The organism is Rhizobium lentis, assembly GCF_014200175.1.
GTDB lineage: Bacteria > Pseudomonadota > Alphaproteobacteria > Rhizobiales > Rhizobiaceae > Rhizobium > Rhizobium mulingense.
Map to the genome: position 1 here is coordinate 1 of NZ_JACHBD010000002.1, position 54,610 is coordinate 54,610.

Consider the following 54,610-nt stretch of genomic DNA (forward strand, 5'->3'; position numbering starts at 1 on the left):
ATCGGGTTGCGGCGGCTTTTGGCCTGGCGCTGCGGCAGCAGGCCGATACGGTCGAACAGGATGCCGGCATCCTCGTTGACCGCCTGCTCGCTCGTCACCGTCAGTTTCGTGTGGGATTTGAGACGGGTGACGATGCGGCAGCCGGCGGCATTGAGCTTCGCCCACCAGCCGAAGTCGTAATAGCCGAGATCGAAGACATAGGTGGCGCCCGCCTCGATCGGCATCTCCTTGGCGGCGGTGATGTCGTTGACATTGGCCGGGGTGACGGCCGCATAGATCGGTCGTTCGGCATCGGCATCGTAGACGACGTGCATCTTGGCGCCGCAGGCCTGATCGGAAAAGCGGGCCCAGTGCGATCCCGTCCCGGAAAGAGGCAGACTGCTGCCGTCGATCAGATAGACCGCCTCGCCGACGGCCCGCTTGAGCCCGCGTCCGGCGCGGGCCACCATCTGCGCGAACAACTCGGCAAAAACACTGCTCGGACGCAGACCGTTGGCATCGGCCAACGTCGAGCGCGACACCGGGCGAGCGCCGAGATGGTAAAGGCGCGCGCTGTGGCTCTGCAGGGAGCCGGCGATCTCGCGCAGGCTGACGGCACCAGCAAGCTGGCCGTAAAGCAGCGCGATCAATTGGCTCTTCGTCGACAGCCGCCGAACGTGCTTGTCGGCCTGATGCTCCCCCACAAGTCTTTCGAAGACCGTCCACGGAATCCGCTTCAACAGATCATGAAAGACGCTATTGTTGTGCCGCACGGTGTTGCTCCTCTTTCCATGTCCGGGAACGTCGCCAAACGCTCGAACATGAGTAGAATCAACACCGTGCGCCATGTCCACTAAATTTAAACCGGACAGCTGTGGGCCGGGCCCGAGCATCTGCAGCCGGTTGATAGATTTGCAGATCCTCGACACAAGGCCGAAGATGACGGAGAAAAAGAGCGAGGCTTGTCACCAAACCAAGGAGACTCAGGCATCCTCGTCAAAAGAGGCTCTGCGAAAGCCTATTCGTCGCCCATCTTCAACGCCGCAATGAAGGCTTCCTGCGGAATCTCCACCTTGCCGAACTGGCGCATGCGCTTCTTGCCAGCCTTCTGCTTGTCGAGCAGCTTGCGCTTGCGGGTGGCGTCGCCGCCGTAGCATTTCGCGGTCACGTCCTTGCGCAGCGCCGAGATCGTCTCGCGGGCGATGACGTTGCCGCCGATCGCCGCCTGGATCGGGATCTTGAACATGTGTTTCGGGATCAGCTCCTTGAGCTTCTCGCACATGTCGCGGCCGCGCTTTTCGGCGGCGGTGCGGTGCACCATCATCGACAGCGCGTCGACCGGCTCGCCGTTGACGAGGATCGACATCTTCACGAGGTTGCCCTCGCGATGATCAGTCAGCGTATAGTCGAAGGAGGCATAGCCCTTGGAGATCGACTTCAGACGGTCGTAAAAATCGAAGACGACTTCATTGAGCGGCAGATCGTAGGTCAGCATTGCGCGCGTGCCGACATAGGTGAGTTCGATCTGGATGCCGCGCCGATCCTGGCAGAGCTTCAGGATGCCGCCGAGATAATCGTCCGGTGTAAGGATCGTCGCGCGGATCCACGGCTCGTGGATCTCCGAGATCTTAACGACGTCGGGCATGTCGGCGGGGTTGTGCAGCTCGCGCTCCGTGCCGTCGGTCATGAACATCTTGTAGACGACGGAGGGGGCGGTGGCGATGAGGTCGAGGTCGAACTCGCGCTCCAGCCGCTCCTGGATGATTTCGAGATGCAGCAAGCCGAGGAAGCCGCAGCGGAAGCCGAAGCCGAGGGCGGCCGAGGATTCCATTTCAAAGGAGAAGGAAGCGTCGTTGAGGCGAAGCTTGCCCATGGCGGCGCGCAGATCCTCGAAATCGGCGGCGTCGACCGGGAAGAGTCCGCAGAACACTACCGGCTGTGCCGGCTTGAAGCCCGGCAGTGCCTGTGCGGTCGGCCGCTTGTCCTCGGTGATCGTATCGCCGACACGGGTATCGGCCACTTCCTTGATCGAGGCGGTGATGAAGCCGATCTCGCCGGGGCCGAGGCTGTCGACATTGACCATCTTCGGCGTCAGCACGCCGACACGCTCCACTTGGTACTTCGCATCCGTGCCCATCATGCGGATCGTCTGGCCCTTGGTCAGCACGCCATCGATGATGCGCACGAGAACCATGACGCCGAGATAGGTATCGTACCAGCTGTCGACGAGCAGCGCCTTCAGCGGCGCCTTCTCGCCGCCGGGGCTCTTCGGCGCCGGCAGCTTGTGAACGATCGCTTCCAGCACATCGGGAATGCCGAGGCCGGTCTTTGCCGAGATCAGTACGGCCTCGGAAGCATCGATGCCGATCACTTCCTCGATCTGTTCCTTGATGCGGTCGGGTTCGGCGGCCGGCAGGTCGATCTTGTTGAGCACGGTGACGAGTTCGTGGTTGTTGTCGATCGCCTGATAGACATTGGCGAGCGTCTGCGCTTCCACACCCTGCGAAGCGTCGACGACCAGCAGCGAGCCCTCGCAGGCCGACAGCGACCGCGAGACCTCGTAGGCGAAGTCGACGTGGCCGGGCGTGTCGATCAGATTGAGGATGTATTTTTCGCCATTGTTTGCCTGGTAGTGCAGGCGCACGGTCTGGGCCTTGATGGTGATGCCGCGCTCGCGCTCGATATCCATATTGTCGAGCACCTGCTCGGACATTTCGCGCTCGGCAAGGCCGCCTGTCGTCTGAATCAGGCGGTCGGCCAGCGTCGATTTGCCGTGGTCGATATGGGCCACGATCGAGAAGTTGCGGATATGGGACAGCGGAGTGGTCGAATTGGTGCTCATGCGCGCCATATAGCAGCGCCGCCCCCGGCCGCAAAGCGGTAATTATCCCGCCGTTTACGCTATTTGCGGGCGACAGGCGCCTGTCAGACCGGCCACGCCTCCAGCCGCCAAGCCGAATCCCAGAACATCCATTCATATTGCGAGGCGCGCAAGAAAACATCCATCATCTGAGAGCGTTCCGCCGGCGATGCCGCGCGGGCGGCGATATCAGTCAGGGCGATCACCTCGCGGGCGCCGGCGGCAAATTGCGGATCGCCATAGGTGTTGATCCAGGCCTGGAAGGCATTGCCCTCGATCGCCGGCCGACTCTTGATCGCTTCGCCGACATGCCAGTAGATCCAGAAGCAGGGAAGGATGGCGGAAAGCGCCACCGCATAGGAGCTGTGATAGGCGGTGGCGAGCAGGAAATTCGTGTAGGCGAAACAGGAAGGCGAGGGTTCGGCCGCGCTTACATCCTCGGAGCTGATGCCGAACTGGGTGAGAAAGCCGGCATGCAGGCCCTGCTCGACGGTGATCGCCTTCTGCGCCGATCCGAGGAAACGCAGCACCTGCGCATTATCCGGCGCTTTTGCCGCAACAATCGCCAGGCAGCGCGCATAATGCTTGAGGTAAAGCGCGTCCTGGAGGATGTAGTGCCGGAAAACCTCGGGCGGCAACGTGCCGTCAGAAAGACGCGTGAGAAGCGGCAGCACCTCGATCTCGGCCATGACGGCGGCGATCCTATCCCAGGCGGCGGCCGTGAAGCTTCCCGTCAGTTCCGTGCTCTGCGTGCTGGCGTCCATCACTCTCTCCGATCTCAATAGCGCTGCCATATATCGGCGAGGCTGCGGCGAAAGCAAGGTTGGGTTGCCCATCTTGCCGAGGCTTGATTCCATCATCGGATCATGTATTTCTCTTATAGTAGAATCAGCGGACCGGAACGTGGAAGAACAACTGGAACAGGCAATCGGCATCCGCATCCGCAAGCTGCGGCTGGATAAAGGATTGACCCTTGATGATCTCGCGACGGCCTCCGGCGTCAGCCGGGCTATGATTTCGCGCATCGAGCGCGCGGAGGCGAGCCCCACCGCCTCGCTGCTCGCAAGGATCTGCGCCGCGCTCGGCCTGTCGCTGTCGGCCTTCTTCGCGGAGGAGGGAGAGCAGGCTTCGCCGCTTGCCCGCCGTCCGGAGCAGCAGGTCTGGCGCGATCCGGAGACCGGTTATCTCAGGCGTTCGGTCTCTGCGCCCGGCACCGCCTCCGACGTTGATATCGTCGAAGTCGAATTCCCCGCTGGCGCCCGCGTCAGCTTTCCCCCGCATGCGGCATCCCACGGCATGACGCAGCATGTCTGGCTGTTCGACGGCGAGCTGGAGATGACGGTGGGCGAAGTGGTCTACCGGCTACGCCCCGGCGATTGCCTCTTCATGCCGGTCGGCGAAGGGCATGTCTTCCACAATCCCGGCAACGCGCCGGCGTGTTATTGCGTCGTGCTCGATCGCGGCGGCCGATAGCAGTATCTATTTCAGGAGAAGAAGACCATGCCCGACATTCGTACCCTTTCCGCCGAGGAGGCGCGCGCCGCCATTCCCGCCCTGTCGGAAGTGCTTGCCGATTGCGTCGCGGGCGGCGCCTCCGTCGGTTTCATGCAGCCCTACGGGCCCGAAGATGCCGAAGCTTATTGGTGCGATGTCGCCGATGCGGTCGCGGCCAGCGGCAGCCTGCTTCTGGTCGCCGAACTGGAGGGCCGGATCGTCGGCACGGTGCAGGTGGGGGCCGCGCAGATGCCGAACCAGCCGCACCGCGGCGATCTGAAGAAGCTCTTGGTGCATCGCTCCGCCCGCGGGCGCGGTCTCGCCCGGCTGCTGATGGAAGCGGCGGAGCGCGAGGCGGCCAAACGCGGCAAGACCCTGCTGGTGCTCGACACGGCAACCGGCAGCGATGCCGAGGCGATCTATCCGCGCCTGGGCTGGCAGCGTGTCGGCGTCATCCCCGATTATGCGCTGTGGCCGCAAGGCGGCTTCTGCGACACCACTCTCTTCTACAAGCGGCTCGCCTAATTGCGCCGGCTCGGTTCATCTCGGATGGCCGAAGGCGGAAAGCGTCTCGTGCAGCCTCGCGCCTGCCGTCCATTGCGCAGCACTCCAGCCGAACTGCCACGCCGCTTCAATATTTTCCGCCATGTCGTCGATGAAGCCGATTTCGCCGGGCAGGGCGCCGGCGCGTTCGGTCGCCAGCCGGAAGAAGTCCGGCGAAGGTTTGCGGTGCCCGAGCGCGGCGGAATAGATGATGCCGTCGACATGCGCGCCGAGCCCGGCCTCTTCCATCAGGTAGCGCGCCCGCCTGTGCTCCTGATTGGTCGCCAGGAAAAGAGCAACACCGCTTTGCCTGAGCGCGGCAAGGTCTTCCAAGAGATTGAGATCCAGGCGGGAATCGTTTTCGAACCAATAATCGATCAGGGTTGCGGCGCTGAGATGAGGCGCTATCTTTGCAAGCACGGCGGAAAGCCGCGGCTCCAACGCCTCGCGGCCGACGACGATGTCATTCCAACAGGTCTGGAAGAAGGCCCGCTGCAGCAAGTCGGGTCGCAAGCCGAGATCGCGCTCGAGATAGGTGAAGTGCGGCAGGCCGTCGGCGGGGCGGCCATGAATGAGCACGCCATCGACATCGACCATCAGCACCTGCATGCGGAAGCTCCCTCCTCAAAACACCGGCGAAGATGGCGTCGTCGCCCTGGATGATCAATAGATCGCCGTGCTGCTTTTTTGTCGCGGCGAGCCCGTGTAAAGCTCGATCTTCAACTCAAGGGCGGGATCTGAAATGCGTGTCATCTACTCCGAGGACCATAAGCTGCGTGATGCCAGGACCGAGCTTTACGCCGGCCAGCTGGTGACGCCCTTCGAGGCGCCGTTTCGGGCCGAATGGATCCTGGCGGCGGTGAAGGAGGCGGGCTTTGCCGATGTCGTCGCGCCCGATGCGCACGGGTTGGAAACGGCCAGGAAGGTGCATGACCCCGCCTATCTCGATTTTCTCGCCACCGTCTGGGACCGCTGGGTGGCCGCCGGCTTCGAAGGCGAGGCGATCGCCAATTCCTTCCCTGTGCGCCGCACCAGCCAGCGCCTGCCCGACAATATCGTCGGCGCGATCGGTCATTATGCCAATGCTGCCGATACCTCGATCACCAAGGGCTCCTACGAAGCGGCGATCGCTTCGATGCGTTGCGCCGTAACGGGCGCCGACTGGCTGGCGGAGAGCCATCGTTTCGCCTTCGCGCTCTGCCGCCCGCCCGGCCATCACGCCGGCATCGATCTCTTCGGCGGCTACTGTTTCATCAACAATGCGGGGGTCGCGGCCCAGCGGCTGCTCGATCGTGGTGCGGCCAAGGTCGCCGTGCTCGATGTCGACTTCCACCATGGCAACGGCACCCAGGATCTCTTTTATCGCCGCGGCGATGTCTTCACTGCCTCGCTGCATGGCGATCCGATGCACGCCTTTCCCTATTTCCTCGGCCATGCCGACGAGGAGGGCGAGGGGGCGGGCACCGGGACCAACCGCAACTATCCGATGCCTCCGGGCACGCCCTTTGAGGTCTGGTCTTCGGCCCTTGCCGATGCGCTCGCCCGCGTCAAGGCCTTCGGCGCCGAAGCGATTGTCCTGGCGCTCGGGGTCGACACCTTCGAGCGCGATCCGATCTCCTTCTTCCGCCTCACCTCCGACGATTTCACCCGCATGGGCGCGATGATATCAGCCGCCGGCCTGCCGGTGCTTGTCTGCATGGAAGGCGGCTACGGCGTGCCGGAGATCGGGCTCAATGTCGCCAATGTCCTCAAGGGTCTGGAAGTCTGATCGCTTGATATGACCGACGAGATCGTTCCATCCGATATCCCGACGTCCCGCATGCTGAGCTGGGCGCGCAACTCCACCATCTACCGCCTGGAGCGGCGGATGATGACGGAAAAGCAGCTCTTCGACGCCATTACCCGCAAGGCGAAGGAGAAGTTCGACGAGATCAGCGCCGGCCAGCTCAAGGCCGTTGCCGAATTCGCCGTCAAATTCGCCTATGACAACAAGGTGCTCGACGATCGCGCCTATGCCGAGATCAGCACGCGCTCGGCCGTGCGCGGCGGCAAGTCGAAGCGCGCGATCGCCCAGAAGCTTGCCGCCAAGGGTGTTGCGAGCGACAAGGTCGAAGCTGCGCTCGAAGGGGCTGACGATCTCTACGCCGCGACCATATTCGCCCGCAAACGCGCCTTCGGCCCGTTTCGCCGTGGCGAAGTTAACGACAGCAGGAAGGCAAAGGAACTCTCCGCCTTCGCTCGCAATGGCTTCAGCTTCGAGATCGGCAGGAAGGTCTTCGATATGAGTTTCGAAGAAGCCGAAGAGGTGATCCTCTCCGGCCGCCTCTGATATGCATCAGCTCTCTTGCTGCCTGGATCAGAAGATTGAATTTGTCGGTTGCAAGCGGCCTCCGTATGAAGGGCGCTCAATCGGAGATGCAGATGAAAGACGGAACGAACGACGGCGCGGGCGTGCTGGCATTGGAAGCGCCTGCAACGTCCTCCGGCCTGGCGGCCGGCGGACTGATGTGCCTCCTGTCCATGTCGTCGATCCAGTTCGGCGCAGCTCTGTCTTCCCATGCGATCGCCACCTACGGACCGGCCGGCGCAAGCTGGCTGCGCCTCGTCTTTGCCGCGATCATCCTGGCCGTCGTCGTCCGTCCGCGCATATTCAGCTACTCCAGAGAGCAATGGATAAGCGCGCTCGTTCTCGGCACGACGACAGCGTTGATGACCATGAGTTTTTTCGCGGCCATCGAGCGCATTCCGCTCGGGCTGGCCGTGGCGATCGATTTTCTCGGCCCGCTTTCGGTCGCGACCATCGGTTACGGTCTCAGCCGGCGTCTCGTCTGGCCGCTCATTGCCGCCCTGGGTGTGCTGGCGCTTGCCCATGACGGTGAAGGCTGGATCGGGGATATGTGGGGCATTCTCTTTGCCGGCGGTGCCGGGACCGGCTGGGCGATTTATATCGTGCTGACCAAGAAGATCGGCGCCAGCTTCAAGGGGCTGGAAGGGCTTTCCATGTCGCTGATGGTTGCCGCGGCGGTTGCGACGCCCTTCGGCTTTGCCGGCGCCGCGCCGGCGCTTGACGTCTATGGCCTGATCGAGATGGCGGGCCTTGCCGTGCTCGTGCCGCTGCTGCCCTATACGCTGGAGCTGATTGCCCTGCGGCGCATGCCGACGACATCCTTCGGCATTCTCATGAGCCTCGAACCGGCCATTGCGGCTCTGGCAGGCTTCGTCATTCTGATGCAGCCGATGACGCTTCTGCAGATGGCAGGAACGGCCCTGGTCGTCGCCGCAAGCGCCGGCGCGACCTTTTCCGCCAGGCAATGATGCGTCAGCCCGCTTTCTTCGCAGGGTCGTCGAGCGCCGGATCGTAGAACAGCGACAGCGTCAGGCTCTTGGCGATCCGCTCCGCCGTCGCCATGAACCAGGCCTTGGCCTCCGTCGACGGGGCGATATCGTCGAGCGTTGCGGCAAACAGCGCCAGCCACTTCGGAAAGAGATCCGGCGTCAGATCCGCGACGCCCGTATGCGCCTGCACCGGCTTGCCGCCATAGGCGCCGCTGCGAAAGGCGACGGCCGACCAGAAGCTCTTCATCTTCTCCAAATGCTCCGGCCAGCGGCCGGAGAGCCTGGCGTCGAACACGGGACCGAGATCGGGGTGCTCCAGCACGCGCCCGTAAAAGGCCTCGACCAGCCTGCCGATGAAGGCTTCGTCGACGCCCATCGCCCGCATCTCCGCCTCCGCCCTTTCGCGGATCGCCGCGACATGGGCAGGGCGGCCCTGAATGTCATTATTCATCATAAACCCCGGCGCCGCATGATGCGGCGCCCTCTCATATAGGTGTTTGTGGGGGCGCGCCAAAGGCATCCGTGCGGCTTGCGGCAATCTGTCAGCCGGCCTGCTCTAAGCCCTTGACCGTCACCACCGCGTTCTTTAAATTTAGAATTATTCTAAATTATTGGAGCAAGTCATGCTGGCGCGGTTTTTCAGATCCTCGAAACGATCTTTTCAGTCGCTGTCCGAGCAGGAAATCCTCGCCCTTGCCATTGCCTCCGAGGAGGACGATGCCCGCATCTATCTCGCCTATGCCGACAAATTACGGCCCGAATTTCCGGCATCGGCTAAAGTCTTCGAGGATATGGCCGAGGTCGAGGATACTCATCGCAAATCGTTGATCGAAATTTATCGTCAGCGTTTCGGCGAACGCATCCCGCTGATCCGGCGCGAGCATGTCGAGGGCTTCTATGATCGCAAGCCCGACTGGCTCAGAGCCAACCTGTCGCTTGATGCGATGCGGCAGGAGACCGAGGCGATGGAGGAGCAGGCCTACCGTTTCTACGTCGAGGCGGCAAAGCGGACCTCGGACGCCTCGACGAGAAAGCTTCTCGGAGATCTGGCGATGGCCGAACAGGGGCACGAAGATATTGCCCGCATGCTGGGCGACAAGCACACGCCCGAGGATGTCAGGCGCGACGAAGATGAGACGGCGCACCGGCAATTCGTGCTGACCTATGTGCAGCCGGGCCTGGCCGGGCTGATGGACGGCTCGGTCTCGACGCTGGCGCCGATCTTTGCCGCCGCCTTTGCCACCCAGGACACCTGGCAGACCTTCCTTGTCGGCCTTTCGGCTTCCGTCGGCGCCGGCATCTCGATGGGCTTCACCGAAGCCGCCCATGACGACGGCAAGATCTCCGGCAGGGGCTCGCCGGTCAAGCGCGGCCTTGCCTGCGGCATCATGACGGCGCTCGGCGGCCTCGGCCACGCGCTGCCCTATCTGATCCCGCATTTCTGGACGGCGACGATCACCGCCGGCGGCATCGTTTTCTTCGAACTCTGGGCGATCGCCTTCATCCAGAACCGCTACATGGAGACTCCCTTCCTGCGCGCCGCCTTCCAGGTCGTCCTCGGCGGCAGCCTGGTGCTCGCAGCGGGGATTCTGATTGGGAATGGGTGAGGAGTGGTCGGCGAAGCCGAGCAATCGATCCAGTGAATCGATTGCAGCGACGAACGCCCGGAGCCATGCGGAGGGCCGGGATAGGGCGCGGCAAACGCAACCCACTTAAAGTGCCGCAATCTCCACGCCGATTTATATCTTCCCAAGCCCACTTCCCTCAGCCTTGTACGTTGGGAAGTCCCGAGCGGGGAGAAGATGCCCCAAAGGGCAGATGAGGGGGTGAGGAGCGTTGAGTGACGAACAGCTTGAGCGGTAGCGAAAGGCGACGGTCGACGCGGTTCCAATTCCCCCAAAAGCAAAAGGCCGGCTTTCGCCGGCCTTTTCCCCGCATCCCCCAGAAATCCTCAGCGCAGTGCGCCGACCAGAACGTCGCGGCCGTTCTCGATGGTGACCCAGCGGCCGGCATTGAAGCTCGACTGGCGCTTGACGAAGGAATAAGGTGTCGCGAACCACGGCTTGACGTCGACGGCGAGGTTGTCGAGCACGAAGTCGCCCTCGGCGGTGCGCAGCGTCAGGACGGCATGGCCCTCACCATCAGGCTTGCGCACGACAGTCATCAGCAGGTCGGCGGCCGGAACGCCGCGCTGGATCAGAATGCGGCGCTTCAAGAGCGCGAAATCCTCGCAGTCGCCGGCGGTGGTCGGATAAGCCCAGACTTCATCCTTGCCGTAGATTTCCTTGTCGGTCATCGGCGTGATCGTGCGGTTGACGGTGGCGTTGACCGAACGGACGAGCGACCACTTGGCCGGGGTCATCTCGAGAGGGCCCGCATTGCGGTTTGCGCCGCACTCACTGCTGTGGGTCTGACAGAAATCGTAATGGCCGATCGGCTGCGAAGTGGCGTTGCCTGTTACCATGGAAGCATTTCTGCTTGGAGCTGGGATGGCGGCAGTCGCCATCGCAAACACGGCCATCATGGCCACAAAGATACCTTTGATCCGCACGCCCGCTCTTTCCTCGATCGCCCCTTAATTATTAACAAACTGTTAATGGAGAGGGCCGAGAAGAGTCAATCGTTACTTCTTGTGAGGACCTTGCGACCCGTCGACATGGTTAAAATGCAACAAGATGGCGATCTGTTTCAGCAGGTTGTTATCCGGCCATGGAGGTGCGGATGATACCTTTGACGGCGCCTAGAATAAGGGCGATATCGCTGGGCCGGGACAGGCGATGGTCGCCGTCGCGGATGAAGGTCAGCACCACGTCGTCGGCGGGAAGGTGCTCGACAAGCTTCATCGCGTGCGCATGTGGCACGTCAGGATCCTTCATGCCCTGGAGGATATGCACCGGGCAACCTGTCTCGATCATGCCGTCGAGCACGCGGTTCTTGCGGCCATCCTCGATCAGCGCTCTGGTATAGATGTCCGGCTCCGGGCTGTATTGCGAGCGTTCTTCGAAATAGCCTCGCTCCGCCAGTGACTTGCGCTCCTTGGCCGTCAGGTTCGGCTCGATTAGTTCGGAGGTGAAATCGGGCGCCGGCGCGATCAGCACCATTCCTTCGAGTTTTGGCCCGGCTGGCTTCGGGCCCTCCTGTCGCGCGAGCTCCTGTGCCAGCCGTAGCGCAATCCAGCCTCCCATCGAGGAGCCGACAAGAATAACGCGGTCGGGCGCGACGTGGCGGATGACGGTCAGCGCCTCCTCCAGCCAGCGTGAGATCGTGCCGTCGCGGAAGCTACCGCCGGAAAGCCCGTGGCCGGAATAGTCCAGGCGGATACAGGCGGTACCGACTTCGCCAGCCAGTCCGTCGAGTTCCAATGCTTTGGTACCGCTCATGTCGGAACGGTAGCCGGATAGCCAAACGAGCGTCGGGACATTGTTGCCGGCTTGCGCCGGGCGCACCAGCATGGCGATCTCACGCGCCGCCTCGCCTTCGCCGACCGTCAGGAACTGCGGCTGAAGATTGGGCATCTGATCGGACATCGGCGAAACTCCTGTTGTTTTGGCCTATAAAACAGATTCTTGGCAGGCTGACAGCAGGTGATTTTTCCGCTAAAGGATGATATCGACTCCGTTGCAGTGATAACGAGATACGTTTTGTGCACCCTGATCGGGAGCGCGCGGCTGCAACATTCCGGAAACAACGCGAGGAGAATACGACCATTCGCAGACCTTTTAAGACCGATGCGCCCGTGAAGGACGGCCCGCGCTCGAACCGTGAAATCCGCATTCCCAAAGTTCAGCTGATCGCGGCTGACGGACAGAATATGGGCATCGTGCCCACCGACCAGGCCTTGAGAATGGCAGAAGAAGCCGGCCTCGATCTCGTCGAAATTTCCCCCAATGCCGAACCGCCGGTGTGCAAGATCCTCGATCTGGGCAAGCTGAAATATGCCAACCAGAAGAAGGCTGCCGAGGCGCGCAAGAAGCAGAAGATCGTCGAAGTCAAAGAAATCAAGATGCGCCCGAATATCGACACCCATGATTATGAGGTGAAGATGAAGGCGATGGGCCGCTTCTTCGACGAGGGTGACAAGGTCAAGGTGACGCTGAAGTTCCGCGGCCGTGAAATGGCCCACCAGGAACTCGGCATGAAGCTTCTGCAGCAGGTCAAGGCCGATACGACCGAGATCGCCAAGGTCGAAGCCGAGCCCAAGCTCGAAGGCCGCCAGATGATGATGGTGCTGGCGCCGAAGTAAGCGCCAGATACTTTTTCGCCCAAGGCCGTCCGCAAGGGCGGCTTTTGTGCTTTTGGCAGTCCCGCCTCCGGGCTGGCGAAGAATCCTCCGCGGCCCCGTTGCACTTTCATGACGCTGCGGTTATAAGCGCGCGTCCGAACTGACCGGCAGGGCATGCCGTGGCAGTTTCGAATGCTTGCGGAACGGTTCGTCGCCGAAGCCGCAGATCAACAACAAACGCTCCCGCACCTTGTTGCGACGGCCGGAGAACCGGACTTCGCGAGAGGGCTTTTTTGATGAAGCGCGCAGGGAGGACAGAAGGAGTAGCAAAATGCCCAAGATGAAGACGAAGTCCTCCGCCAAGAAGCGGTTCAAGATCACCGCGACAGGCAAGGTCAAGGCTGCCGCTGCCGGCAAGCGCCATGGCATGATCAAGCGTACCAACAAGTTCATTCGCGATGCACGTGGCACCATGGTTCTCGCAGAACCGGATGGCCGCAAGGTTATCAAGAATTACCTGCCGAACGGTCTCTGAGACTCGTCCGCGAACGCTAGATTTAAGGAGATCATGATATGGCACGTGTAAAAAGAGGCGTCACCGCCCACGCCAAGCACAAGAAGGTTCTGAAGGCCGCCAAGGGCTTTTACGGCCGCCGCAAGAACACCATCCGCGCCGCCAAGGCCGCCGTCGACCGGTCGAAGCAGTACGCTTACCGCGACCGCAAGGTTAACAAGCGCAACTTCCGTGCGCTCTGGATCCAGCGCATCAACGCCGCTGTCCGCGAATTCGGCCTGACATACGGCCGCTTCATCGACGGCCTGAACAAGGCCGGCATCGAAGTTGACCGCAAGGTTCTCTCCGACATGGCGATCCACGAGCCGGAAGCATTCGGCGCGCTCGTCAATGCTGCCAAGAAGGCGCTTGAGTACCTCAAGGAAACCGGTACGGCCAACGAGTTTGAAGGCGCGGTTCGTTAACCAGCGCTTCCCAGGCTCTATGCTTTTCGAATTTTGGGAAACCCGCGCTGGTTTGGGCTAGCGCGGGTTTTTCTTTCTTTATATCCCTTGCGCCGGTCGGCGCCGCCTGCCTCCCGATCCCCGCCTGATACTGGACGGAAAGAAGTGACAATGTCAGATATCGACCAGCTCAACTCATCGCTGCTCGCGGAAATCGCCGCCGCCAATGACGAGGCCGCCCTGGAAGCCGTGCGCGTATCTGCGCTGGGCAAGAAGGGCTCGGTCTCGGAACTCCTGAAGACGCTCGGCGCGATGACGCCGGAGGAGCGCCAGACGCGGGGTGCTGCGATCAACGCCCTGAAGAATGCCGTGACGGACGCCATCGCCGAACGCAAGTCGGTGCTGAAAATGGCGGCGGTCAACGCCCGCCTGAAGGCGGAAACGGTCGATGTCAGCCTGCCGGTGCGCTCCTCGCCGGCTGAGCGCGGCCGCATCCACCCGATCAGCCAGATCGTCGACGAGATTACCGCAATCTTCGCCGATATGGGCTTCTCGATTGCCGAAGGCCCCGATATCGAGACCGACTACTATAATTTCACGGCGCTGAATTTCCCCGAAGGCCATCCGGCCCGCGAGATGCACGACACCTTCTTCTTCAATCCGGACGAGAATGGCGAGCGCAAGGTACTGCGCACCCATACCTCGCCGGTGCAGGTGCGCACCATGGAGGCGCAGAAGCCGCCGATCCGCATCATCATTCCAGGCAAGACCTATCGCCAGGACTCGGACGCCACGCATTCGCCGATGTTCCATCAGGTCGAAGGCCTGGTGATCGACAAGAAGGCCAATGTCGCCAATATCCGCTGGGTGCTCGAGGAGTTCTGCAAGACCTTCTTCGAAGTCGACAGCGTGACGATGCGCTTCCGCCCGTCCTTCTTTCCCTTCACCGAACCCTCTTTCGAGGTCGATATCCAGTGCGACCGCTCTGGCCCGATCGTCAAATTCGGCGAAGGCCCCGACTGGATGGAGATTCTCGGCTGCGGCATGGTCCATCCGAACGTGCTGCGCTACGGCGGCCTTGATCCGGACGAATATCAGGGTTTTGCCTGGGGCATGGGCCTCGACCGCATCGCCATGCTGAAATACGGCATGCCCGACCTGCGCGACTTCTTCAACGCCGACGTCCGCTGGATGACGCATTACGGCTTCCGCCCGCTCGACATGCCGACGCTGTTCGGCGGCCTCAGCGCTTGAACGGAGATTTGGGACGATGAAATTCACGCTCTCCTGGCTGAAAGAGCATCTGGAAACGGATGCCACGCTCGATGAAATCTGCACCCGCCTGACCGAGATCGGGCTAGAGGTGGAGGATGTCGACGACAAGGCGGCATTCAAGCCCTTCGTCATCGCTAGAGTTGTCTCGGCGGAAAAACATCCGCAGGCCGATCGCCTGAAGGTGCTGATGGTCGATACCGGCGCCGGTTCGCCGATCCAGGTCGTTTGCGGCGCCCCGAATGCGCGCGCTGGCCTTATCGGCGCCTTCGCCGCACCCGGGACCTATGTTCCTGGTATCGACACGACGCTTGCCGTCGGCAATATCCGCGGCGTCGAAAGCCGCGGCATGATGTGCTCCGAAAAGGAACTGCAGATCTCCGACAATCACGACGGCATCATCGATCTGCCCGACGACGCGCCGGTTGGAAAAAGTTATGCCGCCTATGCGCATCTGGACGACCCGGTGATCGAGATCAATCTGACGCCCAATCGGCCCGACTGCACCTCGATCCACGGCATCGCGCGCGATCTCGCCGCCTCCGGTCTCGGCACGCTGAAGACACGGACCGCGCCGTCATTTTCCGTCGAAGGCGAGACGCCGGTCAAGCTGACGCTCGATCTCGACGATCCGAAACTCTGCCCCGGCTTTTCGCTCCGCCTCGTGCGCGGCGTCAGGAACGGCCCGAGCCCGCGCTGGATGCAGCAGCGGTTGATCGCCATCGGCCTGCGGCCCATCAATGCGCTGGTCGATATCACCAACTATATGACCTTTGACCAGGGTCGGCCGATGCACGTCTTCGACGCCGCCAAGGTGACGGGCAATCTTACTGTCCGCCGCGCCAGGGAAGGCGAGACTGTGCTGGCGCTCGACCAGCGCGAATACAAGCTGGGTCCGAGCAATGTCGTCATCGCCGATGAAGACGGTATCGAATCGATCGGCGGCATCATGGGCGGCGAACACTCTGGCTGCGACGAGAACACCGTCGACGTGCTGATCGAATCGGCCCTCTGGGACCCGATGAACATCGCCAAATCGGGCCGCAGCCTGGGTATTATCACCGATGCCCGCTACCGTTTCGAGCGCGGCGTCGATCCGGAATATATGGTTCCCGGTCTCGAACGCACGACGGAACTGGTGCTTGAGCTCTGCGGCGGCACGGCCGCGCGCGCCGAGGTCGTCGGCTATAAGGGGCACGAGCCGAAGGTCGTCGATTTCCCTTATTCCGAGGTCAAGCGCCTGACGGGCCTGGACGTCTCGACCGAGGAGAGCAATGCGATACTCGCCCGCCTCGGCTTCAAGGTTTCCGGCTCCGGCGAACGCGTTTCCGTCTCCGTTCCGTCGTGGCGCCCCGATGTCGACGGCAAGGCCGATCTCGTCGAGGAGGTCATGCGCATCCACGGCGTCGACAAAATCAAGCCGGCGCCGCTTCAAAGCCATGCCGCCGTTAACGGCAGAATCCTGACGACGCTGCAGATCCGCACCCGCGCGGCCAAGCGCGCGCTTGCCTCGCGCGGCATGCTGGAGGCCGTCACCTGGTCCTTCATTCCGGAAGATCAAGCGAAGCTCTTCGGCGGCGGTGCGCCGGCCCTCAAGCTTGCCAATCCGATCGCCGCCGAAATGTCCGATATGCGTCCCTCGCTGCTGCCGGGCCTGCTGACGGCGGCCCAGCGCAATGCCGACAAAGGCTATGGCGACGTGGCGATTTTCGAGGTCTCGGGCACCTATGAGAATGACCGATCGGACGGTCAGCGCCGCGTTGCCGGCGGCATCCGCCGCGGCACCGCCTCGCTCGCCGGCGGAGGGCGCATGTGGTCGAATGCAGTGAAGGGCGGCGGCAAACCGGTCGACGTCTTCGACGCCAAGGCCGATGCGCTCGCCGTCATCGAAGCTTGCGGCTTGCCGATCGGCAATATCCAGATCGAGCAGGGCGGCCCGGAATGGTATCATCCCGGCCGCTCCGGCACGATCAAGATGGGGCCGAAGGTGGTGCTCGGTTACTTCGGTGAATTCCACCCGCTGACCCTGGAAGCGCTCGATGTCTCCGGCGCTCTCTGCGGCTTCGAGGTCTATCTCGACGCGATGGCCGAGCCGAAGAAGAAGGCGACCCGCACCAAGCCGGCGCTGGAATTGTCGCCCTTCCAGGCGGTCAAGCGCGACTTCGCCTTCGTCGTCAACAAGACGGTGGAATCGGGCGCCATCATCAAGGCTGCGACCGGGGCAGACCGCAAGCTCGTCACCGGCGTCAACGTCTTCGACATCTTCGAAGGTGCGTCTGTCGGCGAAGGCAAGAAGTCGGTGGCGATCGAGGTTCAGATCCAACCGGTCGAGCGCACGCTGACGGATGAGGATTTCGAAGCGCTGACGCAGAAGATCGTCGCGAGCGTCGCGAAGTTTACCGGCGGCGTTCTCAGAAGCTGATCCCGCCAATCTTCGCCTAAAACAGAGAACCGGTCGTTGGCGCGACCGGCTCTTTCAAGTGTGAAGATGGTAGAGCTTGCTGACGATGACCCATCGGCCGTCGATCTTCAGCAGTGAGAGATAGTCGGTAAAGCGCATTCCGGCGAAATCGTCGGTGACCTTGACGCTCGCCGCGTCACCTTCGACATCGACGCTTTGGATATCCATGAAGGGCTGCGTGCCGGGCGGAGCCGGTTCCTCCGCCATGATCGCGGTGATGAATTCGTCCCGCGTCAGCCATTCGATGGCATTCTGGTAATAGCCGATGATCGAGCTTTGCGGGTGAAAGGCCTTCTTCAAGGCTGCCGCATTGGCGAAGGCCATGCCTTCGACATAGAGATGAACCGTCTGTTCGACTGCCTGCCTGTCCGACATGTTTCCATCCCGTTCTCCGAGATGACGTTAGATAGTTTCGCCGGACCGGAAGACAAGCCCGGCCATTGCATCAGGCCGGGCTTCTTCGATTACAGATTCGTCATCGCAAGCGAGGCGTCCGAATAGCGTTTTCCCGCCACCTGTGCGGCGGGGATCGCTTCGCCGAGCTGCTGCAGTTCGGCTGCACTGAGCGTGATATCGGCAGCGGCGGCGTTCTGTTCGAGATGCTGAAGCTTGCGGGCGCCGGGGATCGGCACGATGTCGTCGCCCTGGCTCAGCACCCAGGCCAGCGCCAGCTGCGCGGCCGTCACACCCTTCCTGGCCGCAAGCTGCTCGAGCGCTGTAACGAGGGCGGCGTTGGCATCGAAATTTTCGGCCTGGAAACGCGGCACCTGCCGGCGGAAATCGTCGGCGGCGAGATCGTCGGCCTTACGGATCGCTCCCGTCAGGAAACCGCGGCCGAGCGGGCTGTAGGGCACGAAGCCGATGCCGAGTTCACGGCAGGTGGCAAGCACGTCCTCTTCGGGATCGCGAGTCCAGAGCGAATATTCGCTCTGAAGCGCTGCGATCGGATGGACCGCATGCGCCCGGCGGATGGTGGCGCTGCCGGCTTCCGAAAGTCCGAGTGCGCGGACTTTGCCTTCCCTCACCAACTCGGCCATGACGCCGACAGTCTCCTCGATCGGCACGTTGGGGTCGACCCGGTGCTGGTAGAGCAGGTCGATGGTCTCGATTCCGAGACGTTTCAGCGAAGCCTCGGCAACTGCCCTGACATGTTCGGGGCGGCTGTCGACGCCGGCGATGGCGGCAGCGCCTGCCTTACTGGTATCGATCTTGAAGCCGAATTTGGTGGCGATCACCACGCGGTCGCGAAACGGCTTCAGCGCTTTTCCGAGGAGGACCTCGTTGGTGAAAGGACCGTAGACTTCGGCAGTGTCGAAGAAGGTGACGCCGAGATCGACCGCGCGATTGAGCGTCCGGATCGATTCCGCTTCATCGCTGGCGCCATAGGCAAAGCTCATGCCCATGCAGCCGAGGCCGACGGCTGAGACGGTGAGATCGTTTCCGAGTTTCCGGGTTTTCATGCTGCGCTCCTTGTTCTGAGCTGATTGTGAACCGCTGAGGATATCGTTGCGTACGGGCAGATGATATCGGCGGGGCATCGATCAGAAAATGCATGCAGATTCTAACGGCCTGTTCTATCATTTCGATCAATGAACAGAACTCAGCTCTCGCAACTCGCCGTTCTCGCCGCCGTTTCCGAGCATCGCAGTTTTCGTGCAGCGGCCAGGGAACTCCTCGTCGCGCCGTCGGCCATCAGCCATGCGATCGCGAGCCTTGAGGAAAGCCTGGGCGTCAGACTTCTGGCGCGCACCACCCGCAGCGTCGCGCCGACGGAGGAGGGCCGCCTGCTCCTCGAAAGGCTCCGCCCGGCGCTGGAGGAGATCGATGTTGCATTGGAGGCCGTCAGAGATACGCGCGGCAAGCCCGCGGGAAATCTGCGCATCACCGCGCCGCGCTTCGCCTCCGATATTTTGCTCGCCCCGCGCCTCGGCGATTTTCTCAATCTCTACCCCGACATCACTCTGGAGATCGCCAATGAGGACGGTTTCACCGATATTGTCCGGGAAGGTTTCGACGCCGGCATCCGGCTGGAGGAGAGCCTCGAGGCCGATATGATCGCGGTCAGGATCTCGCCCAAGCTGACGACTGTCATCGCGGCCTCGCCGGACTATTTCGAGCGCTACCCGAAGCCGGAGCATCCGCGCGATCTTGTCCATCACCGCTGCATTAAACGGCGCTTCACCAACGGCTCCATCTATCGCTGGGAATTCGAAAAGGACGGCCGGGAACTGGTTGTTGCCGTCGATGGGCCGCTTGTTGTCAGCGAGGACCGGTTGGCCCTGCTTGCGGCGCTAAACGGTGCCGGCCTCGCCTATCTCTTCGACATGCGGGTTCATGACGAACTGGCAGCCGGCAGACTGGTGCGGGTGCTGGAGGATTGGTGCGCGCCTTATCCCGGCCCATTCGTCTATTATCCGAGCCGGCGGCAGATGCGGCCGGCGCTGCGCGCCTTCATTGACTTCTTCAGATATGCGGAGACGGATAAGGGTGGCCGGTAGACGGCCACCCTTTCATATGGATCAGGCGGCTTTCGCCTTCTGGTTCGCCGCGGTGGTGGCGAGCTGCGAGAGTTTCTTGTCGGTGGCCGTCTCTTCCTGCAGCGTCTGATCGAGCAGGCTGACGACATCCTTGAGGCCGAGCGTTGCAGCCCAGGTTTTCAGCGTACCGTAACGGGCGATTTCATAATGCTCGACCGCCTGAGCTGCCGAGATCAGGCCGGCATCCAGCGCCGGCGTGCCCTTGAACTCCTCCATGATTTCCTCGCCTTCGGCGATAATGCCCTGGATCGCCTCGCAGGTCTTGCCCTGGGCGCGCTTGCCGATCTTTTCGAACACCTGCTGCAGGCGCTCGACATGGGCTTCGGTTTCCTCGAGATGCTTCTGGAAGCCCGCCTTCAGATCGGAGGACTGGGCGGCGCGCGCCATCTTCGGCAGGGCGCGCAATATCTGCCGCTCGGCGAAGTAAATATCCTTGAGCGTGTCGTAGAAGAGATCTTCCAACGTTTTTTCCTTGGCCATTTTCTCGATCCTTGTTTTGGGAAAGGCCGCGAACGCGGCGACACATTAAGAAGCAAGGATCGCGCAAATTGTTCCCGATGGATTTCGGGTGGACTGGAAATCTCCGCCGGGCGATCATCCCGCTGTTGACGTCGGGAGAAAAAATGATGCGGAAGCCGGGTTCGATGAAAGGTCTGGAGGATCTTGGTCGCGTGCGGTTGTCGCGAAACTTCTTCTTCCGCGATTTCCTGCATTCCGAGATCGCCGATTTCTACCGCATCCCCAACATTCCCGTGGATCCCGATCTGGCAATCGAGGCCGGCAAAAGGCTGTGCGAGGAATTGCTGGAGCCGCTGGAGGCAACCTTCGGGCGTCTGCACATCCGCTCCGGCTATCGCTCGCCTGACGTCAACAGGTTCGGCAACGAGAACAAGCTGAACTGCTCGACCAATGCCGCCACATCAGCCCATCACATCTGGGATATCAGGGATTTCGACGGCTGCATGGGCGCCGCCGTCTGTATTGCCGTGCCGTGGATGATCGACCGCTATCGCGATGAAAGCGACTGGCAACGGCTCGCCTGGTGGATCCACGACCACCTGCCTTATGCTTCGCTCTGCTTCTTCCCCAAGCTCTGGGCCTTCAATATCCAGTGGCACGAACGGCCGAAGCGGGTGATCCAGAGCTATGTCAGCCCGCGCGGCATCCTCACCAAGCCGGGCATGGCGAACTGGGAGGGCGATCATGGCGCTTTCTACGAGGGATTTCCCGCGCTCAGAGGCTGATGCGATAGCGGATGTGGCCGTCGCTCTCGACATAGCTGTCATAGAGCGCCCGGGCGGTCTTGTTGTTTTCGCTCGTATGCCAATAAAGCCGCGACCAGCCCTTCGCCTTGCCGAGCGCGACGAGATCGTCCATCAGCGCCCGGCCGACGCCCCTGCCGCGCGCCTCGGGATCGACGAACAGGTCTTCGAGATAGCAGTCCCTGCCGCGAATCCACGTGCCCTCATGGGTGAGATAGAGCGCAAAGCCCATGATCCTGCCGTCGATCTCGGCGACGCGCATGGCGATCGCCGAGGCCGGATCGAAGACCCGGCGCCATGTCTGATCGGTGATATCCGCATCGACAGTCACCTGGTAAAAGGCGAGATAGGCCGCCCAGAGTTGGCGCCAGCGGGTTTCGTCTTCGGGGCGGGCATCGCGTATCGTCATGGTCATCGTCCTGTTCTCTCAGCGCTTGGCTTCGTCGAGCAACGCCATCGCATCATCGGAAAGCGAAAGTGTCGCCGCTTTCACCAGGCTTTCGAGCTGCGAAAGGTTGGTGGCGCTGGCGATCGGCGCCGTCACACCCTTCTTGCGCAAGAGCCAGGCAAGCGAGATTTCCGCGGGCTTGGCGCCGGTCTCGGCAGATACCTTGTCGAGCGCGGCGAGAATGCGCAGCCCGTTTTCGTCGAGATATTGCGAAACCCGGCCCTCGCGGGCTCGGCCCTGGGTATCGGCCTTGCTGCGGTATTTGCCGGTGAGGAAGCCGGCCGCGAGGCTGAAATAGGTGATGACGCCAATATCTTCCTTGACGCAAAGCTCGGCGAGCGGCCCCTCGAAGCTTGACCGCTCATAGAGGTTATATTCCGGCTGCAGCACGTCGTAACGCGGCAGACCGGCCTTTTCGGCAGCGTCGAAGGAAGCTTGCAGCAGCCCCGCATCATAATTCGAGCAGCCGATGGCGCGGACCTTGCCCTGCGCTTTCAGCTTGGCATAGGCGCCGAGCGTTTCCTCGTGCGGCGTATCGGCATCCGGCCAGTGCGAGAGATAGAGGTCGATGTAGTCGGTCTGCAACCGGCTGAGCGACGCTTCGACTGCCTTCAGAATATAGCTCGCCTTCAGCGTCTTTCCCCGCCCCATATCCGAACCGACCTTGGTGATGATGACGGCTTGGTCGCGCGAAATCCTCGCCTGCTTCAGCCAGCGCCCGATGATCTCCTCGGAGTCGCCGCCCTTGTTGCCCGGAACCCAGGAGGAATAGACATCCGCCGTATCGATTGCGTTCAGCCCCGCATCGAAAAAGGCATCGAGAACGGCGAAGGATGTTTTCTCGTCGGCCGTCCAGCCGAAGACATTGCCGCCGATGACGATCGGCGCGACCGAAAGACCTGTTTTTCCGAGCTGGCGCATTTCCATGACGCTCTCCAAAATCGTTAGGTGAGTGAAATCGCGGATACGGCAGAACGCCGCCTGAAGTAAAGTAGCGCGATCCCGGCATCCGGGAAACCAAACTTCCGTGATTTCATGTCGCACCATTGCGCCGCAGCGAAGCCCTGAATATGGTTCGCGGACATCAGTTCCGGGAGGTTTGGACATGCTGCGTTTCGGTATCATTTCGACGGCGAAGATCGGTCGCGACAATGTCGTTCCCGCTATCCAGGACGCGGAAAATTGTGTCGTCACGGCGATTGCGAGCCGGGATCTCGCGCGCGCAAGGGAGATGGCCGACCGCTTCTCCGTGCCGCATGCCTTCGGCTCCTATGAGGAAATGCTGGCCTCCGATGTCATCGACGCCGTCTATATCCCGCTGCCGACCTCGCAGCATATCGAATGGTCGATCAAAGCAGCCGATGCCGGCAAGCATGTGCTCTGCGAAAAGCCCTTGGCGCTGAAGGCCGGCGATATCGACGCGGTGATCGCTGCTCGCGACCGCAATAAGGTGGTGGTCACGGAAGCCTATATGATCACCTATTCGCCGGTCTGGCAGAAGGTGCGCTCGCTGGTCGATGAGGGCGCGATCGGCTCGCTCCGGCATGTGCAGGGCGCCTTCACCTATTTCAATCGCGATGCCGCCAACATGCGCAACATCCCCGAGCTCGGCGGTGGCGGCCTTCCCGATATCGGCGTCTATCCCGTCATGAGCACGCGTTTCTCCACCGGCAAGGAGCCGCTCCGGATCCAGGCGATTACCGAGCGCGATCCGGATTTCGGCACCGATATCTATTCGAGCGTCAAGGCCGACTTCGACGATTTCGAGCTGAGCTTCTATGTCTCGACGCAGATGGCCAACCGCCAGATCATGGTTTTCCACGGCACCGACGGTTACATCGAGGTCAAGTCGCCGTTCAACGCCAATCGCTGGGGGCCGGAAGAGATCGAACTTGCCGATCGCAGCCACAATGAATCACGCATCTTCCGCTTCCAGGACAATCGCCAGTACAGGCGCGAGGTCGAGGCTTTCGCTCGGGCGGTAAAGAACGGCAAGGAAGAGATTGTCACGCTCGAAAATTCGAAGCTGAACCAGAAGGTCATCGATGCGATCTATCGCGCCAGCGAGAAGGACGGCTGGGAGGCGGTCTGATGATCACGCGCGGAAAACGAAGCGCGAATAGCCGAAGAAGCTGAAGACCATCGCGGCGACGCTGGCAACCACCATCGCCGCAAGCGGCTGAAGCCCTGGCAGCGAAAGCAGCAGCGCGGAATAAAGCCCGTAATTGACGAGCGCCGCCGTGACGCCGACCGAGCCGTAGCGGAAGCCTTCGGCGGCGAGCGAGCGGCCGGAGCGATCGAAGGTGAAGTTCCGGTTGAAAGCCCAGGTCGCCGCCATTGCGAAGGCGACCGCGATAAGCCGGGCCAGGAAAGGCCCGAGCGGCGTCAAATCGAGCAGCGCCGACAGCACACCTGCATCGACGAGAAAGCCGATGCCGCCGGCAATCGCGAAACGGATAAGCTTCTTCACGCTGCATCAGCCTTGCCGCGGCCGGCGCGGAGCGCCGGCGCCGGCTGGCGATCCGGCAGCTTGGCGGCACTTGGCGTTTCCAGGCTCATATAGTGGATGCGCAGTTGCTCGGCGCGGGCGCGGGCGACGGAATCCAGGATGACGCCGGCGGTGAACAGCATGAAGGCGATCATCATCAGCGCGGTCGATAGAACCCAGGTCGGCATGCGGCTGACGAGACCCGTCTCGAAATATTCCACCAGCACCGGCGTCATGAAGCCGAGGCTCGCCAGCATGAAGAGACCGCTGATCGCGCTGAAGAAGGCGAAGGGCCGGGTTTCCTTCATCAGCATCGCAAACATCCAGAGAATCTTGGCGCCGTCGCGGAACGTTGAAAGCTTGGAGTGCGAGCCTTCCGGCCGGCGGCCATAATCCAGTTCAAGTTCGCTGACCGGCAGCTTCAGCCGCGAGGCATGCACCGACATCTCGGTTTCGATCTCGAAGCCGCCCGATACGGCCGGGAAGCTCTTGACGAAACGGCGCGAAAAGGCGCGGTAGCCGGAAAAGATATCGGTGAAATCAGGACCGAAGATCGTCCGGTAGAGCAGGTTGAAAAGCCGGTTGCCGAACGCGTGGCCCTGACGGCCGGCATCGGCATGCACGCCGCGCCGGGTTCCTACAACCATGTCGGCGCGCTCGGTCAGAAGCGTGCGCACCAACTCCTCGGCATCGCCTGGCGCATAAGTTCCGTCGCCGTCCGCGATGATGTAGATGTCGGCCTCGATGTCGGCGAACATTCGGCGAACGACGTGACCCTTGCCCTGCCGCCGCTCGCGCACGACTTGCGCGCCGGCCAGCATCGCCTGCAGCGCGGTTCCGTCGGTGGAATTATTGTCGTAGACGTGGATCGCGGCATCCGGCAGCGTTGCCCGGAAGCCCTGCACCACAGAGCCGATCGTTGCCGCTTCATTATAACAGGGAAGCAGGACGGCAATGTCCGGGTGATTGGTACGCGATCGGGCCATGACTCTACTCGTTACACTGAAAGCCGCCACCAGCCTAAATCATGCAGCGTTAATAAGACCCTATGACGCAGGCAAAATCGGCCGCGCCGGCAGCCGGCTTTACACTTTCTTGATCGGCGGTGGCTAAGGTTCGGCCATCCGGAAACGAACCGCTAACCACGATGAACGCCGTACAGCCGATCACCAACACATCATCCGCGACCGATATCCCAGGCGGCGGCATCCGCGGCCTTCTGATGCGTCTGTGGCCGACCGTCATCGCCTATAGCGTCATTCTTGCCGCGGTCATCGTCGTCACCAGACTCTATGGCGCTACCGACTACGTCGGCCCCGACAATGACGATGGCATGCGCCTCGTCGAGGTCCGCGATTTTCTCGCCGGCCAGGGCTGGTTCGATCTGATGCAATATCGTCTCGGCCTCAATGGCGGCACGCTGATGCACTGGTCGCGGTTGATCGACCTGCCGATCGCTTCGCTGATCTGGTTCTTCGGCCTGTTTGTGCCGCGTGAGACGGCCGAGGCGATCGCGCTCGGCATCTGGCCCATATCGCTCATCCTGCCCGCCATGCTCGCCATTGCCGTTGCCGGCCGGCGCATCGGCGGCGTTGCCGGGATGCATATCAGTCTCGGGTTGACCGCGGTCGCGATCTATACCGGAAACCGGTTCGCGCCGGGCGCCATCGACCATCACAATGCGCAACTGGCGCTGGTCGCGACAATGACGGCGATGCTGCTGGACCTCAACCGTCGCGGCTGGAGCTACGCGGTTGCCGGCATTGCGGCCGCCATCGCCATCGCCATCGGCGCCGAGACGACGCCCTTCGTTGCCGCCGTCTGCCTGACGGTCGCCGTTCTCTGGGCATGGGAGGGCAAGGATTTCGCCGTCGCCGCCCAGTCCTTCGGACTTGCGCTGGCGATGATGATCAGCATGCTCTTCTTCGCAACGGTGCCGCCGCGGCTCTATTCGATGGTCACCTGCGACAATCTCTCGCTCGGTTATTACAGCTTGGCGGCGATCGGCGGCGGGCTTCTGCTGTTTTGCGCGATGTTTGCGAGCGGCCTCACCAGGCCGCTGCGCTTTGCGGCGCTCGCCGTCGTCGGCGCCGGCGTCCTCGGTTCGGCTGTCGTGATCGCGCCGCAGTGCCTGAGCGATCCGCTGGCCGGGCTCGATCCCATGCTCGTCGAACTCTGGCTGCGGAATGTCTCCGAGGCGAAGTCGATCTTCGCTTTGGCGCGCGGCGAAGCTTTCGATATCGGCGCCTTCTATGCGGCCGGTCTTTTCGGCATCGCCGTCTGCATCTTCCGCATCGTTCAGCGCGACCGCGTGCAGATTCACCTTGTTCTGCTGTTCCTGCTTGCAATCAGCTGGGCGATCGCGCTCGTCCAGGTGCGTGGCTCGACCTTCTCGAACCTCATCTCCATCCTGCCGCTTGCCTTGCTGATCATCGATCTCAGGCGCATCTCCAACAGTGACAGCGAAAATATCGCCGTTGCCTTCGTTTATGTGGTGACGGTGCTTGCGGGGGTCCCCGCTGCCTGGGCGGTTGGCGGTGGGCTGATCTCGCTGCAGATGCAGAATGAGGCGCAGAAGAAGGCGTCGGAACCGGCAAAGGAAAAGACCTGTGCATCGCGAGAGGCACTGGCGCCGCTTGCCGGTCTGCCTGTTGGCGTCGTCTCCGCGCCATCGGAAATGGGCGTCGCAATTCTCCGATTTACGCAAAACCGAGTTCTTTCGGCCCCCTATCACCGCAATCAGGGCGGCATGCTGACGGAGTTGCATATCGGCATGGCTGAGCCGCAGGAGGCGGAAGCTTTTCTGAAGGGGGCGGGTGTCACGACGCTTGCCTTCTGCCCTGGTGATCCGCAGACGCGTCAGCTCGCCAAACTGAACCCGGACGGCCTCTATGCGCAGCTCGGCAAAGGAAATATTCCGTCCTATCTGGAGCCGATTTCGAAAGCGGCGGATGCGGCTGTCCAGTTCTTTCGTTATCGGCCGGCGACGAATTGACGCCGGCGATCATCGTGAGGGCAAATCGTTAGAGCCTTTCCTGGTTAGATTGAAGCATTCTGGGCAGGTTTTCGTCAGGGCAGAGGCGATTGGCGATGGGCATACCCCAAGGTACGTCCGAGCCGATCGCCTCTGATCCTGCGGAAACATGCCCGGCCCACCGGCCGCACCGCTTCGCCGTGGCGAAGCGATCAGTGCGTCCGGCGATTCTGAGTCTCGCAGATTTGCCAGGCAAATCTGCGGGAGGGTTGGCTGAAACGGGCCGGCTGCTCGACCGGCCGGCTTGGCCCGTATAGCTGGGCTACGACGCGCGCCGGCCGGTCGACCATCCGATTGCGTTTGAGCCAACAAAACGCTTCAATCTAACCAGGAAAGGCTCTAATGGGAAACACGCGGCGCGCGAAAGCGCGCATGGGCATAGAGGCCCAGCACGTAAAGGATCAGGCCGCCATTGTAGCCGAGAATGGCAAAGAGGAGCCCCAGCAGGGACACCGGCCCCGGCGAGGTTATCGCCGCCAGCGCGAAGGTGATTCCGATCAGCGCGGCGATCAATGCGATCGCTGCGGCCGAGCGCATTTGCGCGGCGCTGATGCCTAATGCTGCTGCTGTGAGAATAATCATTTCAGCACCTTCCCGAAGAGAACGAGGGGAAGCATAGGAAGCGTCACCTAACAAAGATTTACCGGTCATATCGGCCGAAAAGCCTTTGCATTGCGGTGGTTAGCAATCCCTTTCAACTGAAACGCATAGTCTAATTAAGCGTTCCCCCGCGAAACAGGTTTACTCGATTGTTGCGTTTGTTTTGGCGCGCCACGACCGCCTGTAGGATGGACGTGGATCAGCGCCCGTTCTACGGAGTCTCTTCACTATCGGCTCGACCGCCGGGAGAAACCGGCCTTGGCGCGATCGCGACCTTCCTGTTTGCCGCCGATCGACATAGAAAGAAGAGATGAGCAACCTCTTCGACAGCGATTCGCCGACCAACCTTGCCGAATATTCGGTTTCGGAGCTTTCCGGCTCGATCAAGCGGACCGTCGAAACGGCCTTCGATCAGGTTCGCGTGCGCGGCGAGATATCAGGCTATCGCGGGCCGCACTCCTCGGGTCACGCCTATTTCGCGCTGAAGGACGATCGCGCCCGCATCGACGCGGTCATCTGGAAGACCACCTTCTCGCGGCTGAAGTTCCGTCCCGAAGAGGGCATGGAGGTGATCGCCACCGGCAAGGTCACCACCTTTCCGGGCTCCTCGAAATATCAGATCGTCATCGAGACGCTGGAGCCGGCCGGCGCCGGCGCGCTGATGGCGCTGATCGAGGAGCGCAAACGCAAGCTCGGCGCCGAGGGCCTGTTCGATGCCGCCCGCAAGAAGCGGCTGCCCTACATGCCCAAGGTGATCGGCGTCGTCACCTCGCCGACCGGCGCCGTGATCCGCGATATTCTGCACCGGATCTCCGACCGATTTCCCGTGCATGTCCTCGTCTGGCCGGTGAAGGTTCAGGGCGAGGGGTCCGGCGAGGAGGTGGCCAACGCCATCCGCGGCTTCAATGGGCTGGAGCCGACAGGCGCCGTCCCGCGCCCTGATGTGCTGATCGTCGCGCGCGGCGGCGGCAGCCTGGAAGATCTATGGAGTTTCAACGACGAGATCGTCGTGCGTGCGGCGGCCGAGAGCCGGATCCCGCTGATCTCGGCCGTCGGTCACGAAACCGATTGGACGCTGATCGATTATGCCGCCGATGTCCGCGCCCCGACGCCGACCGGAGCGGCGGAAATGGCCGTGCCCGTCAAGGCGGAGCTCGAGGCGCAGCTTGCGGCCCTTGCTGCCCGCCTGCAAGGCTGCATGAGCCGGCAGATGGATCAGCGCCGCCAGTCCGTCCGTGGTTTGATGCGGGCCTTGCCCTCGCTCGACCAGCTTCTCGCCTTGCCGCGCCGTCGTTTCGACGAGGCGGCGGCCGGCCTTGGCCGTGGACTCGAACTCAACACCGTCAACAAGCGCCGCGGCTTCGAGCGTGTCGCGGCGCATCTGCGCCCCGATGTTCTGTCCAATCGTATCGCCGAGCGGCGGCAGAGGCTGAATGAAAGGATAGTGCGGGCCGAGCGGATGGTCGAGCGGCTGATCGACCGTTCGACATCGCGCGTCCAGCGCGCCGAGGCGATCCTTGCCTCGCTGCCGGCACGGTTGAAGACGCAATCCGACCGCTCCCGCGAGCGTCTCGGCAATCTTTCGCGCCATGCCGACACGGCAATTCGCCACCAGTTGACGCGTGCCCGGGCCGAGCTTTCCGCACAGGATCGGGTGCTGCAGTCGCTTTCCTATAAGAATGTGCTGAAGCGCGGCTACGCCGTCATCCGCGACGAGGAGGACAGGCCGGTCTCGCAGGCGGCAGGTCTTTCGGCCGGCGCTGCGGTCTCGATCGAATTCGCCGACGGCCGCATCGGTGCTGTCACCACCGAAGGCGGCATGCCGCCGGTCGCGCTGAAGAAACGGCCTGCCAAGCAGGAAGCCGGCGACCCGCCGAAACAAGGTAGCCTTTTCTAGTACAGTTCCGTGACGGCCGACGGTGTGAGCCCGAATACGGTACTTGTGGTCATGGGTCCTCGGGTCAAGCCCGAGGACGACGGAGGGTGGAGGAGCCTGTGTGGCAAGGAGCGCGAGCGCGCAGGTGGTTTTGTTGAATTGCCGTTTTTTAGTTACGCGCTTCCCAAGCAAATCCGCATTTTGCTGGAATTACCCCAGGCGTCTCGCCTCTTGCCCATCGTGCTTCCCCACCCTCCGTCATACTCGGGCTTGCCCCGAGTATCCATGCCCAACCACTCCGCTGCCTTGTAGAAACGCTCGAACTACTCGAAATCCGACAGAAACTTCTTGAGCAGCCGGTCGAACGCGGCCTTGTCCTCGGCGGTCAGATTGCGCGTCAGCCGCTGCTGGTTGGCGACATGGGCGCCGACTGCCTCTTCGACGGTCGCGAACCCCTTATCCGTCAGCGCGATCAACACGCTGCGCCTGTCGTCCGGATTGACGATGCGCTCGACGAAGCCCGCCTTCTCCAACTGATCGATGCGGTTCGTCATCGTGCCGGAGCTGACCATCGTCATCTCCAGAAGCTCGCCGGGTGAGAGCCGATGAGGCGCGCCGGAACGGCGAAGGGTGGCCAGCACGTCGAAGGACGAGGTGGAAAGCCCGTGCTTCAGCAGCACCGCCTCCACTTCGCGGCCGAGATGCGTGCCGAGGCGCTTCAGGCGTCCGAGAATGCCCATCGGCTCGACGTCGAGGTCCGGGCGCTCGCGCCGCCATTGCGCCAGGATTCTGTCGACGTGATCTTGCTTGTCTTCATCCATTCCACATCGATAACAGTAGATATCTTGACGTCAAGATAAAATCCGCTATCCTGGATTTATCTTGACATAGAGATTCTTGAGATGAAGACAAATCCCCGATATTTGACCGATGTGCTGATGACCGCGCTCGCACCCGCCATCTGGGGCAGCACCTATATCGTCACCACCTCCTTCCTTCCGGCAGGGTATCCGCTGACAGTCGCGACGTTGAGAGCCCTGCCGGCCGGGCTGCTGCTTCTGCTCCTGGTAAGGACGCTGCCTTTCGGCATCTGGTGGGGAAGGGCCTTCATTCTCGGCGCGCTGAACTTCTCGTTCTTCTGGGCGATGCTCTTCGTCTCGGCCTACAGGCTCCCGGGCGGCGTTGCCGCAACGGTGGGCGCGGTGCAGCCGCTGATCGTCATCGCCCTGTCGCGGCTTTTCCTCGGCAAGCCGGTTCGGCCGCTGGCCGTGCTGGCCGGTCTTGCCGGCATGGCCGGCGTCGGATTACTGGTATTGACGCCGAAGGCGGCGCTTGATCCCATCGGGATCGCTGCCGGTCTTGCCGGCGCCGTCTCGATGGCCTTCGGCACGGTGCTGACGCGCCGCTGGGCGCCGCCGGTGTCGAACCTCACCTTTACCGCCTGGCAATTGACGGCAGGTGGCATCCTGCTGGTGCCCATCGCGCTTTTCCTCGAGCCGGCGCTGCCGGCACTGAGCGCCGCAAACATTGCCGGTATCGCCTATCTCGGCCTGATCGGCGCAGCCTTCACCTATCTGCTCTGGTTCCGCGGCCTGTCGCGCATCGAACCCTCGGCGGCCGCCTCACTCGGCTTTCTCAGCCCTGTCGTCGCGACCCTGCTCGGCTGGCTTGCGCTCGGCCAGAGCCTGGCGCCGGCCCAGGTCGCCGGCTTCGCCATGGTGCTCGCCGGCGTCTGGCTCAGTCAGCGCGCGACGATGCCGGTCAGGCCCATTCACCCTGTCGCATCACCGCAACCCGCGAACCGTCCGGCCTGAGGCCGTCGATATCGACCTTGTCCGAGCCGATCATCCAGTCGATATGGATCAGGCTGGAATTGCCGCCCTGCGCCTTGATCTGCTCCTGGCTCAGCGTCGCGCCGTTCAGGAAGCATTTGGAATAGCACTGGCCGAGCGCGATATGGCAGGAGGCGTTTTCGTCGAACAGGGTATTGTAGAACAGGATGCCGCTCGCCGAGATCGGCGAGGAATGCGGCACCAGCGCCACTTCACCGAGCCGGCGCGCGCCCTCGTCGGTATCGAGCACCTTGTTCAACACCTCTTCGCCGCGCGACGCCTTCGCCTCCACGATCCGCCCGCCCTCGAAGCGCACCTGGATATTGTCGATCAGCGTGCCCTGGTGCGACAGCGGCTTGGTGCTGGAAACATGGCCTTCGACGCGCAGCGCATGCGGCGTGGTGAACACCTCCTCGGTCGGAATGTTCGGATTGCAGGTAATGCCGTTCTTGGCGGTGGAGGCGCCGCCATGCCATTCATGCCCGTCGGCAAGGCCGACCGTCAGATCGGTGCCCGGCCCCTTGAAATGCAGCGAGGCGAAGCGCTCGCCATTCAGCCAGGCGGAGCGCTTGGCGAGATTGGCATTGTGTTCCGCCCAGGCGGCGATGGGATCGTCCACATCGACGCGCGAGGCGGCAAAGATCGCCCTGGCGAGCTTGGCGATCGCGATCGGTTCAGGATCGTCGGGAAAGACCACCTTGGCCCAGGACGGATTGGGATAGGATACGATGTTCCAGTTGATGTCGAAATTCGAAATCTTCTCCAGCGCCGGCTTGTAGGCCGTGGAAGTGGCGCGATTGGCGCGGCCGACCTTGCCTGCATCCTGCTCGGACAGCAGCAACGGGTTGTCGCCGGCAACCGCAAGGCGGGCCGCTCCATCGGCATAGGCCTTGGCCATGCCCTCATAGAGCCAGTCGGAGGCGCGGTCGAAGCTCTCGTCGCTGCCATACTGATAGCGCGAAAGCGTCGTTTCCTCGTCGGAATAGAAGGCGCTCACCAATCCGGCGCCGGCCTGATAGGCCTGTTTGGTGATCAGCCGCACGAGCGGCAGCGCCACGACCGGCGCGGTGACGACCAGGTCCTGACCTCTCTGCAGCTGAAGGCCGACCTTGACGGCGACTTCCGCAAGCTTCTCCAGCTTGACGGGATCAACGGCGTTCTGGCTTTGGGGCATGAAAGTCATGGTTCGACCTGCTTTCTGTCATCGATGGGAAAGCTGGAAGACTTAGACCCGTTTGCGGCGAAAATGAAGTGTGCCGCTGCCGAATTAGGCGGCCGGTCTTGTCCGGCCGCTTGCAAGGCCTTTACGCTGCGGCAGACTGCCTGAGCAGGATCGAGGAGTGTTTGTCGAGGAATTCCATCAGCCGCTGCGGGTAATCAGTGCCGACAGCCGCCCGGACACTCGCACGCGCGGAAAGAGCCTTGCGCCAGCGCTTCACCCGCTCCAACCCATCGAATATGCCGCTGTCGCCGAGCGTGTCGAAGAGGTCGAAATAGCGAAAGACCGGGGCAAAGACGGCGTCGACGAGGCTGAAGCTGCTGCCCGCGAAATAAGGCCCGTCGGTCAGCGCGCTCTCGATCGTTGCGAATTTGGCGATGAGGGCTTTGCGCTTGGCTTCGAGCTGAAGCGCGTCCTGCGCCGTTTCGTAACCCCAGAGATCGGAAAGCACGGATGAGCCGAATTCCATCCAGCCGCGGTGGCGGGCGCGAGTGAGCGGATCGTCCGGATGCAGGGCGGCGCCCGCCTGCGTTTCCTCCAGGTATTCGCAGATGACGCTGCTTTCGAAGAGCACCGCCTCGCTGCCGTCCTCCTCCTCGATCCGCAGCAGCGGCACCTTGCCGAGTGGCGAAATTTTCAGGAACCAATCCGGTTTGTTAGCGAGATCGATGTTGATGCGCTCGAATGGCACGCCCTTTTCAAGAAGCGTAATCGCGGCGCGCTGCACATAGGGGCAGAGATGATGGCTGATGAGAGTAAGGCTGCTCATGGTGATCTCCTGGTTATTCCATGCAAATGCATCTAATATCACTTGCGGCGGAATTCAAGATAGATGTAATTGCATTTATGAAGGATATCCCGAAACCGAGCGAAGCCACCACCCGTGCCTGGACGAGCATCATGCGCGCCCGCGAGCGCTTGCTTGCCGCCATCGAAGCCGAGCTGAAAGCGGCCGGCATGCCGCCGCTTTCCTGGTATGACGTGCTGTGGGAACTGGCGCGCGCCGATGATGGCAGGCTGCGCCCCTATGAGATCGAAGAGCGGACTTTGCTTGCGCAGTATAATCTTTCCCGCCTTATCGACCGTCTGGAAGGAGAGGGGCTCGTCCGGCGCGAAGTCTTCACGGACGATGGACGCGGTCGCTGGGTTGTCATCACCGAAGCCGGCCGGCAGCTCCGCGAACGCATGTGGGCGGTCTATGCCAAATCGATCGAGAGCCATATCGGCTGCAGGCTCACCGAAAGCGAAGCAAAGAGCATCTCGGCCTTGCTCGCGCGTTTCCTGTGATCAGGCGATCAATGGCGCGCTGACGGCCTTCAACACCGCCAGCGCGTCCTTCGGGTCGAGCCGCACCTGCAGCCCGCGCTGTCCGCCATTGATATAGACGAGCGGTTCAACAAAGGCGGTCTCCTCGATCGCCGTCGGCACGATCTTCTTCTGGCCGAAGGGGCTGGTGCCGCCGACATGATAGCCTGTCAGCCGCTCGGCATCGGTAGGCTTCATCATGTTGGCCGACTTGCCGCCAAAGGCGCTGGCGAGCTTCTTCATGCTGACTTCGCGGTCCGACGGCACCACGACGCAGACCGGCTTGCCGTCCAGCTCCGCCATCAGCGTCTTCAACACCCGATGCGGTGCTTCGCCCAAAGCCTCGGCCGCTTGCAGCCCGACGCGCTCGGCGCCGGGATCGTAATCATAGGTATGGACGGTGAAGGCGATGCCGGACTTGGAAAGAACCTGTGTCGCGCGTGTGGTCTTGGACATAAGACGCCTGTCAGCCGCCAAATGTGCTGGTGTAAATTTCCGGCTTGAAACCGATTACCAGCTTGTCCTTCGCCTCCAGCACCGGCCGCTTGATCATCGACGGCTGGTCGAGCATCAGCGCGATGGCTTTCTCTCGACTGAGGTTCTCGCGCTCGGCATCGGGCAGTTTCCGGAATGTCGTGCCGGCGCGGTTGAGCACGGCGTCGAGGCCGGCCTGGTCGACCCAGCCCTCGAGATGGGCTCGGTCGATGCCGAGCGCCTTGTAATCGTGAAATTCATAGGCGACGTCGTGATCTTCCAGCCAGCTGCGGGCCTTCTTCATCGTGTCGCAATTCTTGATGCCATAGATGGTAACAGCCATGCCTGATCGATCTCCGTGTGCTGGCAGCGGAATAGCATGCGCGAAGGCCGGCGCAAACGCCATGCGAGGCTTATCCCCGGCAGCGCCGCCTCAGCTCTCCAGCGTGCCGGCCTCGCGCGACGTCTTGCTGGGCCCGGCGCAGACGATCTTCATCAGGTCGCCGCGCCGCCGCACCAGCCGGTCCGACGTCCGGGTCAGGATCAGCCCGTCCTGCGGCGCCTGCAAATCGATGCTGCCATCAACCTGCCCCGGCCGGGTGATGATCGTCGCCAGACACTGGCCCTCCACAACCCTGTCGCCGATCGTGCGATGGAAGAGCACGGCGCCCCCTTCGGGAGCCCGGATGATCTCGACATTGTCGAGCGGCGCGGCCGGGCCGGCAAACGCCGCCGGCGCCACCGGTTCGTCGCTGACGATCCCGCGTGCCGTGAGGAAACGCCAGAGCCCGTCCGCATCCCGCTTCGCCAGCGCCGGATCGACGTCGCGCTTGCCGCGCAGCTCGACCGTGACCGAAAGCTTGCCCGGCAGCATGGACCGTCGTTCGCCGGGGATTTCATATTTCCATGCAAAGCCGACAGCCTCCTCGAAGGCGGAGCTTTCGCCATCCGACAGCAGCACGGCCTCCATGTCGAGCGCGGCGGCGAGATCGGACGCCTCCGGCCAGAAAGCCTCGTCGATATAGGCATATTGCAGCGATTCGTCGTCGCAATGCAGGTCGAGGACGAGATCGGCGCCGAGCGCCATATGCAGAAGCTGCCGCTTCAACCTATCGGTAGCCGGATAATCGTCGAGCTCTTCGATCAGCGTCGCCCGATCGGCAATGGAGATCAGCGGGAAATCCCGGTTGAAATTGGTGCGCGAGCCTAGGTCGAAACGGCCCTGCAAATCACCAAAATGCGACTGCGCCGCACCAATCGGATTGGCCTGCGGCACGAGGGTGATGCCGCCCAGGATTCGATCCTGGTCTTCCGCCCGCCGCAGCCGCTCGCAGAGGAAATGCAGGAGCGCCGTTCCCGGCACTTCGCCGGCATGCAGTGCCGCCTGGATATAGATCTTCGGCGCCTTCGGATCGCGACCCTTGAAGCGCAGCACTGGCAGCCGCCATTCCGTTCCTGGGGTATCGCCCGGGATGATGATCTCTGAAACGTCCATGCTGTCGTGCTCCGCGTTTGCCGACCCAACGGTTCGTCCAGCTTTATGCGCGGATATCCGGCAAGCGCAAGCCTCACCGGGCACGGTACCCTCAGCCGAGAAGCGTCCAGCGATCGACGGTGTGGTATTCGGTTTTTCCGAGAACGCTGTGGATCAGCAGGAATTGGCCTGTCAGGTCATCCTGACCGCCTCGCGCTCCAAAAACGGGGCGAAAAATAGGTCGGCAAGGTAGAATATCAGGGCGCAAGAATCGGGTTGAAACAGCGGCCGTCCCGTACGATTTTGGTGGTAATCGAAAACGCGGAGGCTGTGTCATGGCCCAGACGGTACCCCACTATCTCATCTTCGAAACCGCGTGTGGTTTCTGCGGCATTGCCTGGAGCGACGCCGGCATCGTCCGTTTCCAGCTGCCGACGAAAACCGCTGAGGCGACCGAGCGGCTCTTGCTGCGCCGTCTGCCCGATGCATTGCCCGGCGCGCCGACGCCTGAAGTGCTCGAGACCGTGGCGGCAGTGAAGCGCTACTTCCAGGGTGAGGAGACGGATTTTTCTGGCGTCGAACTCGATCTTGCCGGCCAGGATGCTTTTTTCAGGGAGATTTATGCGGCGGCAAGGCGCATCGGCTGGGGCCGGACGACCACCTATGGCGCGCTCGCGAAAGAGCTCGGCGCCGGGCCGGAAGCTGCCCGTGACGTCGGCCAGGCGATGGCGAAGAACCCCGTCGCGCTGATCATTCCCTGCCACCGGGTGCTGGCGGCCGGCGGCAAGATCGGCGGCTTCTCCGCTCCCGGTGGTTCGACGTCGAAGACCCGCATGCTGGAGCTCGAAGGCGTCAACCTCGCCCCGCCCCCGCCCGCCCAGCAGTCGCTGGGGTTCTAGGCGGCGGGCAATGTCAATTGGATATCGGCTGCTCAATGCGGGCTGGCCGTCGGCCGGATGATGATCTCGCTGACATCGACATCATCAGGCTGGCTGACAGCATAAAGGATCGAATTGGCGATAGAATCGGGGCTGATCGTGATCGCCCTGAAGGCTTTCATGGCGTCGCGCGCGGTCGGGTCGGTGATCGTGTCGGCCAGTTCCGACGTCGTCGTGCCGGGAGAGATGACGGTCACGCGGATGCGATCGGTCTCTTGCCGCAGCCCGTCCGAGATTGCACGGACTGCGAATTTCGTCGCGCAATAGACGGCGGCCGTTGGCGAGACGCTGTGGCCGCCGATCGAAGACAGGTTGATGATCTGCCCGGATCCCTGTGCCTTCATGATCGGCAGGGCTGCGGCGATGCCGTAGAGCACGCCCTTGATGTTGACGTCGACCTTCAGGGCCTCGAGCGGCGAGAGCGGCATCACGCCGGCATTGTTGACGATGACATCAAGCCGGCCGAACTCGGATCTGGCAAAGGCTGCGAAAGCCTCGACCTCGGAGCGGTCGGTGACGTCAAGCTTTCGCAGCCGTACCATTCCGCCTCTGGCTCCGATGTCGCCGGCGAGCCTCTCCAGGCGCTCAATGCGGCGGGCGCCAATCACGATGTGGGCGCCGGCTGCAGCCAACACCTTTGCAGCAGCCTCGCCGATGCCGCTGCTGGCGCCGGTGATGGCGATGACTTTTCCTTCGATGTTCGACAATTCAAGCTCCATTTGTCTGTTGAGTGTTTTCTCGGGCGCGGCTCAGTCGGGAAAATCGGCGCTGAGCGTCGTTTCCGCCCAGGCGTCGAAATTAACCCGCAGCGCATCGAGCCGTTCGCAGGCGATCTTTAGGGCGGGCGCGCCGAGCAGCAGGCGCAATGGCGGCTCCTCCGCCTCGAACGCCGATATGATGGCAGCGGCGGCACGCGCCGGATCGCCCGGCTGTTTGCCGGAGACCGAACGGGTGGCCTGGCGCCGCTTGCCTGACGTTTCGGCATAATCGTCGATAACAGTCCTGGATTCGATCATCGACCGGCCCGCCCAATCCGTGCGGAAGGCACCGGGTTCGAGGATCGTCACCCTGATGCCGAGCGGCTTGACCTCATGGGAAAGCGATTCCGACAGGGCTTCGACGGCGAATTTGGTGGCGTGGTAGTAGCCGGTCGCGGCGAAGGCGACGAGCCCGCCGAGCGACGAGACGTTGAAGATATGCCCCCGCCGGCGCGCGCGCATGCCCGGCAGGACATGCTTGGTGACGGCGATCAGGCCGAAGACATTGGTCTCGAACTGGGCGCGTATCTCTGCGTCCTCGCCCTCTTCGATCGCCGAGAGGTAACCGTAGCCGGCATTGTTGACGGCGACGTCGATCGCACCGAAATGCGCTTCGGCGTCGTGAACCGCGCGGGCGACGGAGCCGCTGTCCGTCACATCGAGGGCGAGAGCAAGGGCGCGGTCGCCGTGTTCAGTTGCGAGATCCCGGAGGGTCTCGGGTCTGCGCGCCGCTATCGCAGCCCGCCAGCCACGGGCGAGAACCGCCTCGGCGAGCGCCCGGCCGAGGCCGGACGATGCGCCTGTTATGAACCAGATGGGTGTGGTGGAAGACATGATCCTCATCCTTTCCGGCCGGATAGAGCCTTATTGAGCGAGCTTGTCATTTGCGGCGAAGCACCATGCCGCCGTGATGGAGGGTGTTACCGTCAACGAAATCACCATCGGCCGTGAAGCCGGTGTCGTCCAAGTATTCGATGTGGCTCCCGACCACTTCGTAACGGCCTCGATAGGCGCTCTCCCGGTTTCCTCGGGCCTCGTCGTAGCGACCGTTGGGCAGAAGCTGGTGGCGGACCCGGCCGTCGTCGGTCACCCACGTGCCGAGATAGGGATGTTGCTGCATGGTGTTCTCGCTTTCTTGTTGACGCGTGGATTGGCGGCCGCCGACGCCATCCGCGGCTGTCGGGCTGACCGCCGTGCCCGCCAAGGTGGCGGCGGCGCAAAAATGCAGGACAGCTCTCATGGCAATGTTTTGCATCCTTATTCCTTTCGAGGTCAGGACCGCTGTTTTCGTGGGCCTCGACAGAAAAGATAGGCCCAAGAACTGAAGTGATTAAGTTGCCAATCCGCGATGGCTTGGTTAGATTTCCTAACCAATGGTCGACGATCTAGAAGGCATCTCAGTCTTTCTCGCCGTGGCAGAGGCGCGGAGCTTTCGCCTTGCGGGCGAGCGTCTCGGCGTCACCCGCTCCGCCGTCAGTCAGTCCCTGCAGCGTCTGGAGGATCGTCTTGGCGTCGCGCTCGTCCGGCGCACTACGCGCAGCGTCAGCCTGACCGAAGCCGGCGAAGTGTTCTTCGCGGCCGTTCATCCATCGGTCCGGCAGGTCACGGATGCGATGCAGACGGTGCGGGACATGCAGGCGCGCCCGAGCGGCCTGCTGAGGATCACCGTGTCCTCGATCGCCGAAAGCTTCCTATCCGGCACTTTGCTCGCCGGCTTCATGCAGGCCTGTCCCGAAATCAAACTGGATATCACCGTCACAGATGACGAATTCGATATCGTCGAAACCGGTTTCGATGCCGCTGTCCGTCTGGGCGAAGTGATCGAGCAGGATATGATCGCGGTCCCGGTCTCAGAGCCGCAGCGGCAATGCGCGGCCGCGTCCGCCGCCTACCTCGAGCGCCACGGCAGTCCCCGCCATCCAACCGAACTCCATGACCATGCCTGCATCGGATGGCGACCGCGCCCGGATAAGGCGCCCTATCGCTGGGAATTCACCGAGAATGATCGCGATTTCGACGTCTCCGTTGATCCCGCAGTGACGACGAACGACATGGGCATGATGATCCGCATGGCTTGCGCAGGCAGCGGGATCACCTTCGGCATGGTGGAAACGTTTCAGCCCTATATCGACCGCGGCGAACTCATGCCGCTGCTCGAAGATTTCTGCCCACCCTTTCCGGGCTTCTATCTCTATTATCCCCGGCGCCAGCGGCAGCCGCTGAAGCTGCGGGCCTTGGTCGATCATATCAGGAAGTCCGCGAGGGGTTAGATATGGTCGAGCCCTGACCGAAGGGTGCGGCGGCTCCCGCCGGCATACGCCCCGGCTCAAGGTTGCCCCTGTCACGCGGTTTTGCTATTTCCCGTCGCTAAGGATCAGGGGCGAGGGGCATCCTGTTGCCGGAGAAGCCATGCTGGACGACGTGTTTCGCATTCCAACCAGGGCCCTGATCCGCCAGGGTGGGCGTGCCTGCTTTTTTCGTCTCGTCAATACGAGCCCCTTGCTGATCCAGGTGCAATCGGGAACGAAGATCGTCATGGCGGATGACAAGGCCTTGCGTCTTGAGGCGGGCGCTTATGCCCTGCTGCCCGACTATCGGCCGTTGACGATGGAGAACATTCCAAAGGCGCCACAGAAGTATCAGACCCTGGCGCTGCCTGTTCCAAGACAGCTCTTCGAGGATGCCTATATCGCCATGGGTTCGATCGCCGTCCCCTCGCGGCCGCTCCCGGCCGGTGCCTCGAACCTGCCGGAGGAAGCGGCGGCATTGTTTGCCTATTGCTGTCAGCCCGGCAATCTGACGAGGCTTCCCGGGGCCATTGCCAAGGCGCGTTTGATGGAACTGGTCACCTGGTTTGCGCTCTGCGGCGCGGTGCTCGGTCGATGCGAAAGTCCTCGGCTCGAGGACCGGCTGAGGCAGATGATTGAAAGTGATACGGCCTTTGATTGGACGCTGGGGCACGCGGCGCGCGCCTTCAACATGAGCGAAGCGACGCTCCGGCGTAAGCTCGCCGCCGAAAAGACAAGTTTCAGCGAGATATTGAGCGACACAAGGATGAATCGCGCCCTGGCCCTCATCCAAACCACAACCCTGCCGATGGCACAGGTGGCGCTGGAAGTCGGTTACGATTCGCCGTCGCAGTTTTCGGCACGGTTCAAAGAGCGGTTCGGCGTCAATCCGCGCCATGTGCGGGGCGGAACTGAGTGTTTTGAGCGGATCGGGGCAGAAGTTGAGCATAGCGGGGCAGATGCGCTGCCGTGACAACGGTAGTTTTCCCGCATCATCAACCGCAGGAAAACAACATGCGTCTTATAGCAACAGCACTTCTCACCGCGTCCGTCTTTGGCGCCACAGCCGCCCAAGCCGAAATGAAGCTCACGTCGAAAGATCTGACATCAGGCAAGACAATGGCCGATGCGCAGGTCTTCAACAGCTTCGGCTGCACGGGCAAGAACATCTCGCCGGAACTCACCTGGTCGGGCGCTCCAGAGGGAACCAAGAGCTTCGCCGTCATGGTCTACGACCCGGATGCTCCGACCGGTTCGGGCTGGTGGCATTGGTCGGTGTTCAACATTCCGGCAGACGCCTCGAAGATTGCCACCGGCGCCAGCGGTGACAAAAAGCTTCCGGCAGGGGCCGTGGAGGGCCGTACGGATTTCGGTACATCGGGCTATGGCGGCGCATGCCCGCCGGTCGGCGATGCGCCACACCATTACCAGTTCACAGTCTACGCGCTCTCGGTGGACAAGCTGCCGCTTCCCGATACGGCGCCGGGCGCGATGGTTGGCTACTATGTCCGGGCGAATACGCTCGACAAAGCCTCGATCGAGGTTACCTACGGCCGCTGACGCAGTCGTCACCGCCATTGTCCCCATAGAGCATGGCCGGCCGAGGAACCTTGGCCGGCCATGCCCGCTCTCATGCAGGAAAACTAATCCGTCACGGCTTCCCAGCAAATCAACGGACCGTCTTCGGCATCGATGCGCTCGCCGGTGCGGATGAACCCGTTGCGCTCGAGAACACGTTGCGACGCGATGTTCCCGATGCCTGTCTCGGCAGAGAGCAGAGCCACTCGAGGATCGCTCCGTCCCCATGCCAGCAACTGCCCTATGGCCCGGGTCGTGCATCCACGGCCCTGGCGGGAAGGCGCAATGCCATAGCCGATGTGGATGTTTCCATCTCGTGGCGTTCTGACAATGGAGCAGAGACCGACGATCTCATCCTCCTCCACGATCATCCAGGCCGACGGCGAGAATGCCGCGCCGATGTCGGCCGCAAGGCGGCGCAGCATCTCCAATACCTCAGGAGGCGCAATCGCGCTGTCGGGGACAAGGCGCAGGTTAATAGGCGCGATGCCATTCAGCAGCGCGTCAAAATCAATAGGCGTTAGCTCGATGATCATATTCTTCTCGACATTAGACATGCACCCGGATGGGCGCGCTAAGGCCGGGCAATAATGGGGATCAGCCCTCGGCCGCGATGCCGAGCGCCTCTATCCCTACCGCCGCAGCCGGTGAGTTCTGAATTGTTGCGACGGCAAACAAAGGCCTTCTCCTGCAAATGAAAGTGCGAATAACAGGTCCGCGCGACCACCCTAGCACGTTATTGTCAGCGATTCTTCCAATTCGGGAAATTAAGCTGGAACGTAGACCAACCGGATCACATCCTCGTCAATTTTGTCATTGGCGATAAGGCGCAGCCGCGGTCGGGGTCCCGCGAAATATGGTTTGCCGTGACCGAGTACGACGGGGTGCAGATAAATGATATACTCGTCGATCAGGCCAAGATCGGTGAGGCTTTGCGCCAGGTCCGGGCCGGCCACTTCGATCTCGCCGTCGCGTTCGGCTTTTAGCCTGCGGATCGCACCCTCAAGATCGCCCTCGACAAGGCTGGCGTTGGGACCGACCGATTTCAACGAGCGCGAGACGACCCATTTCGGCTGGTCCCGCCAGGCGGCCGCGAAGGCGCGTCTGTCCGCGTCCCATTCAGGATGGTCGTCATCCCAGTAGCGCATGATCTCATACATTTGACGACCGTACACACTGCCCGCTTGCCTTTCCGTCGACTCGACGAAGTGACGGAAGAGCGTGGGGCTTGGCCCGAACGCCATATGATCGACGTAACCGTCCAGGGACTGGTTCATTCCGAACACGAGCTTGGCCATGCTCACTTCCTTTCCTTCAAGGGTTCATCGCCGGGAGTCGGATGGCGTTGCGTGATCGCTCAAAGCCTAGATGGACTGATAGTAAGTTGCAATCGGTTTTTCGCAGACCAGTGTGGCCAACTCGCAAAAGAGCGCCATTGGGAACTACCAATCTCGCCTCAATTGTCACCGACAACGAAAAGGAGTTCGCAGGCGCAGGAACCGCTGCGACCTCGCTGGCCGCATTACGACGGAGATGGTAAGAACCGGACGCGCGCTTGTTACCTATCACGAAAGCTACGTGAGCATTGCTCACCAGATGATCGAAGGCCTCGTGCCGAGCGCGGATGTCGGCCATTGGAAAGAAGAGCGCAAGGTAACCCTGGCTGAATTCTCGCGTCTCAAGGACATTCCCCTGTCTACGATCGGCCGCGTCATCATTCTGGCGGGACCGGGTCCGATGGACGACGCTGTGCAAAAGATTTGTAAGCGACTCTCGGCAGAGGCTGGCGACAAAGTTCAGATCGAGTTCGCGCTGGCGCATTCGTGCGCTATGACTGCCAGTGCCGACCTCGTCATCGACGCCAGCCGCAATGTGACGTCGAGCCGAGCTCCTCCCCTGTAGTTTCATGAGGTCTCGCTTTCACCATCCCGGAGGAGGCGAAAGCAATTTTCAGAACACTGTCAAGAATTTGCTGGTCGGGATGGCGTTCCCGGGCACCCTCAACCTTCACTCCCACTCGATGGTGCCGGGCGGCTTCGACGTAACATCGTAGACCACCCGGTTGATGCCGCGCACCTCGTTGATGATGCGGGTGGCGGCGCGGCCGAGGAATTCCATGTCGTAGTGGTAAAAATCGGCGGTCATGCCGTCGACGGAGGTGACGGCGCGCAGCGCGCAGACGAATTCATAGGTGCGCCCGTCGCCCATGACGCCGACAGTCTGGACGGGCAGCAGCACGGCAAAGGCCTGCCAGATGGCGTCGTAGAGGCCGGCCTTGCGGATTTCGTCGAGGTAGATCGCATCGGCCTCGCGCAGGATCTCCAGCTTTTCGCGGGTGATGCCGCCGGGGCAGCGGATGGCAAGGCCGGGGCCGGGGAAGGGGTGGCGGCCGATGAAGCTGTCGGGCAGGCCGAGTTCGCGGCCGAGCGCGCGCACCTCATCCTTGAAAAGTTCGCGCAGCGGTTCGACGAGCTGCATCTTCATGCGCTCCGGCAGGCCGCCGACATTATGGTGCGACTTGATCGTCACCGACGGGCCGCCGGTGAAGGAAACGCTCTCGATCACGTCGGGATAGAGCGTGCCCTGGCCGAGGAAATCGGCGCCGCCGAGTTTCTTTGCCTCTTCCTCGAAGGTTTCGATGAACAGCCGGCCGATGATCTTGCGCTTGGTTTCCGGGTCGCTGACGCCTTCGAGCTCGCCGATGAAACGGTCGGAGGCGTCGACGTGCAGCAGATGCAGATTGTAGTGCTCGCGGAACATGGCGACGACGTTTGCCGCCTCGTCCTTGCGCATCAGGCCGTGGTCGACGAGGATGCAGGTCAGCTGGTCGCCGACCGCCTCGTGGATCAGCAGTGCGGCGACCGAACTGTCAACGCCGCCGGAAAGGGCGCAGATGACGCGCTTGTCGCCCACCTGCTTGCGGATCTCGTCGACCGCCTTCTGGCGGTAGGCCGACATCGACCAGTCGCCCTTGATGCCGGCAATGTTGTGAATGAAGTTGCCGATCAGCTTGGCGCCGTCGGGCGTGTGCACCACCTCGGGGTGGAACTGCACGCCGTAATATTTGCGCTTCTCGTCGGCGATGAAGGCGAAGGGGGCGTTGGAGGAGGTGGCGACCACCTCGAAGCCATCGGGCAGCGCCGTGACGCGGTCGCCATGGCTCATCCACACCTGATGGCGCGAGCCGGAGGACCAGAGGCCCTCGAACAGCTGGCAGTCCTTGTCGACATCGAGGAAAGCGCGGCCGAATTCGCGGTGATGGCCGCTTTCGACCTTGCCGCCGAGCTGCATGCACATCGTCTGCTGGCCATAGCAGATGCCGAAGACCGGCAGGCCGCTGTCGAAGATGATCTGAGGCGCCCGCGGCGATCCCTCGTCCACCGTCGATGCCGGGCTGCCGGACAGGATCACGGCTTTCGGCTGGAGGCGCTTGAAGCCCTCTTCGGCCGATTGGAAGGGAACGATTTCGCAATAGACGCCGGCCTCGCGCACGCGTCGTGCGATGAGCTGGGTCACCTGGCTGCCGAAATCGACGATGAGAACGGAGTCGGGATGTGCTGTCTGGGTCATGTCGAGGCTTTAATGAAAAGCGCTTCGCCTGGCAATCCGGGAAATCGGCGGCATCGGGTTTTTATTGTTCCGATTGTCCCTCGCGCGCCGGAAAGGCGCGGGCTTTCAGGGCCTAGAACCAGAAAACCCCGTCTTCCAGCGCCGTGAACAGGCTGTCGACGCCGTAGGAGAGCTTGCGGTCGACGATGTGCAGATATTCCGTCCAGCCGGAAATATGCTGCAGCTCGACCGCGCCGTCGGAAATTCCGCGAAGACCGATCAGCGGCAGCTTGTAGCCCTGGCAGGCGCGCAGCACCGCATACGTCTCCATATCGACCATGTCGGCGTCGATGTCGCTATAGGCGGCCCCCGAAATGACGTTGCCGCCCGTGGAAAGGCTTGCCTCGGCAATGCCGGGAATACGCAGCGGCAGCTCGAGCGTCGCCGGCAGGTCGAGGAAGGGTGTCCGGCCCTTTTCGAAGCCGAGCGGCGAGGCGTCCATGTCGCGGTAGGATACCGAGGTTACCTGATAGATTTCGGTCTGTTCCAGTTTCGCCGAGCCGGCGGAGCCGAGCGAAACGACGAGATCCGGCAGCTCGTCGGCGGCATCGAGCCGCGCCAGCGTCTTGGTCAGCGCCACCGCCGCCTCGACCGGACCGACGCCGGTCATCAAGGGTTCGATGCGCGAACGCAGAAACGGGCCGTATTCGGCCTCCGCCGCCATGACGAACAGCATGGATTTTCCCGCGACCGGTTTCAGTTCGAACTTCATCCTGTAATTCCTTCTCTGCCGCGGATGACCATCATCGTTCCGGTCATGGAGGCAATGAGTTTCGCCGGCCCGTCGCTGATCGCGTAGCCTCGCCCGTCTGCGACGATAATGGTGGAGCCCGGCTTGGTGATTTCGCCGCGAAACAGGAAGCGCTCGCCGCGGCCCGGCGACATGAGATTGACCTTGAACTCGATCGTCAGGATCGAGGCTTCCGGGTCGATGACGCTGTAGGCGGCAAAACCGCAGGCCGAATCGAGCGCGGCGGAAATGATGCCCGCATGCAGAATGCCGTGCTGCTGCGTCAGTTTGATGTCGAAGGGAAGCTCGATCTCGACGACGCCGTGTTCGACGCGCGTCAGCTCCGCGCCGATCGTCTGCATCGCCGCCTGGCGCGCAAAGTTGCGGCGGATTCGCGCGCGGAAATCGCCCCTGTCAGTCTCACTCATGGCTACCCCTCTCGAAGCCGGGAAAGTGGCATGGCAGGCCGGATTCGACAAGCTGGACATTGCTGAAATCGATCCGGTGGGTGATGGAAACCTCAAGCCGTGTCGTCAGCGCAACCTTTCGCCGTGCCGCCGTTGCGCAAACCCGTTGCCGACCTCCTGCGAAGACAATTGCAGCTTCGCGCGGAACGGGTATTCTCCGGCATCCTGTCTCGAATAGAGGGAGCCGGTGCCATGACGACGATATCGCAATCGGTTCGCAATTTCGAGACCTGGCTGGCCGGAGAGCTCGGCGGCGATCTCGTTGAGGACGATCTTAAGGAAAAGCACGAGAAGATGCGCAGCGACGATTTCGTGTTCCTGCGCGCCACCTATTGGCGCTGGTGCGAGATCATCCTCGATATTTGCCCGGAGCTCGGCCGCGCGCCCGAAGTGCTGGCGATCGGCGATATGCATCTGGAGAATTTCGGCACCTGGCGCGACAGCGAGGGGCGGCTCGTCTGGGGCGTCAATGATTTCGATGATGCGGCGGTGATGCCCTATGCGCTGCATCTCGTTCGCCTTGCGGCAAGCGCCATCCTGGCGCGCAACGGCAACGGTCCCTCGGCTCGGATGATCGGCGAGCTGATCCTCGGCGGTTACTGCAGAGGCCTTGAAAATCCGTTGCCGGTCATCCTCGAACGCGACCATAAATGGCTGCGCAAGGCGTTGATGCTGCCGAATTCCGAACGCCGGGAATTCTGGGAAAAATACAAGACGCTGCCTCCGGGCAAGACGAAGGCGCCGGCTGCCTATATCGAGGCCCTTTCCGAAGCATTGCCATCCGGATCGGGAGCCTTCACAGCCAAGCCGCGCAGCGCCGGCACCGGCAGCCTCGGCCGCCCGCGTTTCGTCGCCTATGCCGAATGGCAGGGTGGGCCGGTGTTGCGCGAGGCGAAGGCGCTGGTGCCCTCGGCTTGGTCGCTTCACCACAGGCCGCTTGATGTGGCGATCCGTGCGGGCGAAATCGCCGCTGGGCGGGCGCGCTCGGCCGATCCTCACTATCGCGTCTGCGGCCGCATCCTCGTGCGTCGGCTCTCGCCGAACAGCCGCAAGATCGAGATCGAGAAGCATCCGGAGATCCTGCTTTCGCCGACAATGCTCGAATTGATGGGCTTCGAGATCGCCAATTGCCATTCCGATGATGCGGCCGCCGCAGCAGCAATCCTGCAGGATTTGAAGGCCCGGGGACCCGAATGGCTGCATGAGGCGGCAAGAGCCGCGGCATCGAGCGTCAGCGCAGAGCAGAAGGCCTATGCGCGCACCCGCTGAGAGACCCGGACGATGTGCTGATCCCAGGCGACATCGCTGCGCCTCGAAAGGAAATCGCCGTCATAGGAGGAGACGGCAAAGCCCTCTCTTGCCGGCGCGATGCCGGCGGCCTCCGGAACGGCGATCTCGGCCAGCACCTTGCCAGTTCTTGCGTCGATGGTCACCGAGGCGCCGCCCTTCGGCGAGGTGATGCCGACGAGACCTTCGCTGCGGTTGACGGCGATCGCCCCGACATAATTGGCAAGCCTGCGCGTCGTCTCCTCCGGCAGCGCAACGAAGGAAAGATCCTCCCCCTTGGCGAAATGGCCGACGAGCGGTGGTAGGTCCTTGCGGCGGCCTTCGTACTGGCAGGCGAACCAGATGCGGCCTCCGCCGTCGAGGTCGACGTGGCGGGTCGACAGCTGCGACCATTCGGCCGGCAGCACGTGTTTTTCGATCAACCCGCCGGTTGCCGCATCGATCAGCGCCAGCGACGGCTGCATCGCCCCGAGATTGAGCTTGGTGCGGCCGAAATCCGGATGCGTCTCGATGCCGCCATTGGCGACGATGAGCAGGCGGCCGTCATCGGAAACCGTCATATCATGCGGGCCGATGCCATAGGTTTCGTATTCACCGATGCGGGTAAAGCGATCGGTTGCGTCGTAGAGACCGACCATGCCGCGATTGCCGTCGAAATCATTCTCGCTCGCATAGAGAATCCGGCCATCGGGCGAGAAGGCGCCGTGCCCGTAGAAATGGCGGTCGTCGCGGGAACTGATGACAATCGGCTCGCCCTTATCTCGTGGATCAAAGATCATCGCATAGGTGCCCGGCCGGCGGGCGAAGGCGACGGTCTTGCCGGTGGGGGCGCTGAAGGCCATGCCGTGGGCGCGGGCGGGAAGCGCCACCTGATCGATGATCTCGCCGCGCTCGGTCACGGTGGCAATAGCAAAGGAACCGTTTGCCGTGCGAATGCCCGAGGCATAGACTGCATCGGCCCGTTCGAGCGCCATCAGCGACCTTGGCGCCAAGCTCGCCAGGAAGCCGATTCCTGCCGCCTTGACGAAACTGCGTCGGTTGATCGGGCCGCTTTGCATCATCGCTTCAGTCTCCGTCAGAAAAGGAAAAGCCGGCCGAAAGGCCGATGGCCGCGCCATATTCGTCGCTGATCCTGGTGATCAGCTCGCGGCTCTCGGCAAGCAGCGTGTCGAGCTTGGCCTTCTCGGCATCGCTGACAGCGGCGTCGATGTCGGGATTGAGCTTCGGTACGCTGTCGAGCAGCGATTTGAAGTTCTCGTCGATCGAGGCAGCGATCGCCTTTTTGTCCGGCGGCAGGAGCTCGGCCATGCCGGCCTTCTGCCAGAGCGTGCGCAGGCCGTCGATATTGGCCGCCATCGATTTCCAGGTGTTCTTGGAGCGCCAGTAGATCGCCATGCGCGGACGCGGCGAGGTGTCCTTGCCTTTGTAGAACTGCTCCAGCCGCTGATCGCGGACATTCTCGGCGCCGTGGACGAGAATGCCGAGCAGCGCGGTCACCGCTTCCTTGTTGTCCATGAAATCATTGCTCTGCGGACCTGGATGTTTCCAGCTCGCCTGCACCCCGTCGGGTTTTTCCCAGGCAGCGACCACTTCGCCAGCCTCACGCTGGATATTACCGGCGATGGCGGCCCCATAAAGGCAGCGGAAACCGCCCTTCTGCCCGACGAGATTTTCCGAGCCGTTGCCGTAAAGCACGTATTCCAGAGCCGTCAGGCCCTGCAGCGCCACGCTCTTGCCGGCGATCGCATCGACCGTTGCATCCTTCGGATCGGCCTTGGCGATCAGCGCCTGCACCTGCTTCAGGCCGACGCCCTTGCGGTCCGGATAGAACAGGATGTGCTCGAAGAGATTGTCCTGGATGACGGGTCCGGTCTGGACGATCTCGATGATCGACCAGTAGCGGATCGTATCGTCGAAGGCCGATTTCGCCTTGTCGAGCGTCTGCTGCGTGCCGCCGTCGCAAAGATCCTTCATCGCCGTCGTCAACCGGGCGGCCGATTGCTGCATGTTGCGATAGCCCGGCCGGATCACTTCGTCGACGGCGCGCTGCATGACGGCGGGAACGGCATCCTCGTTCAGCCCTGCCGGAGGAGCGGCGGTCTGGGCGGCGGCCGATGTGGCGAGGCCGATCAGAGTGAGGCAGAGCAGGGGGTGCCAAAGGCGCATCAAAGTGACTCCAGGAATGTAATCAGGGCCGCCCTGTCGTCTTTGGACAGGGAGGAGAAAGCGTTGCGGGCCTTCTCCGCTTCGCCGCCATGCCAGAGGATCGCTTCGTTGAGATCCCGCGCACGGCCGTCATGCAGGAAAAAGCTGTGTCCGCTGACAGTCCGGGTCAGTCCTATACCCCATAGCGGCGGCGTGCGCCATTCACGTCCGCTTGCAAGGCCGACCTGCTGCCCGTCGGCCAGCCCGTCACCCATATCGTGCAGGAGGAAGTCGGAATAGGGCCAGATCAATTGGAAGGATTGCGCCTTGTCGGGCGAATCCCGACGGGTGACGAATTTCGGCACATGGCAGGAAACGCAGCCGCTTTCGTAGAAAATCCGTTTACCCTTCAGTGTCTCGGGGAAGCTCGCCTTGCGGCGCGCCGGAACGGCAAGATTTTCCGAATAGAAAGTCACGAGGTCGAGAATAGGCCCCGGCGCTTCTTCCTCGCCCAGCCGTTTCTGTACTCCGGTCGGCATCTCGAGGCATTTCTCTTCCGCCTCGGTGCAATCGCCATGCGCGTCCGGGCGGTCGGGCGTGGAGATGCCGATATCATTGGCGAAGGCGTCGGCATTCTGGTCGCGCACCGTGGCGTTCTGCGCCTTCCAGCCGAAACGGCCAAGCGCGATCTCGCCGCTGCGATGATCACGGACGATCGCTGCCTTGCCGGAGATGCCGTCGCCATCAGCATCGTCAGGGTCGGCACGGGCAAGGATATCGGCCTCGGGAATCGCCTCGATCAGTCCGAGGCCGATCATGGCGGGGCCGACACGCGCCGAGATCGTCGTCGAAGCATCGAGCGGTCCATAGACCAGATTGGTCGCCGCATAATGCGGCCGGCGCAGCGACATGATCTCGCCGTCGCCAAGCGTTACCGTCTCCTCATCATAGCGGATCGCCATCCGGCCTTCGGCGGCAAGACCAGGAACGGCAAGATCCTGCAGCTGATGGCCATAGACCGGATCGGGGAAGTTGAGGATGTCAGCGCCCGCGATCGCCTTTTCCTCTTCCGGCGTCCTGGCTGCGCGGGAAAGCCGCAGGAACATGGACACGGCGCTCGGACCGCCCTCCGGCGGCTTGCCCCGGCCGTCATTGACGTGACAGCTCATGCAGGAGCGGGCGTTGAACAGCGGCCCGAGGCCATCGGAAGCCTGGGTCGAGGAGGGCGAGGAAACCCAGAGCTTGCGGAAGAGCGCATTGCCGAGCTTGAAATTCTGCTCTTCCTCGAAGGGGATATTGGCCGAAATATGCGAGAAGCTGTCTTCGGTGACCGGATCGACCGAGGTCGTCGCACCCGCCTGCATCGCCTCATATTGTTCGGCCTTGGAAAAATCCGTCGTCGGCCGGGTGACCTCGGCGACGCGTTTCAGGTCGGCTTCGGAGAGGTCGGTGCGTTTCGCCGGCAGATCAAAACCAGCGGCGGTCGCTGCGGGCGCTACAGCAAGGGCGGCGTAAGTGGCGATGCGGAGTTTCGACAAGAGGCGACTCTTCCGAGTGGCAAGCTCGACGGTGCTGACGCGCGCTTCCTTTTCCACTTCCTCATTCCTGTGCTTGTCACAGGAATCCAGCGCGCCCAAGTCCTTGGGCGCGGAAGACTCCCCTTTGACCAGGTCATTCACGACGCCGACGCGCCGTGGCTGGATTCCTGTGACGAGCACAGGAATGAGGGAGGCAATAGATGGCATTTCAGGGTTCGGGCCGCCCCAATGGAGCGGCCCGCCTTTTCGCTTATTTGAAGACGGCGTTAGGATTATCCAAGCTGTCGGAACCTTCAAGCTGAACCGTACCGAGATCAAGTGCGGCAATAACGCGCTGGATCGATTTCGTCTGGTCGATCAGCCCGTCGATGGCCGCCTGGACGACGGCGTTGCCTTCCTTGTTGCCTTCGGCAATCATCTGGTCGTACTTCTCGACCGTTTCGCCGCGCTTGGCCATGGCGTTCATCGCATCGAGCGTCTTGTTGAGCTTGCCTTCCAGCTCCGCATCGAGCGCCTTGTCCTTGGCGGCCACGAGGTCGTGCAGCGAGGGGCCGCTAAGCTTGGTGCCATCGACGCGGGTATAATTGCCGGTATAGGCGGCGGCGATGCCGATCGCGTCGTTGAGATGCGAATTATAAGTATTGTCTGAGAAGCAATCATGCTCTTCCTCAGGATCGTGCAGCAACAGGCCAAGCTTCATGCGCTCGCCGGCAAGCTCGCCGTAGGAGAGCGAACCCATGCCGGTCAGGATGGCGACGAGGCCGGCCTTCGGATCGGCTTCGACGTTCTTCGTCGCAGCCCCGTCCGGCTTCCAGTTGTCGGTCATTTCCTGCAGGTCTGAAACCAGCAGCGTGGAGGCGGACTTCAGATATTCGGCGCGGCGGTCGCAATTGCCGTGCGTGCAGTTCTTCAGGTCGTAATCGGTGGCCGGGCGGTTGCCGGCGCCGGGCCCCGTGCCGTTCAGATCCTGGCCCCAGAGCAGGAATTCGATGGCGTGGTAGCCGGTGGCGACATTGGCTTCGATGCCGCCGGCTTCCGCAAGCGTGCCCGAGAGGAATTCCGGCGTCAGCTTCGAGGCGTCGACATCCTTGCCGTCGATCTTGATCGTCTTGTTGGCAATGACATTGGCGACATAGAGGGAGTTTTCGTCGCTCTCGGCGCCGTAGGAGGGATCGACATAGTCGATCAGCCCTTCATCGAGCGGCCACGCGTTGACCTTGCCTTCCCACTCGTCGACAGCAGGATTGCCGAAGCGATAGACTTCCGTCTGCTGGTAGGGGACGCGGGCCTTGATCCAGGCCTCCCGGGCCGCCTTGAGCGTCGCATCGCTCGGCGCCTTCAGAAAGGCGTCGATCGCGGCATCGAGCGCCTTTGCCGTCGTCAGCGAGTCTTCGTATTTCGCATGCGCCACATCGGCATAATGTTTCACCACGGCCGCCGCATCGGTCGCGGCATGCGCGGGAAGGGCGAGCAGGGCTGCGGGGGCGATCGCCAGCACGGCTGCGCGGAGTTTGTTGAGCTTCATGATCCTCTCCTGTGACGGATCTTCCGTCGAGCGCATCGGCCCGAAATCGGAATTGATTTCGGAAAGCACGATGCGCCAATTCAAAAATGTTACAGCGTCCTTTGCGCGTCTGATAAGACGCGCGGCGCTGTAATCGGCTCCGTCTCTTCGCGCAAAAGTAAACTGGTGTCAAACGCTCTAGTTTGGAATGATTTTAAGGATGAAGAAGGGGATAAGCGGCCTCTTTCAGAAGGTTGTGTCTGAAAAATTAGCGCGCTGTCCTGCTGCCGTCAGCCCTTGCGCTGCATGCGGCAGAAGAAGAAGCCGTCGGTATCGGTTGAAGCCGGCGTCAGCGTCACCGTCAGGGCGTCGGACGAGTGCGGCCGCGGGGCGTCTTTGCCGAAAAGCGCGTCCCAGGCGGGCAGGGCGCTGACGATCTGGAAATCGGGATTGTCGGCGGTAAAACGGCGCACCTGTTCCTCGTTTTCCTGAGGCAGAACCGAGCAGGTGACATAGATCAGCTCGCCGCTTGGCTTGACGAAGCCGCTCGCCTGCGCCAGCGCGTCCTGCTGTTGGGCGGTGCGTTCGTCGAGGTTCTTCGCCGTCAGCCGCCACTTCGTATCGGGGCGGCGGCGCCATGTGCCGGTGCCGGTGCAGGGCGCGTCGACCAGCACCTTGTCGCAGCGCCCGGCAAGGCCGGAAAGGCCCCTGGCGTCATCATGCACCTGGACATTGCGCGTGCCCGCCCGCTTCAGCCGTTCGATGATCGGCGCCAGCCGTTTGCGGTCGGCGTCGTAGGCGTGAACCTGTCCCTTGTTCTGCATGGCGGCCGCCATGGCGAGCGTCTTGCCGCCGCCGCCGGCGCAATAGTCGAGAATCTGTTCGCCGTCTTTGGCGAGCACCAGATCGGCGACGATCTGCGAACCCTCGTCCTGAACTTCGAACCAGCCTTTCTGGAACGAAAGCTCGGCTGTCACGTTGGGAAGCCGCGAGGCGCCTTCGCCGGCGGCAATCCGGATGCCGTAGCGGGCGATTTTCGCAGCATGTGCGCCGGCGCGTTCGAGCGCCTTGACGGCCTTGTCGCGGGAGGACTTCAGAATATTGGCGCGCAGATCGAGTGTCGGGCGTGCCGCGAGCGCCTGCGCCTCGGCGAGCCAGCCGGCGCCGAAGGCCTGTTCGAAGGAGGGTTGGACCCATTCGGGAATATCGCCGCGGATATGCGGCGGCGCGTCGTCGAGCGAGCGGCTTGTAAAGGCAGCGAGGGCATCAGCTGAAAGCGGCGGTGGTGCAAACTTGTCGTCCGCCAGTTCGGCGGCGAGGCGATCGGGCGCGAAGCCCCATTGGCGGAACATGACGGCGTGGGCGATGGCTGCAGCGCTGTCGTCATCCATCAGCCAGGCATGGGAAAGCCGCATGCGCAAGGCGTCGTAGACGATATTGCCGATCGCCGCACGATCGCCGGAACCGGCAAAGCGGTGCGCCAGGCCCCAGTCCTTGAGCGCGTCGGCGACGGGCCGCTTGCGGGCGTCGATATCCGCGAGCACAGAAATCGCCCCTTCGAGGCGGCCGCCCAGACGCATTCACATATCTCCTATTGCCATGACGTGTGAACGATCCGCGCACAGGCCGGGCGGATTGTCGACAAGTTTCAACCGCGTGGTAACCGCGATTGGCGGCAAGAGCAAGCGCCGGTCAGGGCGCAGCCGGTTGTACGGCGCTGTCAGCTTTAGGCTGATCACTTCGAGTGTCAGCCTTAGCTGATCACTTCGGCTGTCAGCTTTAGCTGATCACCTGGTAGCAGACTTTCGCCGTGCCCGAGCTCACCATGCCGATATTCTGGGCGGCGGCGCGCGACAGATCGAGGACGCGTCCACGAATGAACGGCCCGCGATCATTGATGCGGACGACGACGGTGCGGCCATTGTTGCGGTTGGTGACCTTCACCTTGGTGCCGAACGCGAGCGAACGATGTGCGGCAGTCAAGATGGCGGGGTTCATACGTTCCCCGGAAGCAGTTTTGGAGCGAAGCGCGTACCATGAAGCACCGCCGCAGCCATTGCCAGCAAAACTCTCCGCCGGAAGCATGGAAGAGCAA

59 protein-coding genes (1 of these 59 cut by a window edge) are annotated in these 54,610 nt (G+C 62.3%); 24 read left to right on the plus strand and 35 right to left on the minus strand.

Annotated elements, in window-relative coordinates:
- The 3 genes from GGI60_RS05645 to tenA form a co-directional block, all read right to left on the minus strand.
- A partial coding sequence (locus GGI60_RS05645) for an IS4 family transposase (protein WP_183913934.1) occupies positions 1-752 on the minus strand: 752 nt, incomplete at its 3' end.
- Positions 753-997: 245 nt separating this feature from the next.
- Positions 998-2,830, minus strand: coding sequence for a translation elongation factor 4 (gene lepA, locus GGI60_RS05650; RefSeq protein WP_097579409.1), 1,833 nt, complete (start codon positions 2,828-2,830; stop codon positions 998-1,000).
- A gap of 74 nt (positions 2,831-2,904) precedes the next feature.
- Complete coding sequence (tenA, locus tag GGI60_RS05655) at positions 2,905-3,603, minus strand: thiaminase II (protein WP_183913936.1); 699 nt, start codon at positions 3,601-3,603, stop codon at positions 2,905-2,907.
- Positions 3,604-3,742: 139 nt separating this feature from the next.
- On the opposite strand from tenA, the gene GGI60_RS05660 reads away from it, so the two are divergent.
- On the plus strand, positions 3,743-4,312 hold the full coding sequence (locus GGI60_RS05660; protein WP_183913938.1) for an XRE family transcriptional regulator: 570 nt from the start codon (positions 3,743-3,745) through the stop codon (positions 4,310-4,312).
- A 27-nt stretch (positions 4,313-4,339) separates the two neighbouring features.
- Positions 4,340-4,858 carry a GNAT family N-acetyltransferase gene (locus tag GGI60_RS05665; protein WP_183913940.1) on the plus strand — a complete coding sequence of 173 codons (519 nt, stop codon included), beginning with the start codon at positions 4,340-4,342 and terminating at the stop codon, positions 4,856-4,858.
- Positions 4,859-4,873: 15 nt separating this feature from the next.
- Here the strand turns inward: GGI60_RS05665 and GGI60_RS05670 are convergent, their stop codons facing one another.
- Positions 4,874-5,485, minus strand: a complete 612-nt coding sequence (locus GGI60_RS05670) for an HAD-IA family hydrolase (RefSeq protein ID WP_183913942.1) — start codon at positions 5,483-5,485, stop codon at positions 4,874-4,876.
- Positions 5,486-5,618: 133 nt separating this feature from the next.
- Between GGI60_RS05670 and GGI60_RS05675 the strand changes: the two genes are divergently transcribed.
- The 3 genes from GGI60_RS05675 to GGI60_RS05685 all read left to right on the plus strand — a co-directional run bounded on the left by GGI60_RS05675 (position 5,619) and on the right by GGI60_RS05685 (position 8,191).
- Complete coding sequence (locus tag GGI60_RS05675; RefSeq protein WP_183913944.1) at positions 5,619-6,644, plus strand: histone deacetylase family protein; 1,026 nt, start codon at positions 5,619-5,621, stop codon at positions 6,642-6,644.
- A gap of 9 nt (positions 6,645-6,653) precedes the next feature.
- The gene (recX, locus tag GGI60_RS05680) at positions 6,654-7,205 is read left to right on the plus strand and encodes a recombination regulator RecX (protein ID WP_183913946.1); all 552 of its coding nucleotides are present in this window, start codon (positions 6,654-6,656) and stop codon (positions 7,203-7,205) included.
- A gap of 92 nt (positions 7,206-7,297) precedes the next feature.
- The gene (locus tag GGI60_RS05685) at positions 7,298-8,191 is read left to right on the plus strand and encodes an EamA family transporter (RefSeq protein ID WP_183913948.1); all 894 of its coding nucleotides are present in this window, start codon (positions 7,298-7,300) and stop codon (positions 8,189-8,191) included.
- A 4-nt stretch (positions 8,192-8,195) separates the two neighbouring features.
- On the opposite strand, the gene GGI60_RS05690 is transcribed toward GGI60_RS05685, so the two are convergent.
- Positions 8,196-8,663, minus strand: a complete 468-nt coding sequence (locus tag GGI60_RS05690; RefSeq protein ID WP_183913950.1) for a group III truncated hemoglobin — start codon at positions 8,661-8,663, stop codon at positions 8,196-8,198.
- Positions 8,664-8,835: 172 nt separating this feature from the next.
- On the opposite strand from GGI60_RS05690, the gene mbfA reads away from it, so the two are divergent.
- Positions 8,836-9,819, plus strand: a complete 984-nt coding sequence (gene mbfA / locus GGI60_RS05695; RefSeq protein ID WP_183913952.1) for an iron exporter MbfA — start codon at positions 8,836-8,838, stop codon at positions 9,817-9,819.
- Positions 9,820-10,163: 344 nt separating this feature from the next.
- Here the strand turns inward: mbfA and GGI60_RS05700 are convergent, their stop codons facing one another.
- Together GGI60_RS05700 and GGI60_RS05705 are read right to left on the minus strand one after the other, a co-directional pair.
- Positions 10,164-10,763: a transglutaminase-like cysteine peptidase gene (locus GGI60_RS05700; protein WP_183913954.1), complete on the minus strand. Its 600-nt coding sequence runs from the start codon at positions 10,761-10,763 to the stop codon at positions 10,164-10,166.
- Positions 10,764-10,911: 148 nt separating this feature from the next.
- Entirely contained in the window at positions 10,912-11,739 is an 828-nt protein-coding gene (locus tag GGI60_RS05705) for an alpha/beta hydrolase (protein WP_183913956.1), read from the minus strand.
- Positions 11,740-11,918: 179 nt separating this feature from the next.
- Between GGI60_RS05705 and infC the strand changes: the two genes are divergently transcribed.
- From infC to pheT, 5 genes are all read left to right on the plus strand, one after another.
- Positions 11,919-12,455, plus strand: coding sequence for a translation initiation factor IF-3 (gene infC / locus GGI60_RS05710; protein ID WP_077991295.1), 537 nt, complete (start codon positions 11,919-11,921; stop codon positions 12,453-12,455).
- Between the two features lie 310 nt (positions 12,456-12,765).
- Complete coding sequence (gene rpmI, locus GGI60_RS05715; protein WP_003570998.1) at positions 12,766-12,969, plus strand: 50S ribosomal protein L35; 204 nt, start codon at positions 12,766-12,768, stop codon at positions 12,967-12,969.
- A 38-nt stretch (positions 12,970-13,007) separates the two neighbouring features.
- Positions 13,008-13,412 carry a 50S ribosomal protein L20 gene (gene rplT / locus GGI60_RS05720; RefSeq protein ID WP_004673860.1) on the plus strand — a complete coding sequence of 135 codons (405 nt, stop codon included), beginning with the start codon at positions 13,008-13,010 and terminating at the stop codon, positions 13,410-13,412.
- 150 nt (positions 13,413-13,562) lie between these two features.
- Positions 13,563-14,645, plus strand: coding sequence for a phenylalanine--tRNA ligase subunit alpha (pheS, locus tag GGI60_RS05725; protein ID WP_183913958.1), 1,083 nt, complete (start codon positions 13,563-13,565; stop codon positions 14,643-14,645).
- 16 nt (positions 14,646-14,661) lie between these two features.
- Positions 14,662-17,085 (plus strand): phenylalanine--tRNA ligase subunit beta, encoded by a 2,424-nt coding sequence (gene pheT, locus GGI60_RS05730; protein WP_183913960.1) that lies wholly within the window; start codon positions 14,662-14,664, stop codon positions 17,083-17,085.
- A gap of 54 nt (positions 17,086-17,139) precedes the next feature.
- Here pheT and GGI60_RS05735 read toward each other — a convergent pair whose 3' ends face one another.
- Positions 17,140-17,499, minus strand: a complete 360-nt coding sequence (locus tag GGI60_RS05735; RefSeq protein ID WP_183913962.1) for a nuclear transport factor 2 family protein — start codon at positions 17,497-17,499, stop codon at positions 17,140-17,142.
- Between the two features lie 89 nt (positions 17,500-17,588).
- The gene (locus GGI60_RS05740; protein ID WP_183913964.1) at positions 17,589-18,584 is read right to left on the minus strand and encodes an aldo/keto reductase; all 996 of its coding nucleotides are present in this window, start codon (positions 18,582-18,584) and stop codon (positions 17,589-17,591) included.
- Positions 18,585-18,713: 129 nt separating this feature from the next.
- On the opposite strand from GGI60_RS05740, the gene GGI60_RS05745 reads away from it, so the two are divergent.
- Positions 18,714-19,622: a LysR family transcriptional regulator gene (locus GGI60_RS05745; RefSeq protein WP_183913967.1), complete on the plus strand. Its 909-nt coding sequence runs from the start codon at positions 18,714-18,716 to the stop codon at positions 19,620-19,622.
- Between the two features lie 21 nt (positions 19,623-19,643).
- On the opposite strand, the gene GGI60_RS05750 is transcribed toward GGI60_RS05745, so the two are convergent.
- Positions 19,644-20,141, minus strand: coding sequence for a ferritin-like domain-containing protein (locus GGI60_RS05750; protein WP_183913969.1), 498 nt, complete (start codon positions 20,139-20,141; stop codon positions 19,644-19,646).
- A 146-nt stretch (positions 20,142-20,287) separates the two neighbouring features.
- Here GGI60_RS05750 and GGI60_RS05755 point away from each other — a divergent pair, with 146 nt between their 5' ends.
- Complete coding sequence (locus tag GGI60_RS05755) at positions 20,288-20,905, plus strand: hypothetical protein (protein ID WP_183914660.1); 618 nt, start codon at positions 20,288-20,290, stop codon at positions 20,903-20,905.
- Here the strand turns inward: GGI60_RS05755 and GGI60_RS05760 are convergent.
- On the minus strand, positions 20,895-21,338 hold the full coding sequence (locus tag GGI60_RS05760; protein ID WP_183913971.1) for a GNAT family N-acetyltransferase: 444 nt from the start codon (positions 21,336-21,338) through the stop codon (positions 20,895-20,897). The two genes, GGI60_RS05755 and GGI60_RS05760, sit on opposite strands and share 11 nt — an antisense overlap.
- Positions 21,339-21,350: 12 nt before the next feature.
- Positions 21,351-22,298 (minus strand): aldo/keto reductase, encoded by a 948-nt coding sequence (locus tag GGI60_RS05765; protein WP_183913973.1) that lies wholly within the window; start codon positions 22,296-22,298, stop codon positions 21,351-21,353.
- A gap of 178 nt (positions 22,299-22,476) precedes the next feature.
- Between GGI60_RS05765 and GGI60_RS05770 the strand changes: the two genes are divergently transcribed.
- Positions 22,477-23,463, plus strand: coding sequence for a Gfo/Idh/MocA family protein (locus tag GGI60_RS05770; RefSeq protein ID WP_183913975.1), 987 nt, complete (start codon positions 22,477-22,479; stop codon positions 23,461-23,463).
- A 3-nt stretch (positions 23,464-23,466) separates the two neighbouring features.
- On the opposite strand, the gene GGI60_RS05775 is transcribed toward GGI60_RS05770, so the two are convergent.
- Positions 23,467-23,841 (minus strand): GtrA family protein, encoded by a 375-nt coding sequence (locus GGI60_RS05775; protein WP_183913977.1) that lies wholly within the window; start codon positions 23,839-23,841, stop codon positions 23,467-23,469.
- Complete coding sequence (locus tag GGI60_RS05780) at positions 23,838-24,845, minus strand: glycosyltransferase (RefSeq protein WP_183913978.1); 1,008 nt, start codon at positions 24,843-24,845, stop codon at positions 23,838-23,840. The genes GGI60_RS05775 and GGI60_RS05780 overlap by 4 nt, the downstream gene beginning before the upstream one ends.
- Before the next feature lie 161 nt (positions 24,846-25,006).
- On the opposite strand from GGI60_RS05780, the gene GGI60_RS05785 reads away from it, so the two are divergent.
- Positions 25,007-26,854, plus strand: coding sequence for a hypothetical protein (locus GGI60_RS05785; RefSeq protein WP_183913980.1), 1,848 nt, complete (start codon positions 25,007-25,009; stop codon positions 26,852-26,854).
- A gap of 378 nt (positions 26,855-27,232) precedes the next feature.
- On the opposite strand, the gene GGI60_RS05790 is transcribed toward GGI60_RS05785, so the two are convergent.
- Complete coding sequence (locus GGI60_RS05790; protein WP_183914662.1) at positions 27,233-27,475, minus strand: hypothetical protein; 243 nt, start codon at positions 27,473-27,475, stop codon at positions 27,233-27,235.
- Between the two features lie 328 nt (positions 27,476-27,803).
- Here GGI60_RS05790 and xseA point away from each other — a divergent pair, with 328 nt between their 5' ends.
- The gene (xseA, locus tag GGI60_RS05795; protein WP_183913982.1) at positions 27,804-29,390 is read left to right on the plus strand and encodes an exodeoxyribonuclease VII large subunit; all 1,587 of its coding nucleotides are present in this window, start codon (positions 27,804-27,806) and stop codon (positions 29,388-29,390) included.
- A 302-nt stretch (positions 29,391-29,692) separates the two neighbouring features.
- Here the strand turns inward: xseA and GGI60_RS05800 are convergent, their stop codons facing one another.
- Entirely contained in the window at positions 29,693-30,190 is a 498-nt protein-coding gene (locus tag GGI60_RS05800; RefSeq protein ID WP_097606771.1) for a MarR family winged helix-turn-helix transcriptional regulator, read from the minus strand.
- Positions 30,191-30,271: 81 nt separating this feature from the next.
- On the opposite strand from GGI60_RS05800, the gene GGI60_RS05805 reads away from it, so the two are divergent.
- Positions 30,272-31,183 carry an EamA family transporter gene (locus GGI60_RS05805; RefSeq protein ID WP_183913983.1) on the plus strand — a complete coding sequence of 304 codons (912 nt, stop codon included), beginning with the start codon at positions 30,272-30,274 and terminating at the stop codon, positions 31,181-31,183.
- Here the strand turns inward: GGI60_RS05805 and GGI60_RS05810 are convergent.
- Positions 31,131-32,384, minus strand: a complete 1,254-nt coding sequence (locus GGI60_RS05810; protein WP_183913985.1) for an aminopeptidase — start codon at positions 32,382-32,384, stop codon at positions 31,131-31,133. The two genes, GGI60_RS05805 and GGI60_RS05810, sit on opposite strands and share 53 nt — an antisense overlap.
- Before the next feature lie 121 nt (positions 32,385-32,505).
- Positions 32,506-33,189, minus strand: coding sequence for a glutathione S-transferase family protein (locus GGI60_RS05815; RefSeq protein ID WP_183913987.1), 684 nt, complete (start codon positions 33,187-33,189; stop codon positions 32,506-32,508).
- Between the two features lie 77 nt (positions 33,190-33,266).
- Between GGI60_RS05815 and GGI60_RS05820 the strand changes: the two genes are divergently transcribed.
- Positions 33,267-33,707: a MarR family winged helix-turn-helix transcriptional regulator gene (locus GGI60_RS05820; protein WP_246720325.1), complete on the plus strand. Its 441-nt coding sequence runs from the start codon at positions 33,267-33,269 to the stop codon at positions 33,705-33,707.
- Here GGI60_RS05820 and ybaK read toward each other — a convergent pair whose 3' ends face one another.
- The 3 genes from ybaK to GGI60_RS05835 all read right to left on the minus strand — a co-directional run bounded on the left by ybaK (position 33,708) and on the right by GGI60_RS05835 (position 35,694).
- Positions 33,708-34,181: a Cys-tRNA(Pro) deacylase gene (ybaK, locus tag GGI60_RS05825; RefSeq protein WP_183913989.1), complete on the minus strand. Its 474-nt coding sequence runs from the start codon at positions 34,179-34,181 to the stop codon at positions 33,708-33,710.
- A 10-nt stretch (positions 34,182-34,191) separates the two neighbouring features.
- Positions 34,192-34,542, minus strand: coding sequence for an ArsC family reductase (locus tag GGI60_RS05830; protein WP_183913991.1), 351 nt, complete (start codon positions 34,540-34,542; stop codon positions 34,192-34,194).
- A gap of 90 nt (positions 34,543-34,632) precedes the next feature.
- Complete coding sequence (locus tag GGI60_RS05835) at positions 34,633-35,694, minus strand: succinylglutamate desuccinylase/aspartoacylase family protein (RefSeq protein ID WP_183913993.1); 1,062 nt, start codon at positions 35,692-35,694, stop codon at positions 34,633-34,635.
- A 314-nt stretch (positions 35,695-36,008) separates the two neighbouring features.
- Here GGI60_RS05835 and GGI60_RS05840 point away from each other — a divergent pair, with 314 nt between their 5' ends.
- On the plus strand, positions 36,009-36,572 hold the full coding sequence (locus GGI60_RS05840) for a methylated-DNA--[protein]-cysteine S-methyltransferase (protein ID WP_183913995.1): 564 nt from the start codon (positions 36,009-36,011) through the stop codon (positions 36,570-36,572).
- Between the two features lie 32 nt (positions 36,573-36,604).
- On the opposite strand, the gene GGI60_RS05845 is transcribed toward GGI60_RS05840, so the two are convergent.
- From GGI60_RS05845 to GGI60_RS05855, 3 genes are read right to left on the minus strand one after another with little or no spacing between them, the layout of a single operon-like run.
- A complete protein-coding gene (locus GGI60_RS05845) occupies positions 36,605-37,318 on the minus strand; it encodes an SDR family oxidoreductase (RefSeq protein WP_183913997.1) in 714 nt (237 codons plus the stop codon).
- A gap of 42 nt (positions 37,319-37,360) precedes the next feature.
- The gene (locus GGI60_RS05850; RefSeq protein ID WP_183913999.1) at positions 37,361-38,212 is read right to left on the minus strand and encodes an oxidoreductase; all 852 of its coding nucleotides are present in this window, start codon (positions 38,210-38,212) and stop codon (positions 37,361-37,363) included.
- A 37-nt stretch (positions 38,213-38,249) separates the two neighbouring features.
- A complete protein-coding gene (locus GGI60_RS05855) occupies positions 38,250-38,624 on the minus strand; it encodes an Atu4866 domain-containing protein (protein ID WP_183914001.1) in 375 nt (124 codons plus the stop codon).
- A 118-nt stretch (positions 38,625-38,742) separates the two neighbouring features.
- Between GGI60_RS05855 and GGI60_RS05860 the strand changes: the two genes are divergently transcribed.
- From GGI60_RS05860 to GGI60_RS05870, 3 genes are all read left to right on the plus strand, one after another.
- Positions 38,743-39,639, plus strand: a complete 897-nt coding sequence (locus GGI60_RS05860) for a LysR family transcriptional regulator (protein WP_183914003.1) — start codon at positions 38,743-38,745, stop codon at positions 39,637-39,639.
- Positions 39,640-39,778: 139 nt separating this feature from the next.
- Positions 39,779-40,630 carry a helix-turn-helix domain-containing protein gene (locus GGI60_RS05865; RefSeq protein WP_183914005.1) on the plus strand — a complete coding sequence of 284 codons (852 nt, stop codon included), beginning with the start codon at positions 39,779-39,781 and terminating at the stop codon, positions 40,628-40,630.
- A 41-nt stretch (positions 40,631-40,671) separates the two neighbouring features.
- Positions 40,672-41,217 carry a YbhB/YbcL family Raf kinase inhibitor-like protein gene (locus GGI60_RS05870; protein WP_183914007.1) on the plus strand — a complete coding sequence of 182 codons (546 nt, stop codon included), beginning with the start codon at positions 40,672-40,674 and terminating at the stop codon, positions 41,215-41,217.
- An 83-nt stretch (positions 41,218-41,300) separates the two neighbouring features.
- Here GGI60_RS05870 and GGI60_RS05875 read toward each other — a convergent pair whose 3' ends face one another.
- Together GGI60_RS05875 and GGI60_RS05880 are read right to left on the minus strand one after the other, a co-directional pair.
- On the minus strand, positions 41,301-41,792 hold the full coding sequence (locus GGI60_RS05875) for a GNAT family N-acetyltransferase (RefSeq protein ID WP_183914009.1): 492 nt from the start codon (positions 41,790-41,792) through the stop codon (positions 41,301-41,303).
- Between the two features lie 210 nt (positions 41,793-42,002).
- On the minus strand, positions 42,003-42,533 hold the full coding sequence (locus tag GGI60_RS05880; protein ID WP_183914011.1) for a dihydrofolate reductase family protein: 531 nt from the start codon (positions 42,531-42,533) through the stop codon (positions 42,003-42,005).
- A gap of 280 nt (positions 42,534-42,813) precedes the next feature.
- Here GGI60_RS05880 and GGI60_RS05885 point away from each other — a divergent pair, with 280 nt between their 5' ends.
- Positions 42,814-43,137: a hypothetical protein gene (locus tag GGI60_RS05885; RefSeq protein ID WP_183914013.1), complete on the plus strand. Its 324-nt coding sequence runs from the start codon at positions 42,814-42,816 to the stop codon at positions 43,135-43,137.
- Between the two features lie 105 nt (positions 43,138-43,242).
- Here the strand turns inward: GGI60_RS05885 and guaA are convergent, their stop codons facing one another.
- The 3 genes from guaA to GGI60_RS05900 form a co-directional block, all read right to left on the minus strand.
- Positions 43,243-44,805 (minus strand): glutamine-hydrolyzing GMP synthase, encoded by a 1,563-nt coding sequence (guaA, locus tag GGI60_RS05890; RefSeq protein ID WP_183914015.1) that lies wholly within the window; start codon positions 44,803-44,805, stop codon positions 43,243-43,245.
- A 112-nt stretch (positions 44,806-44,917) separates the two neighbouring features.
- Complete coding sequence (locus GGI60_RS05895; protein ID WP_183914017.1) at positions 44,918-45,556, minus strand: 5'-methylthioadenosine/S-adenosylhomocysteine nucleosidase; 639 nt, start codon at positions 45,554-45,556, stop codon at positions 44,918-44,920.
- The gene (locus tag GGI60_RS05900) at positions 45,553-46,002 is read right to left on the minus strand and encodes a PaaI family thioesterase (protein ID WP_010028223.1); all 450 of its coding nucleotides are present in this window, start codon (positions 46,000-46,002) and stop codon (positions 45,553-45,555) included. Before GGI60_RS05900 ends, GGI60_RS05895 begins: the two co-directional genes overlap by 4 nt.
- A 231-nt stretch (positions 46,003-46,233) precedes the next feature.
- On the opposite strand from GGI60_RS05900, the gene GGI60_RS05905 reads away from it, so the two are divergent.
- Entirely contained in the window at positions 46,234-47,310 is a 1,077-nt protein-coding gene (locus GGI60_RS05905; RefSeq protein ID WP_183914019.1) for a DUF2252 family protein, read from the plus strand.
- On the opposite strand, the gene GGI60_RS05910 is transcribed toward GGI60_RS05905, so the two are convergent.
- The 6 genes from GGI60_RS05910 to GGI60_RS05935 all read right to left on the minus strand — a co-directional run.
- Positions 47,292-48,389: a DUF1513 domain-containing protein gene (locus GGI60_RS05910; protein ID WP_183914021.1), complete on the minus strand. Its 1,098-nt coding sequence runs from the start codon at positions 48,387-48,389 to the stop codon at positions 47,292-47,294. The genes GGI60_RS05905 and GGI60_RS05910 overlap by 19 nt on opposite strands.
- Before the next feature lie 4 nt (positions 48,390-48,393).
- Entirely contained in the window at positions 48,394-49,494 is a 1,101-nt protein-coding gene (locus GGI60_RS05915; protein ID WP_183914023.1) for an imelysin family protein, read from the minus strand.
- Positions 49,494-51,218: a di-heme oxidoredictase family protein gene (locus GGI60_RS05920; RefSeq protein WP_183914025.1), complete on the minus strand. Its 1,725-nt coding sequence runs from the start codon at positions 51,216-51,218 to the stop codon at positions 49,494-49,496. The genes GGI60_RS05915 and GGI60_RS05920 overlap by 1 nt, the downstream gene beginning before the upstream one ends.
- 43 nt (positions 51,219-51,261) lie before the next feature.
- Positions 51,262-52,536, minus strand: a complete 1,275-nt coding sequence (locus GGI60_RS05925; RefSeq protein WP_183914027.1) for an imelysin family protein — start codon at positions 52,534-52,536, stop codon at positions 51,262-51,264.
- A 269-nt stretch (positions 52,537-52,805) separates the two neighbouring features.
- Entirely contained in the window at positions 52,806-54,095 is a 1,290-nt protein-coding gene (locus GGI60_RS05930; protein WP_183914029.1) for an RsmB/NOP family class I SAM-dependent RNA methyltransferase, read from the minus strand.
- 199 nt (positions 54,096-54,294) lie between these two features.
- Positions 54,295-54,610: the 3' portion of a septal ring lytic transglycosylase RlpA family protein gene (locus GGI60_RS05935; protein ID WP_064681440.1), read on the minus strand. 47 nt of this gene lie beyond the right edge of the window; the window shows 316 of its 363 coding nt (coding positions 48-363); its start codon lies beyond the right edge, outside the window — the gene reads right to left on this strand; its stop codon occupies positions 54,295-54,297.

Excerpts from the sequence above, each read along its gene's own strand:
- lepA (WP_097579409.1), bottom strand. The coding sequence starts at position 2,830 with ATGGCGCGCATGAGCACCAATTCGACCACTCCGCTGTCCCATATCCGC.
- tenA (WP_183913936.1), bottom strand. The coding sequence starts at position 3,603 with ATGGACGCCAGCACGCAGAGCACGGAACTGACGGGAAGCTTCACGGCC.
- GGI60_RS05665 (WP_183913940.1), top strand. The coding sequence starts at position 4,340 with ATGCCCGACATTCGTACCCTTTCCGCCGAGGAGGCGCGCGCCGCCATT.
- GGI60_RS05670 (WP_183913942.1), bottom strand. The coding sequence starts at position 5,485 with ATGCAGGTGCTGATGGTCGATGTCGATGGCGTGCTCATTCATGGCCGC.
- GGI60_RS05675 (WP_183913944.1), top strand. The coding sequence starts at position 5,619 with ATGCGTGTCATCTACTCCGAGGACCATAAGCTGCGTGATGCCAGGACC.
- recX (WP_183913946.1), top strand. The coding sequence starts at position 6,654 with ATGACCGACGAGATCGTTCCATCCGATATCCCGACGTCCCGCATGCTG.
- GGI60_RS05685 (WP_183913948.1), top strand. The coding sequence starts at position 7,298 with ATGAAAGACGGAACGAACGACGGCGCGGGCGTGCTGGCATTGGAAGCG.
- GGI60_RS05690 (WP_183913950.1), bottom strand. The coding sequence starts at position 8,663 with ATGAATAATGACATTCAGGGCCGCCCTGCCCATGTCGCGGCGATCCGC.
- mbfA (WP_183913952.1), top strand. The coding sequence starts at position 8,836 with ATGCTGGCGCGGTTTTTCAGATCCTCGAAACGATCTTTTCAGTCGCTG.
- GGI60_RS05705 (WP_183913956.1), bottom strand. The coding sequence starts at position 11,739 with ATGTCCGATCAGATGCCCAATCTTCAGCCGCAGTTCCTGACGGTCGGC.
- rpmI (WP_003570998.1), top strand. The coding sequence starts at position 12,766 with ATGCCCAAGATGAAGACGAAGTCCTCCGCCAAGAAGCGGTTCAAGATC.
- rplT (WP_004673860.1), top strand. The coding sequence starts at position 13,008 with ATGGCACGTGTAAAAAGAGGCGTCACCGCCCACGCCAAGCACAAGAAG.
- pheS (WP_183913958.1), top strand. The coding sequence starts at position 13,563 with ATGTCAGATATCGACCAGCTCAACTCATCGCTGCTCGCGGAAATCGCC.
- pheT (WP_183913960.1), top strand. The coding sequence starts at position 14,662 with ATGAAATTCACGCTCTCCTGGCTGAAAGAGCATCTGGAAACGGATGCC.
- GGI60_RS05735 (WP_183913962.1), bottom strand. The coding sequence starts at position 17,499 with ATGTCGGACAGGCAGGCAGTCGAACAGACGGTTCATCTCTATGTCGAA.
- GGI60_RS05740 (WP_183913964.1), bottom strand. The coding sequence starts at position 18,584 with ATGAAAACCCGGAAACTCGGAAACGATCTCACCGTCTCAGCCGTCGGC.
- GGI60_RS05745 (WP_183913967.1), top strand. The coding sequence starts at position 18,714 with ATGAACAGAACTCAGCTCTCGCAACTCGCCGTTCTCGCCGCCGTTTCC.
- GGI60_RS05750 (WP_183913969.1), bottom strand. The coding sequence starts at position 20,141 with ATGGCCAAGGAAAAAACGTTGGAAGATCTCTTCTACGACACGCTCAAG.
- GGI60_RS05755 (WP_183914660.1), top strand. The coding sequence starts at position 20,288 with ATGCGGAAGCCGGGTTCGATGAAAGGTCTGGAGGATCTTGGTCGCGTG.
- GGI60_RS05760 (WP_183913971.1), bottom strand. The coding sequence starts at position 21,338 with ATGACCATGACGATACGCGATGCCCGCCCCGAAGACGAAACCCGCTGG.
- GGI60_RS05765 (WP_183913973.1), bottom strand. The coding sequence starts at position 22,298 with ATGGAAATGCGCCAGCTCGGAAAAACAGGTCTTTCGGTCGCGCCGATC.
- GGI60_RS05770 (WP_183913975.1), top strand. The coding sequence starts at position 22,477 with ATGCTGCGTTTCGGTATCATTTCGACGGCGAAGATCGGTCGCGACAAT.
- GGI60_RS05780 (WP_183913978.1), bottom strand. The coding sequence starts at position 24,845 with ATGGCCCGATCGCGTACCAATCACCCGGACATTGCCGTCCTGCTTCCC.
- GGI60_RS05785 (WP_183913980.1), top strand. The coding sequence starts at position 25,007 with ATGAACGCCGTACAGCCGATCACCAACACATCATCCGCGACCGATATC.
- GGI60_RS05790 (WP_183914662.1), bottom strand. The coding sequence starts at position 27,475 with ATGATTATTCTCACAGCAGCAGCATTAGGCATCAGCGCCGCGCAAATG.
- xseA (WP_183913982.1), top strand. The coding sequence starts at position 27,804 with ATGAGCAACCTCTTCGACAGCGATTCGCCGACCAACCTTGCCGAATAT.
- GGI60_RS05800 (WP_097606771.1), bottom strand. The coding sequence starts at position 30,190 with ATGGATGAAGACAAGCAAGATCACGTCGACAGAATCCTGGCGCAATGG.
- GGI60_RS05805 (WP_183913983.1), top strand. The coding sequence starts at position 30,272 with ATGAAGACAAATCCCCGATATTTGACCGATGTGCTGATGACCGCGCTC.
- GGI60_RS05810 (WP_183913985.1), bottom strand. The coding sequence starts at position 32,384 with ATGACTTTCATGCCCCAAAGCCAGAACGCCGTTGATCCCGTCAAGCTG.
- GGI60_RS05815 (WP_183913987.1), bottom strand. The coding sequence starts at position 33,189 with ATGAGCAGCCTTACTCTCATCAGCCATCATCTCTGCCCCTATGTGCAG.
- GGI60_RS05820 (WP_246720325.1), top strand. The coding sequence starts at position 33,267 with ATGAAGGATATCCCGAAACCGAGCGAAGCCACCACCCGTGCCTGGACG.
- ybaK (WP_183913989.1), bottom strand. The coding sequence starts at position 34,181 with ATGTCCAAGACCACACGCGCGACACAGGTTCTTTCCAAGTCCGGCATC.
- GGI60_RS05830 (WP_183913991.1), bottom strand. The coding sequence starts at position 34,542 with ATGGCTGTTACCATCTATGGCATCAAGAATTGCGACACGATGAAGAAG.
- GGI60_RS05835 (WP_183913993.1), bottom strand. The coding sequence starts at position 35,694 with ATGGACGTTTCAGAGATCATCATCCCGGGCGATACCCCAGGAACGGAA.
- GGI60_RS05840 (WP_183913995.1), top strand. The coding sequence starts at position 36,009 with ATGGCCCAGACGGTACCCCACTATCTCATCTTCGAAACCGCGTGTGGT.
- GGI60_RS05850 (WP_183913999.1), bottom strand. The coding sequence starts at position 38,212 with ATGAGGATCATGTCTTCCACCACACCCATCTGGTTCATAACAGGCGCA.
- GGI60_RS05855 (WP_183914001.1), bottom strand. The coding sequence starts at position 38,624 with ATGCAAAACATTGCCATGAGAGCTGTCCTGCATTTTTGCGCCGCCGCC.
- GGI60_RS05860 (WP_183914003.1), top strand. The coding sequence starts at position 38,743 with ATGGTCGACGATCTAGAAGGCATCTCAGTCTTTCTCGCCGTGGCAGAG.
- GGI60_RS05865 (WP_183914005.1), top strand. The coding sequence starts at position 39,779 with ATGCTGGACGACGTGTTTCGCATTCCAACCAGGGCCCTGATCCGCCAG.
- GGI60_RS05870 (WP_183914007.1), top strand. The coding sequence starts at position 40,672 with ATGCGTCTTATAGCAACAGCACTTCTCACCGCGTCCGTCTTTGGCGCC.
- GGI60_RS05875 (WP_183914009.1), bottom strand. The coding sequence starts at position 41,792 with ATGTCTAATGTCGAGAAGAATATGATCATCGAGCTAACGCCTATTGAT.
- GGI60_RS05880 (WP_183914011.1), bottom strand. The coding sequence starts at position 42,533 with ATGGCCAAGCTCGTGTTCGGAATGAACCAGTCCCTGGACGGTTACGTC.
- guaA (WP_183914015.1), bottom strand. The coding sequence starts at position 44,805 with ATGACCCAGACAGCACATCCCGACTCCGTTCTCATCGTCGATTTCGGC.
- GGI60_RS05895 (WP_183914017.1), bottom strand. The coding sequence starts at position 45,556 with ATGAAGTTCGAACTGAAACCGGTCGCGGGAAAATCCATGCTGTTCGTC.
- GGI60_RS05900 (WP_010028223.1), bottom strand. The coding sequence starts at position 46,002 with ATGAGTGAGACTGACAGGGGCGATTTCCGCGCGCGAATCCGCCGCAAC.
- GGI60_RS05905 (WP_183914019.1), top strand. The coding sequence starts at position 46,234 with ATGACGACGATATCGCAATCGGTTCGCAATTTCGAGACCTGGCTGGCC.
- GGI60_RS05910 (WP_183914021.1), bottom strand. The coding sequence starts at position 48,389 with ATGATGCAAAGCGGCCCGATCAACCGACGCAGTTTCGTCAAGGCGGCA.
- GGI60_RS05915 (WP_183914023.1), bottom strand. The coding sequence starts at position 49,494 with ATGCGCCTTTGGCACCCCCTGCTCTGCCTCACTCTGATCGGCCTCGCC.
- GGI60_RS05920 (WP_183914025.1), bottom strand. The coding sequence starts at position 51,218 with ATGCCATCTATTGCCTCCCTCATTCCTGTGCTCGTCACAGGAATCCAG.
- GGI60_RS05925 (WP_183914027.1), bottom strand. The coding sequence starts at position 52,536 with ATGAAGCTCAACAAACTCCGCGCAGCCGTGCTGGCGATCGCCCCCGCA.
- GGI60_RS05930 (WP_183914029.1), bottom strand. The coding sequence starts at position 54,095 with ATGCGTCTGGGCGGCCGCCTCGAAGGGGCGATTTCTGTGCTCGCGGAT.